This window comes from Paenibacillus sp. J31R122 (assembly GCF_056269185.1).
In genome coordinates this window covers 173,014-230,684 of record NZ_JBWDNM010000002.1, presented here as the reverse complement: position 1 = coordinate 230,684, position 57,671 = coordinate 173,014, and the positions used below count along the sequence as shown (strand labels likewise).

General features: G+C 43.2%; 53 protein-coding genes and 1 pseudogene (2 of these 54 only partly in view). 7 read left to right on the top strand and 47 right to left on the bottom strand.

Annotation, left to right across the window (positions count from 1 at the left end; translation table 11 throughout):
• Positions 1-4: the 5' portion of a GNAT family N-acetyltransferase gene (locus AC0YN7_RS04160; RefSeq protein WP_475808694.1), read on the bottom strand. 449 nt of this gene lie to the left of the window's left edge; 4 of the gene's 453 nt are visible here — the first part of the coding sequence; the start codon lies at positions 2-4; its stop codon lies beyond the left edge, outside the window.
• A gap of 15 nt (positions 5-19) precedes the next feature.
• Positions 20-193, bottom strand: coding sequence for a hypothetical protein (locus AC0YN7_RS04155; protein WP_475808693.1), 174 nt, complete (start codon positions 191-193; stop codon positions 20-22).
• A 417-nt stretch (positions 194-610) separates the two neighbouring features.
• On the opposite strand from AC0YN7_RS04155, the gene AC0YN7_RS04150 reads away from it, so the two are divergent.
• Complete coding sequence (locus AC0YN7_RS04150; protein WP_475808692.1) at positions 611-742, top strand: hypothetical protein; 132 nt, start codon at positions 611-613, stop codon at positions 740-742.
• A 136-nt stretch (positions 743-878) separates the two neighbouring features.
• Here AC0YN7_RS04150 and AC0YN7_RS04145 read toward each other — a convergent pair.
• A pseudogene (locus tag AC0YN7_RS04145) lies at positions 879-1,166 on the bottom strand (TIM barrel protein); the annotation flags it as partial.
• Positions 1,108-1,521 (bottom strand): Gfo/Idh/MocA family protein, encoded by a 414-nt coding sequence (locus AC0YN7_RS04140; protein WP_475808691.1) that lies wholly within the window; start codon positions 1,519-1,521, stop codon positions 1,108-1,110. The gene AC0YN7_RS04140 and the pseudogene AC0YN7_RS04145, both read right to left, overlap by 59 nt.
• A 200-nt stretch (positions 1,522-1,721) precedes the next feature.
• Between AC0YN7_RS04140 and AC0YN7_RS04135 the strand changes: the two genes are divergently transcribed.
• A complete protein-coding gene (locus AC0YN7_RS04135) occupies positions 1,722-5,471 on the top strand; it encodes an S-layer homology domain-containing protein (RefSeq protein WP_475808690.1) in 3,750 nt (1,249 codons plus the stop codon).
• A gap of 301 nt (positions 5,472-5,772) precedes the next feature.
• Here AC0YN7_RS04135 and AC0YN7_RS04130 read toward each other — a convergent pair whose 3' ends face one another.
• The 10 genes from AC0YN7_RS04130 to AC0YN7_RS04085 all read right to left on the bottom strand — a co-directional run bounded on the left by AC0YN7_RS04130 (position 5,773) and on the right by AC0YN7_RS04085 (position 19,509).
• The gene (locus tag AC0YN7_RS04130; RefSeq protein ID WP_475808689.1) at positions 5,773-7,803 is read right to left on the bottom strand and encodes a hypothetical protein; all 2,031 of its coding nucleotides are present in this window, start codon (positions 7,801-7,803) and stop codon (positions 5,773-5,775) included.
• A gap of 103 nt (positions 7,804-7,906) precedes the next feature.
• Positions 7,907-8,803 (bottom strand): carbohydrate ABC transporter permease, encoded by an 897-nt coding sequence (locus tag AC0YN7_RS04125; RefSeq protein WP_475808688.1) that lies wholly within the window; start codon positions 8,801-8,803, stop codon positions 7,907-7,909.
• Positions 8,804-8,808: 5 nt separating this feature from the next.
• The gene (locus AC0YN7_RS04120) at positions 8,809-9,708 is read right to left on the bottom strand and encodes an ABC transporter permease (protein WP_475809104.1); all 900 of its coding nucleotides are present in this window, start codon (positions 9,706-9,708) and stop codon (positions 8,809-8,811) included.
• Between the two features lie 114 nt (positions 9,709-9,822).
• A complete protein-coding gene (locus tag AC0YN7_RS04115) occupies positions 9,823-11,892 on the bottom strand; it encodes a hypothetical protein (RefSeq protein ID WP_475808687.1) in 2,070 nt (689 codons plus the stop codon).
• Between the two features lie 37 nt (positions 11,893-11,929).
• Entirely contained in the window at positions 11,930-13,648 is a 1,719-nt protein-coding gene (locus tag AC0YN7_RS04110; protein ID WP_475808686.1) for an extracellular solute-binding protein, read from the bottom strand.
• 118 nt (positions 13,649-13,766) lie between these two features.
• Positions 13,767-15,467 carry a response regulator gene (locus AC0YN7_RS04105; protein ID WP_475808685.1) on the bottom strand — a complete coding sequence of 567 codons (1,701 nt, stop codon included), beginning with the start codon at positions 15,465-15,467 and terminating at the stop codon, positions 13,767-13,769.
• Position 15,468: 1 nt separating this feature from the next.
• Positions 15,469-17,247, bottom strand: coding sequence for a sensor histidine kinase (locus AC0YN7_RS04100; protein ID WP_475808684.1), 1,779 nt, complete (start codon positions 17,245-17,247; stop codon positions 15,469-15,471).
• A gap of 468 nt (positions 17,248-17,715) precedes the next feature.
• The gene (locus AC0YN7_RS04095) at positions 17,716-18,330 is read right to left on the bottom strand and encodes a DUF402 domain-containing protein (RefSeq protein ID WP_475808683.1); all 615 of its coding nucleotides are present in this window, start codon (positions 18,328-18,330) and stop codon (positions 17,716-17,718) included.
• Between the two features lie 57 nt (positions 18,331-18,387).
• Positions 18,388-18,933, bottom strand: coding sequence for a ribonuclease FAU-1 family protein (locus AC0YN7_RS04090; protein ID WP_475808682.1), 546 nt, complete (start codon positions 18,931-18,933; stop codon positions 18,388-18,390).
• A gap of 21 nt (positions 18,934-18,954) precedes the next feature.
• Positions 18,955-19,509 (bottom strand): GNAT family N-acetyltransferase, encoded by a 555-nt coding sequence (locus AC0YN7_RS04085; protein ID WP_475808681.1) that lies wholly within the window; start codon positions 19,507-19,509, stop codon positions 18,955-18,957.
• Positions 19,510-19,929: 420 nt separating this feature from the next.
• On the opposite strand from AC0YN7_RS04085, the gene AC0YN7_RS04080 reads away from it, so the two are divergent.
• Both AC0YN7_RS04080 and AC0YN7_RS04075 read left to right on the top strand, forming a co-directional pair.
• Positions 19,930-20,802 (top strand): alpha/beta fold hydrolase, encoded by an 873-nt coding sequence (locus AC0YN7_RS04080; protein ID WP_475808680.1) that lies wholly within the window; start codon positions 19,930-19,932, stop codon positions 20,800-20,802.
• A 371-nt stretch (positions 20,803-21,173) separates the two neighbouring features.
• The gene (locus tag AC0YN7_RS04075; protein WP_475808679.1) at positions 21,174-22,271 is read left to right on the top strand and encodes a hypothetical protein; all 1,098 of its coding nucleotides are present in this window, start codon (positions 21,174-21,176) and stop codon (positions 22,269-22,271) included.
• A 355-nt stretch (positions 22,272-22,626) separates the two neighbouring features.
• On the opposite strand, the gene AC0YN7_RS04070 is transcribed toward AC0YN7_RS04075, so the two are convergent.
• From AC0YN7_RS04070 to AC0YN7_RS04025, 10 genes are all read right to left on the bottom strand, one after another.
• Complete coding sequence (locus tag AC0YN7_RS04070; protein WP_475808678.1) at positions 22,627-23,073, bottom strand: DinB family protein; 447 nt, start codon at positions 23,071-23,073, stop codon at positions 22,627-22,629.
• A 156-nt stretch (positions 23,074-23,229) separates the two neighbouring features.
• Positions 23,230-23,568 (bottom strand): hypothetical protein, encoded by a 339-nt coding sequence (locus AC0YN7_RS04065; RefSeq protein ID WP_475808677.1) that lies wholly within the window; start codon positions 23,566-23,568, stop codon positions 23,230-23,232.
• Between the two features lie 205 nt (positions 23,569-23,773).
• Positions 23,774-24,889: a nucleotidyltransferase domain-containing protein gene (locus tag AC0YN7_RS04060; RefSeq protein ID WP_475808676.1), complete on the bottom strand. Its 1,116-nt coding sequence runs from the start codon at positions 24,887-24,889 to the stop codon at positions 23,774-23,776.
• A gap of 372 nt (positions 24,890-25,261) precedes the next feature.
• A complete protein-coding gene (locus tag AC0YN7_RS04055) occupies positions 25,262-25,735 on the bottom strand; it encodes a GNAT family N-acetyltransferase (protein ID WP_475808675.1) in 474 nt (157 codons plus the stop codon).
• Positions 25,736-25,779: 44 nt separating this feature from the next.
• Positions 25,780-26,265 (bottom strand): GNAT family N-acetyltransferase, encoded by a 486-nt coding sequence (locus AC0YN7_RS04050; RefSeq protein ID WP_475808674.1) that lies wholly within the window; start codon positions 26,263-26,265, stop codon positions 25,780-25,782.
• Positions 26,266-26,368: 103 nt separating this feature from the next.
• On the bottom strand, positions 26,369-26,779 hold the full coding sequence (locus AC0YN7_RS04045) for a DUF6933 domain-containing protein (protein ID WP_475808673.1): 411 nt from the start codon (positions 26,777-26,779) through the stop codon (positions 26,369-26,371).
• On the bottom strand, positions 26,763-27,269 hold the full coding sequence (locus AC0YN7_RS04040) for a hypothetical protein (protein ID WP_475808672.1): 507 nt from the start codon (positions 27,267-27,269) through the stop codon (positions 26,763-26,765). The genes AC0YN7_RS04045 and AC0YN7_RS04040 overlap by 17 nt, the downstream gene beginning before the upstream one ends.
• A gap of 204 nt (positions 27,270-27,473) precedes the next feature.
• On the bottom strand, positions 27,474-27,653 hold the full coding sequence (locus tag AC0YN7_RS04035; protein ID WP_475808671.1) for a hypothetical protein: 180 nt from the start codon (positions 27,651-27,653) through the stop codon (positions 27,474-27,476).
• A 961-nt stretch (positions 27,654-28,614) separates the two neighbouring features.
• Positions 28,615-29,544, bottom strand: coding sequence for a serine hydrolase domain-containing protein (locus tag AC0YN7_RS04030; protein WP_475808670.1), 930 nt, complete (start codon positions 29,542-29,544; stop codon positions 28,615-28,617).
• A 20-nt stretch (positions 29,545-29,564) separates the two neighbouring features.
• A complete protein-coding gene (locus tag AC0YN7_RS04025; protein ID WP_475808669.1) occupies positions 29,565-30,968 on the bottom strand; it encodes an MDR family MFS transporter in 1,404 nt (467 codons plus the stop codon).
• A gap of 554 nt (positions 30,969-31,522) precedes the next feature.
• Between AC0YN7_RS04025 and AC0YN7_RS04020 the strand changes: the two genes are divergently transcribed.
• Complete coding sequence (locus AC0YN7_RS04020; protein WP_475808668.1) at positions 31,523-32,143, top strand: DedA family protein; 621 nt, start codon at positions 31,523-31,525, stop codon at positions 32,141-32,143.
• Positions 32,144-32,247: 104 nt separating this feature from the next.
• Here AC0YN7_RS04020 and AC0YN7_RS04015 read toward each other — a convergent pair whose 3' ends face one another.
• Entirely contained in the window at positions 32,248-32,532 is a 285-nt protein-coding gene (locus AC0YN7_RS04015; RefSeq protein WP_475808667.1) for a hypothetical protein, read from the bottom strand.
• 182 nt (positions 32,533-32,714) lie between these two features.
• Between AC0YN7_RS04015 and AC0YN7_RS04010 the strand changes: the two genes are divergently transcribed.
• Positions 32,715-34,127, top strand: coding sequence for a hypothetical protein (locus AC0YN7_RS04010; protein ID WP_475808666.1), 1,413 nt, complete (start codon positions 32,715-32,717; stop codon positions 34,125-34,127).
• Here the strand turns inward: AC0YN7_RS04010 and AC0YN7_RS04005 are convergent.
• Positions 34,111-34,701: a hypothetical protein gene (locus AC0YN7_RS04005; RefSeq protein WP_475808665.1), complete on the bottom strand. Its 591-nt coding sequence runs from the start codon at positions 34,699-34,701 to the stop codon at positions 34,111-34,113. The genes AC0YN7_RS04010 and AC0YN7_RS04005 overlap by 17 nt on opposite strands.
• A gap of 425 nt (positions 34,702-35,126) precedes the next feature.
• Here AC0YN7_RS04005 and AC0YN7_RS04000 point away from each other — a divergent pair, with 425 nt between their 5' ends.
• A complete protein-coding gene (locus tag AC0YN7_RS04000; RefSeq protein ID WP_475808664.1) occupies positions 35,127-35,426 on the top strand; it encodes a DUF3817 domain-containing protein in 300 nt (99 codons plus the stop codon).
• A gap of 457 nt (positions 35,427-35,883) precedes the next feature.
• Here the strand turns inward: AC0YN7_RS04000 and AC0YN7_RS03995 are convergent, their stop codons facing one another.
• The 21 genes from AC0YN7_RS03995 to AC0YN7_RS03895 all read right to left on the bottom strand — a co-directional run.
• On the bottom strand, positions 35,884-36,135 hold the full coding sequence (locus AC0YN7_RS03995; RefSeq protein ID WP_475808663.1) for a hypothetical protein: 252 nt from the start codon (positions 36,133-36,135) through the stop codon (positions 35,884-35,886).
• 47 nt (positions 36,136-36,182) lie between these two features.
• Complete coding sequence (locus AC0YN7_RS03990) at positions 36,183-37,496, bottom strand: hemolysin family protein (protein ID WP_475809103.1); 1,314 nt, start codon at positions 37,494-37,496, stop codon at positions 36,183-36,185.
• A gap of 32 nt (positions 37,497-37,528) precedes the next feature.
• Positions 37,529-37,888 carry a Lin0512 family protein gene (locus AC0YN7_RS03985; protein WP_475808662.1) on the bottom strand — a complete coding sequence of 120 codons (360 nt, stop codon included), beginning with the start codon at positions 37,886-37,888 and terminating at the stop codon, positions 37,529-37,531.
• 47 nt (positions 37,889-37,935) lie between these two features.
• Positions 37,936-39,084 carry a DUF3900 domain-containing protein gene (locus tag AC0YN7_RS03980; RefSeq protein WP_475808661.1) on the bottom strand — a complete coding sequence of 383 codons (1,149 nt, stop codon included), beginning with the start codon at positions 39,082-39,084 and terminating at the stop codon, positions 37,936-37,938.
• A gap of 90 nt (positions 39,085-39,174) precedes the next feature.
• The gene (locus AC0YN7_RS03975) at positions 39,175-40,272 is read right to left on the bottom strand and encodes a nitric oxide synthase oxygenase (RefSeq protein WP_475808660.1); all 1,098 of its coding nucleotides are present in this window, start codon (positions 40,270-40,272) and stop codon (positions 39,175-39,177) included.
• Positions 40,269-40,421, bottom strand: a complete 153-nt coding sequence (locus tag AC0YN7_RS03970; RefSeq protein WP_475808659.1) for a hypothetical protein — start codon at positions 40,419-40,421, stop codon at positions 40,269-40,271. The genes AC0YN7_RS03975 and AC0YN7_RS03970 overlap by 4 nt, the downstream gene beginning before the upstream one ends.
• Positions 40,422-40,519: 98 nt before the next feature.
• A complete protein-coding gene (locus AC0YN7_RS03965; RefSeq protein WP_475808658.1) occupies positions 40,520-42,601 on the bottom strand; it encodes a HelD family protein in 2,082 nt (693 codons plus the stop codon).
• 129 nt (positions 42,602-42,730) lie between these two features.
• A complete protein-coding gene (locus tag AC0YN7_RS03960) occupies positions 42,731-43,021 on the bottom strand; it encodes a DUF1294 domain-containing protein (protein ID WP_475808657.1) in 291 nt (96 codons plus the stop codon).
• 45 nt (positions 43,022-43,066) lie between these two features.
• Positions 43,067-45,571: an ATP-dependent helicase HrpB gene (hrpB, locus tag AC0YN7_RS03955; protein ID WP_475808656.1), complete on the bottom strand. Its 2,505-nt coding sequence runs from the start codon at positions 45,569-45,571 to the stop codon at positions 43,067-43,069.
• Positions 45,572-45,599: 28 nt separating this feature from the next.
• Positions 45,600-46,454, bottom strand: coding sequence for a hypothetical protein (locus tag AC0YN7_RS03950; protein WP_475808655.1), 855 nt, complete (start codon positions 46,452-46,454; stop codon positions 45,600-45,602).
• Positions 46,451-47,401 carry a magnesium/cobalt transporter CorA gene (gene corA / locus AC0YN7_RS03945; protein ID WP_475808654.1) on the bottom strand — a complete coding sequence of 317 codons (951 nt, stop codon included), beginning with the start codon at positions 47,399-47,401 and terminating at the stop codon, positions 46,451-46,453. Before corA ends, AC0YN7_RS03950 begins: the two co-directional genes overlap by 4 nt.
• Before the next feature lie 177 nt (positions 47,402-47,578).
• Positions 47,579-49,345 carry a stalk domain-containing protein gene (locus AC0YN7_RS03940; protein WP_475808653.1) on the bottom strand — a complete coding sequence of 589 codons (1,767 nt, stop codon included), beginning with the start codon at positions 49,343-49,345 and terminating at the stop codon, positions 47,579-47,581.
• Positions 49,346-49,646: 301 nt separating this feature from the next.
• On the bottom strand, positions 49,647-50,063 hold the full coding sequence (locus AC0YN7_RS03935) for a VOC family protein (protein ID WP_475808652.1): 417 nt from the start codon (positions 50,061-50,063) through the stop codon (positions 49,647-49,649).
• A gap of 72 nt (positions 50,064-50,135) precedes the next feature.
• Positions 50,136-50,846 carry an adenosylcobinamide amidohydrolase gene (locus tag AC0YN7_RS03930; RefSeq protein ID WP_475808651.1) on the bottom strand — a complete coding sequence of 237 codons (711 nt, stop codon included), beginning with the start codon at positions 50,844-50,846 and terminating at the stop codon, positions 50,136-50,138.
• Positions 50,843-52,450, bottom strand: a complete 1,608-nt coding sequence (locus tag AC0YN7_RS03925) for a cobyric acid synthase (protein WP_475808650.1) — start codon at positions 52,448-52,450, stop codon at positions 50,843-50,845. The genes AC0YN7_RS03930 and AC0YN7_RS03925 overlap by 4 nt, the downstream gene beginning before the upstream one ends.
• Before the next feature lie 5 nt (positions 52,451-52,455).
• Positions 52,456-53,556 carry a threonine-phosphate decarboxylase CobD gene (cobD, locus tag AC0YN7_RS03920; protein ID WP_475808649.1) on the bottom strand — a complete coding sequence of 367 codons (1,101 nt, stop codon included), beginning with the start codon at positions 53,554-53,556 and terminating at the stop codon, positions 52,456-52,458.
• Positions 53,557-53,601: 45 nt separating this feature from the next.
• The gene (gene cobS / locus AC0YN7_RS03915; protein WP_475808648.1) at positions 53,602-54,414 is read right to left on the bottom strand and encodes an adenosylcobinamide-GDP ribazoletransferase; all 813 of its coding nucleotides are present in this window, start codon (positions 54,412-54,414) and stop codon (positions 53,602-53,604) included.
• Positions 54,396-55,376 carry an adenosylcobinamide-phosphate synthase CbiB gene (cbiB, locus tag AC0YN7_RS03910; protein WP_475808647.1) on the bottom strand — a complete coding sequence of 327 codons (981 nt, stop codon included), beginning with the start codon at positions 55,374-55,376 and terminating at the stop codon, positions 54,396-54,398. The genes cobS and cbiB overlap by 19 nt, the downstream gene beginning before the upstream one ends.
• Positions 55,373-55,963, bottom strand: coding sequence for a bifunctional adenosylcobinamide kinase/adenosylcobinamide-phosphate guanylyltransferase (cobU, locus tag AC0YN7_RS03905; protein WP_475808646.1), 591 nt, complete (start codon positions 55,961-55,963; stop codon positions 55,373-55,375). The genes cbiB and cobU overlap by 4 nt, the downstream gene beginning before the upstream one ends.
• A gap of 10 nt (positions 55,964-55,973) precedes the next feature.
• The gene (cobT, locus tag AC0YN7_RS03900) at positions 55,974-57,038 is read right to left on the bottom strand and encodes a nicotinate-nucleotide--dimethylbenzimidazole phosphoribosyltransferase (RefSeq protein WP_475808645.1); all 1,065 of its coding nucleotides are present in this window, start codon (positions 57,036-57,038) and stop codon (positions 55,974-55,976) included.
• A 31-nt stretch (positions 57,039-57,069) separates the two neighbouring features.
• Positions 57,070-57,671: the 3' portion of a heme ABC transporter ATP-binding protein gene (locus AC0YN7_RS03895; protein ID WP_475808644.1), read on the bottom strand. 187 nt of this gene lie beyond the right edge of the window; only the last 602 of its 789 coding nucleotides appear in the window; its start codon lies off the right edge, out of view; its stop codon occupies positions 57,070-57,072.

The following is a 57,671-nucleotide window of genomic DNA, read 5'->3' as shown; positions in this document are numbered from 1 at the left end:
CCATATATAACTCCTTACGTTAAATAGTTACTTTATTAAGAGTAAATAGCTCTAACTCTTGATAAACATCCTCTGCGTTACAGTCGGGGTTCAACTTTTGAATCATCTCTGTCGTAATAGGGACACCAGCATAAATGTTTGCAACAATATCTAATGATGGCGTTAATTCAATATAATCTTTAGAGAAATCCACAAAATCCTCCGCCGTATGTAAAATTGTTCCTAACAAAAAATCAGAACCATCTGCTTCTCCCTCAGGAATCTCAACTACCCCTTTCTGTTCGAAACACCTTCATATATTCCTGGCCATATTTCATGCTCGTCACGTACGTGTGGACTTAATTCAGATTCATGATCAAAACCTTTTAATATGGTTCCTTGAGGAGCGCGTCTTATACGGATACTAAAGCATAGGGCATAATCCTAATAGATTCATTCTTGTTTATCACTAAGACCATTACCTATTCTAAGCTAACTTGAAGCCATATTATTTTTGAAATAATTTGATATAATACCAATACTGTCCCATTGAAAGTTTACCTAATTAATATTCCTTCTTTTTTCAGCCACTTCTATTTTATCAAAAATACTGTAAATGAGTGAGTGATTCATGAGCAATCAGTTAAAAGATCTACGTACGCATAGCAATGATCTCGCAAAGTTCTTCAACAACCTAGAGATGAGAGACCCTGATACCGATGGTCAGAAGCGGATGAAAGGTTGGAAGTTGCTTCTGGTATAGAGAGGATCTCTTTTAATCTATCATCATTTGATAAGGGATACGGTTGGTATGTCTATTCAAATGTTAATCATCTCATTCTTCAGTAACACTAAGTTAATGTTTAACTATGATTCGTTTGGTGATCTTGATTTTGGTGAACCCGATCGCTAGCCTGAATGAAGTATCCGTGGTTCTCGACACTTGTCGTAATGCCATATTGAGCCGCATAATCGGCAATTCGTCTGCACGCTTCAGCTAGCTGGGGCAGTTCTTCAGTAAAATGCTTCATGGAGATACCGGTTACATAAGCTACATCATGGCGCAACAATTTCACGCCAAGTTGAGCTGCAATATCAACCTCCTTCATCACCTGCGTGATTTCCATTTCATATTCCGTTTCGTTCTTCCCTGCAAATCCGGCACCATTCGCATAGTTGGAAATTTTCCGGATTTGCTTCAATCGCATCCGCCATAGTCCATAAAGATTTCCGATCCATCGCCATCGGCTTCTCAAGTACAATATGCTTTCCATGACGTGCAGCCAGTACGGTTTGCTCCGCACGAACTCCCGGAGTAGAGCATAGCACGACTGCATCGACATTCGGGTCCTGAACCGCATCTTTGAAATCGATGAACACACGGGCATCGATGGACAGCCCGGCTAGCTTTTGCTTGGCGTGTTCCATGTTTTGACTGACAACTCCGTAAACCTCTGCATCCTTGTGAGCATGATTCGCTTTTAGATATTCCCCCGTCACCCATCCGGTGCCGATTTTTACTTTGAAAGTACCTGGAATCATGGTTTGTAAATACCTAAATCTCCCCTTGAGGTAAACAAGTGTTGTGTTGATGTCATCAAAAGTGCCTAGATAGATTGAAACCGCTACCATTATGATTAAGATGTACGACCTTATTAATATAGCACTACAAAATTCTAAGAGGGGAATGATCTGTCAAGCAAGGGCAGGACCACAAAACACATAGGAGAGGTGTAGTATCAATGGTCAGATATCGGCTTAGTACATTAGCACTTATTGGTTTGCTTGTTTTCGTTATGTTTTCTTTTCCACCCCAAGCGCACGCTTCGAACAACGAGATCGCTTTTAACTTCGCAGATATACCTAGCAATGGTAAAAAGATTACGAATAAATTTTCGGATATAAATGTATGGGATTACAATCCCCTATGGCTCAGCGATCCCGTTGGCAAACCATTAGATCTTTTTTCAACACAGTATCCCTTTATCAAAAACGTGCAGTTGATGTCAGCCACAGGAGGCAATGATCAACGGGAGTTGTTCGTAGACCCTCAGGACCGCAATATATTAACGGATTACAAATTTGATTCCCTTATCACAGCTGCTCATCATATTGTGGACCAGGGACTGAAACCTTTTATCAAAACAGGATCCGTCCCTCAGAAGTTCAGTACAAATCCACATATAAGCGTATTTGCCACAAATGACAGACCTCCGGACGATTATAACCAATATTATGATTTTATTAATGCCCTTGCCGACTCATTGGTTACAGAATTCGGAATTGATGAAGTGAAAACATGGACATGGGGCGTATTGACGGAATATGAAAACGGAGATTGGTTCATAACAAGCTACGGTACTCCTGAAAGCGCGAAAATCGCCTACTTCAAGCTGTACGATTATTCCGTAGCAGCTCTGGAGGCATCGATTGGTGCTGGTAATTTGAAAGTAGGCGCACATTCCATGACTGTAGCTGATGGGTTATGGGACGAACGGGAGTTTATCGATCATGTCGCAAGTGGGGTCAATTACAAAACTGGACAAATCGGGACGCAAATCGATTATTTGTCTGCCTCCTTCTACGACACAGCTCCGGGAGCTTACAGTTCTCGATCGATCGTGCAAACGATCAATACTTTGCGAGAACGTGCCATCGCCAATGGACTCACAAATCTTCAATATGGAATAGATGAGGGACGAATTCTGATCGGTCCGGACGGCAAACAGCTAAGAAGCCGTATCGTTCCTCACAGTTACCAAGGTTCTGCCGATGCCATGCTTTTCAAAACGATGGTTGATCATAATATCGATTATCTAAGCAACTGGGCATTGGACACGAGTACCTATTGGGGAGGCGTTCCGTTCGTATCCACCCATATCGCCAATTTGGCGTATCGAATGGTCGGTGACTACAATGTAAAGTCGGTAGTTTCGAATGATCCTGCTGATACTTCCAACGACGTCGATGGAATTGGAGGCTACAACCCGGACACAAATGCGATTCATTTAATGCTCTATAATCATAATGCCGATATGAATGCAACTTCCAGCGAAACTCCAACTGTTACGTTGCACAATGTTGCACCAGTCTCTGGCAGCACAGTTACGGTGAAACAGTGGATCGTTGATGACGAACATGCAAACTTTTGGCCTACATGGCGTGCGGATGCGGCCAATAGGGGGCTGAAGCCAGACTCATTTTCCTATTATTCCGAGTATTCTGCAGAGATTCCCTATAATCTCGATCCCGACGATTTGGATTATTGGTATTCCAGGGAAAGCGCTTATAAAGCGTTAGCCACCTTATCTCCAACAACTACTACTGCAACCGTAAATGGCAACAGCATCACGTTTACTCCTACGCTTGCGCATCACGGCGTCGTCTTTTATGAAATTACCAATGTCAAAAGTATCGACGGTTCTAACGCTGTAGATCCAGGAGTAGTAGATGTTGATGTTATTGATCATTTAAATAACTGGATGAAAACAAGCTCACATTCAAATTGGCTTCGGTTCGATACAACGAACGCAGGGTTATTGGAGGATGCCAGCCGGGTGATGCGTATAATCAATTTACCTCAAGAAGAATACGCGCAGTCGGTTACTTACAGCTATCCGAATATTGCTCATTTCCAAGTCACCGGTCTATTTTTCACTTCCGACGAACCGTCGATTCATGATTTCAAATTTTACACCTCATCAGACGGCCTAAACTGGAATGAGCAGACGCAGTGGGACCATAAGGACACGTTGATTAATTCAAACTCATCGACCAAGCGAGTTTATGAGGTCGGGGCACCAGCCGGAGTAAATCATCTCAAAATTGAGTTCCCTGCACAAGGCAACCTTTTTTACAATCCCAACCTGAGCAAGGTGACCATCCGTTCTGTAAAACCCTTGTTGTTAAAGACGATAACACTTCCTGGGGGCATCAAAGATAGTGCTTATAGTACTACACTCGCAGTATCGGGAGGGATTGGAGGTTATACCTGGAATATAGCCAGCGGTTTGCTTCCCCAAGGATTGACGCTCGACACCGTCACTGGGGTTGTATACGGAACCCCGACTCAAGCTGGCTCCTACACATTCACGGCTCAGGTTACAGATGGAGCAGGTACGACGTCGAGTCAGGAATTGACCTTAACCATAGATCCAACACCAACTCCTACTTCCAATACCAATGCCAATTTACCAACGGATACTACGGATGTGAAGGATGGGATCAACGGCGTAACGCTTAGCAGTCGTTCAGCAGCGGTTACTTCGACAACGCAGGACGGTAAAAGTGTTATTCAGATGCTGATGCATTCTGGCGCGCTTACTAAAGCATTTGATTTATTGAAGGATAAGGACCCAGGGAAGCAAATCGTGACCATCGAGGTGGAGAAAGCGAATACCATTCGTAGAGTAGGAATTCCAGCTCCCATACTCGTTGCTGCGGCAAAGATGACTCCCCAAGCAATCCTTTCGATTAAAGCTGATAATGCTACTTATGACTTGCCAGTAAATCTTCCAGTTTTAGTTTCGTTATTGCAGCAGTTTGGCAGCGAATTAAAAAACACAATCGTCTATATCACGATGGAAACCGTAACAGGTGCCTCCAAGCAGCAAATTATCGACAAAGTAAAAGCATCGGGCCCAGCTCTCGTGGGAGATATTCTCGAATTCACGATTACCATGGAAAGAAACGGAAGTAAGGAAATCCAAAAAACACTCTCCGACTTTGATGATATGTACGTAAGCAGAAGCATTGTAATTGCCGAAAAGATGGATCCCACCAGAGCAACGGGTGTATTGATTGATACAGTAACCGGTGAAGTGTCCTTCGTTCCTTCTGTTTTTAAAACAACAACAAACGGAGTAACGGTAGTGAACATTCTGAGAACTGGCAATAGTATGTACGGGGTTGTCCAAAACGATAAATCGTTTAACGATTTACAGGATCATTGGGCGAAATCCGATGTAGAGATGCTTGCCTCTAAGCTTATTGTTCAGGGAACGACGGATTCAAGCTTTGCACCCGAGCACAATGTTACCCGGGCGGAATTCATCGCTATGATGACTAGAGCATTGGGGCTGGATGAAAAATCGTTACGTGTTAATGAGTTTAGTGATATTAACGGAACCGATTGGTTTGCTGGAGCGGTTGGAGCTGCATATGAGGCGAGACTCATCAGTGGCTTCGAGGATGGAACTTTCCGCCCTTACGAGACGATTACCAGGGAACAAATGGCGATAGTCGTATCAGGGGCGTTAACATTCGATGGTAAAACCACTGACCTTACAGGCAAGATTAATCTCCTGCTGTCCACCTTTAAGGATAAATCCGATATTAGCTCATGGTCGCTGGACTCAGTATCACAAATGGTTGAGTCAGGCATTATGACAGGAATGACTAACGATACGTTTGCCCCAAAAGACTTCGCAAGCCGCGCGCAGGCAGCTGTTATTATTAAACGCCTACTGCAGCATGTAGGATTTATCAATTAACTCTTAGCATGTGAGAGCAAGGGGGGAGCAGTTGAAGCCCCCCCTCCTCTTAAGTAATATGTCGAGGTGTTCATTAATCCAATGAGGTTGTCCAAGAGAAAACTTTTGATCAGCCTCTTTCTGTTAACTCGATCATGGTTTTTGCGGGGATGTGTCTCCTCTTTTTTATCGATTTAAGTAAGAAAATTCTAGAGAAGTACAAAAAGAACCCCCCTTTGTTGAATGGAAGTGTCGAGCAACCATTAATAAAGGAGAGGTTTCTTGGTACATTCAATATATTTATGGAGCAAAGGACTTTATATTATATAAACTTCACCCGGAACGTCTCGAACGAAACGTGTTCAGGAACACTGCTTCCTTGCAGAGTCAGACGAATACCGCCGTTCGGATGCTCTGTCGCCGTATATTGCGCTTCTTTCCATATTCCTTCGCGTGAAAGTATTTCCAAGCTGGACAGCTTTCGTTCCGTCGGAATCCATAGATCGAGCGAAGGATACGACTCCAAGCTAAAATTCGTTAAACCCAAGATCGCTTCTTTGGCTTGTTTGTCCTCTTCCCACCACACCGGGTACATATTCACCCCCAGTTCAACCATCGCTGGATATTCTCCTCCAAACACATAGGCGATGATTTGCTGATACAGCCATTGCAGACCGGTTTCCTTCAGCATACTTCCTTCATGGGCAACAACCGCAATCCTATAGGGGTGTTCACTCACCACGACACCTGCAGTCCTCATCGCTCCCAAGTTGTCATAAAGCGCAGACCACACTTCCGCACCAGGATCTGAAATGATCTGATATTCAGTATGAACGGGTATCCAGACCCATGACACCATATCCTTGTCTTTTAACCATTCCGGGGCGCGAGGCGTATGGACTTTTTCGAACACCAAGTAAGATTGTGGAATGTCATCCCCTTTTTCTACACGGATCGGACAATCCTCCAACATGCCTCTATACTCCCTTAGGTGATAGTACGCTTCAGATGTCAAAACCGCTCCTTTCATCACCCAGGACAGGATCTCCTGCTCTGAAAAAGCAATGGCCTCTCTCAGCGAAATCAATGTTGGGCTTTGATCGGTCGGGGCAAGCGGAATGCCGATTTGAGACATTTGAAAATTCATCGGAAACCCTTGCTCCTTTTTTAAATCATAACGTGCGGTAACCTCTGGATTAGATGGAAAAGGAAGCGAAGCCCCCCGTCTTGATTTGCCCTGCACGGCATCGCTGACCGCTTGCAAATAATTTTTCAATGGGCCGAGTGTTCTCCGAATGTTACCAGAGACATCATCAAACCCAAAAAACGTATCATTGATGGAAAGCGTTAAATTACCTCCAATCGTTGCTGTTAGCAGATACAGCTCCAGATTTAAGCCGCGCGCTGACTTGCCGCCAATTGTCCAAGGAAAATTTTCAATCTCTGAACTTAGTCGACAAGGCTCTGTAATCATAGAAGCCAGAATGTCGAATGAATGCGTGCGGCTAAGAAGATCCAGCAAATTATTATCAGTATACGCGCCTCCTCCGACCCTCACCCAAGGCTCCGCTTGTTCAGATGTACGGAGCGCACGAATTTCGGCATTCGTATCGCGGGCGTTATACAGAACCGACTCGATGGAATTCGTCATGATGCCCATTACAATCTTTGAATTAACAGCGTAACAAGCTTCACGAATCTCGCTTGCCAGACCGACAAGCCCTTCTTCCTGGAATGTTCTCCAATTGGAGCGCAGAGCGATTTCAGATTCGTTACATTCTTCTGGAAACTTGAGCAGCAAATCCATGATTTGCTCTTTGCTGTAAGCTTGGCCTGTTCGTTCTTCAAAGGCTTTCATATGCAGCTCACAAAAGCATTGAAAGGTCACTGCGCCGGACCGCCCCGACAAGCGAAAATCGTCATCAATCCACATGGCATCGATGTCTAGTGAGGCGAACAGCGCGTAGGCTTCGCACATATAGGAGCGAAAATCCGGACATAACGGACACGGACAACCACTGGGCTGATTGCCGTATCCATCCATAATGTTGGTAAACTTCTCCGCATGCGATTCAGGCAGCAATTGGCTATGTCCCATTGTTGTATAATAGTTAATCTGCGGACTCATGCCTGCTGCACGCACCTCTGCAAACCGTGCTTTAAACATGGGAAGGCGATCCCTTAGGCTTTGCAGATCGGGATGATTGGCTTCTATATGCAAATTAAAAGGCATTACCGCATCCGCACGGATCGCTTTAGCATAATCCATGAACGGATTCCACAGCGTATCGTCGCGTACCATCTGATAGCCCGGGCGTAAAATATATTGTACTTTCGTTGGATAATTCCCCATCGTTCTGCCTCCAGTCATTTTGTTCCTTAACTTTCATCCCAAAGCGACTGAATCGTCTCTACCGTATAGTCCACCAGCGCTTGTTATGTGGGAGCAGATGGCGTCACCCTTTTACGCTCCCCACCACAATACCTTTAAGGAAATATTTTTGCATGAATGGGTACACCATTAGGATCGGAAATGACGCAACGAATATTTGTGCGGAGTGGACGGTTCGATCCGAAATCAGTGCCATAGTCGCTGCTTCTTGAACGGAAGAAAACCGTACATCCTTTTTAATAATCAGCGTTTGCAAAAATGTCTGCAACGGGTATTTATCCGTACTGTTCATGAATATCAATCCATCAAACCAACTGTTCCAATGTCCTACTACGGTAAATAACGTGACTGTCATTATTACGGGCATCGATAATGGTACGAATATTTTCCAAAGAATTCTTATTTGCCCTGCTCCATCGAGCTTGGCCGATTCCTCCAATTCCTTCGGCAATCCACGAAAGAAATGCATCACTAAGATCACACTGCCGACGGGCACTGCACCTGGAATAACAAGCGCCCAGATTGTATCTAGTAAACCCGTTGCTTTCACGGTCATATAGAAAGGAATTAGGCCAGCGCCAAAAAATCCCGCAAAAACAAAGTACCATGCAACTACGGTTCTGCCTAAAAACACTCTATTGTCTTTAGAAAGCGGATATGCGGTAAGGATAGTAAGCACAAAATTAATAGTGGTACCCAACAGCACACGCTCCAATGAAACTCCGAAAGCAGTAAGAAATGGCTTTTGCGTAAACACATATTCATAAGAAGAAAAGGTGAATTCTACAGGCCATAATATAACCGAGCCCGCTGCTGCAGCACTAGATGAGCTTAATGAAATAGATAAAATATGAATAATCGGAAACAGGCAAAGCAGAGATACGATTAGCAAAAAGATAATATTAGCCCAACGAAAGGATAGACTTTTCCAATCTCGAGAATACTCCAGGTTAATCACCACACTTTTCAAAAAATCCGATAGTTCGCAAATCGGTAAGCGAGAATATAAGCAATGGCAGTAAGTCCAAGGCTCACAATGGATTTGAATAGACCGACTGCAGTCGCAACCCCATATTGTGCTTGTTCTAACCCGACTCGATATACAAGGGTATCGAGCACATCACCGCTTTCATATACAAGCGGATTATATAAATTGAAAATTTGTTCAAATCCTGCATTTAATATATTTCCAAGACTTAACGTTCCGATTACCACGATAATAGGCGTTATACCCGGTAACGAAATATGCCATGTCTGCTTCCACCGACTGGCTCCATCGATTTCAGCCGCTTCATAGAGGGACGGATCGATGCTTGTCAGTGCTGCCAAATAGATAATTGTTCCAAATCCGAATTCCTTCCAGACATCGGATATAACCAGCACAAATGGAAACCAGTCGTTGCTGGCCAAAAAGAATACAGGCTCAATTCCAAATAAGGATAATATTTGGTTAACGACACCGGTGGAAGGGGAAAGAATATCTACCATAATACCAGCAAGAATGACCCATGATAAAAAATGCGGCAAATAGACCATGGTCTGAAACACTCGCTTTACAAGCCTATTGCGAACCTCATTTAATAATAAAGCAAAGATAATGGGCACAATAAACCCAGCAGTCATTTTCATAGACGCGATGTATATCGTATTATAAATGACACGATACGTATCAGGCATCGACAATACAAAACGGTAGTTTTCTAATCCAAGCCATGTGGAATGGAAAAATCCCTTAGCAGGATTAAATTTTTGGAAGGCCATTGTTAAGCCTGCCATTGGTACATAATTGTAAATAAACACTATAATTATCGCCGGTAATACCATCAATTGTAGCGGCAATTGGTTTTTCCATCTTTCAAGCACTATACCATCCTCCTCACCTGCTATGACCTCTCGGCATTCGCCGAGGCAGGCGGAACAAGGGTTTCCTCGTTCCACCAAATTAACTTTCTCCTGCTCTTCAGCCCATTAACCCCAAGCTCATTCCGAGAAGCTAATATTTAAATTCGAGAACTTCAGTATAAGCGGCTGCAAAGTCGCATTAGCCCCAGGTACCGTTAATCTGAATTTGCCCTCCAACTGCTCCCACCGCGCCGAGCTTTGAATTTCCCAATACCCATCCTCATGCAAACGATATACATAATCCTTCTTCCAACTATCGTCGATTAGAAGATCGACTTGCTTAAGCGGATCTAGACTCATGTTAAAGACAGCAACGATCTTGTCCCCCGATTCCTTATGCTCCTGTGCGCTGACAAAAACATTCGGAGCCTTTTCCGCATAAACCGGCAAGTTAGTCCCGCTTAACCATTCGATAATTCCCCTAAACTGCTCCTTCCGTTTGTAATTGTAAATCGACGCCAAAGTGTTTATAGCTAAGTTAAACGCATTGATCGCCACTCGGCCGCCTAAGCGGTTCGTAAACAGAACGGTAGCAGCTGCAACGACTTGTCCAAATTCATCTATAAATTCCGACAATATCTGGACGGATTTGCTTAGGTTATCTAGTCGGAATACATTGGAACGCTGAAAGGTTGTAATCGTTAAGTCCGTAAAATACATTCTGGAGCCTTGCGTATGCTCCCGCCATGGATTAAGGACCGTTAATGTTTCTTGGCAAATCGCATGACTGGTGGCGCTATCCACTTCCGCAATCTCGACTCCCAATAAATCGCCATATCCTTTCTCACAAAGGTAGAAAGCAGCCAAGCCATCGAGGAAAACGCCACCGCTTAAGAGTTCGACAATTTCCTCTCCATTCAAGTCAAGAACGTCCTCGCCGCACACAAGATCAGCTCCCTCCTCCGACTTGATAGAGTATGGAATCCCGAACTTGCCGAGCACGGATGCCCATGGGGATGCAACAACAAGAGGAACGCTAGCCCCAACAATCGGTCGATGGATATGGGCATGCGGACGATACATTACACGAGGGCCTACCAAGCGGTAATCTGTCACTGAACGTCTCAGCTCTGAGAAGAACTCTCTACTTGCCCCAACCATGGAGTAGTAACCGTCCTCTTCAAGGGGACCATCCGTATATTGGGTCACATAAGTCAACGAACCATCCAGTCCGTAGAACATGGCTAATGTGATTAATGAGCGCAGCTTTGCAGCCGAGGAGAAAAACCGGGAATGCGGAAAGGTATCCGATTCATGGATGATCTCTAGATCATCTCCAAGCGTTTGCTTGGAATATAAGAAATGGAAGGTTTGGGCAGGGAAGCTACTTGCAATGTCGCTATTATATTCACAGCCGAAGACGCGGATAAACGGCTTCGTACTGCCGGCGAACGCTCTTGCGACGGCTTCCGTAAAATCCCCGTCAAAGTCACAGGTCCCCGGCTGACAAAGTGCCATTCGCGTTTGCGGAGCAATCTCGTCAACCGCAAGACGCAATGCACCGGCAAGCTCTACCAGAGAGTCCTTCATGAGAATCGCCCAAGATTTGCGCAATTGTGCCGACTGCTCGTCTCCTCGACGGAAAGCAGCCTCCAATTCCGCCCTGGACATGGTTTTCCCTATCCGCTCCGAGAAGCGTTCCATATGCAACGGACAGAAGCAGCCGTATTGCACCACATCGTGATTGCTCACCCTGTAATCGTCTTCGAAGAAGATATAAGGAGGAGCTCCCCTCTTCACGACCGTTTGAACATAGCTTCCGAACAGCTTGATGAAATTTCGATCCAAGGGGCAATGAGCCGTCCTTGACGCGGCGCCGTCTATGCCCACGATTTTCTGATAAGGATGCTCGGCGCCATTTTCCTGCTCCGGTCCCATCTCTAAGCTGGGCGCGCACCACCAACCGACTTCAATTCCGTCGACAGCCACGCTTTCCCGTACTTCCTTGAGCAAATCGCCAAACTGCTCGTAGGCATAGTGCGCTTGCGGACCTTTCGACTCCCCGTCGAAAGAAGGAAAGACAAGAATATATCTTCGAATACCGGCCGTTTCCTTCAGCTCGCGAAGGTGCTGCAGCATTTCTTCTTTCTTCTGACCTATGAACATATAAGGAACAATCGGATCAAATTCAAATGAATTGGCAGACAATATAGCCCCTCCTCTCCCCTTCTCAATCCTGTCTTTTTTATTTATTTTTGTTTAGCGATTCATTGATTTCTTTTGTAATTTCAGCTCCGCCAAGCGTTTTCCACTGCTCAACAAACTTATCAAATTCATCAATAGAGGCGCCATTTGTAATGATCTTCGAGAATACTTCATATTCCTTTGTAGTTAAGGTAGTCCAGCGGCCGATCATAGTCGGCGTCGGAGCACCCGTATATGCATTTAACAAGTACCCATCCTCTTGGAAATATTTGAAGAGCATAGGTTGTGAACCACCTTCCTTAAACGCCATATAACCTCCATACTTGTCAGTATCTCCCGCTTCGAATGCTACGGCTTCATCATAACCATACTTTTGATCGTTATTTAAAATAGATGGATCCTTCGCTTTTAATGCCTTTGGCAGCATCTCCCCGGCACGAATCTGTGTATCTTGACCATATACCAAAACCGGGTTTAACGTATAATAGGCCTGAGGTTTATCTTTCAACTTCCCTTGACTATATCTATTTATATCTTCCTTCTCGTCGCCTCTGGTCATGGCCAGCACCCAACGATTTAGCATTTTTATAACCGCTTCCGGATGTTCAGCTTTCTTCGAGACTACAAAATATCCTGAGACACCCAGATCAATGGGATTCAGCGCTTGTTGATCGTCTATGGAAGGAAGTGGATATATGCCCCAATCTTGAACGACCTGTCCATCTTTAACTGCAGCCCCCTTGAGAGGATAAGAAGGCATCCAGAAGGGTCCAAACGTCATACCCGCTTGATTCAACACGATCCTTTCAGCAGCTTTGGCACTATCCTTGACAATAAACTCCTTATCAAGCTGTCCAGCCTTAAACATATCCTGCAGCTGCTTTAATACGGTTTTAACCTCGGGTTGAATACTTCCATACTCCACTTCACCGGATTCTTTCTTAATCCATGTTCCGGGATATGTGTGGTAGCCGTTGAAGATACCCAGCAGCGACTGATCCCCTCCCAGATTAAACACTTTCTGTACGGAAATCCCGATTGTATCCGCCTTATTGTTCCCGTCCGGATCCATAGTCGTAAACGCTTCGGATATTTTCAGAACATCATCCATCGTTTTCGGTTCAGGTAAATTCAGCTTTTTCAACCAATCTTTCCGAACATATAACATCTGGGCATTTACAAAAGGACCATCTGTTTTAGGAATGGCCATTAGCTTCCCATTCACTTTTGCTGAATCCAGTTGGGCCCCGCCATCATTAGTCAGGAACTTCTTTGTCTCAGGGGTCGCATATTTCTCATAAACTTCTGTTAAATCCATAATCATATCGGACTCAATGAGCTGATCCATATCTGCTCGCGAGACCATCATAAAGTCGGGCAAGTCGTTTGAAGCAATCGTAATCTTCATCTTGGAGTCATACTGAGCACCATCTACTGCCCATTTATTCTTCAATTTAATGCCCAAGTCTTCTTCATAAGCATCGTATACCGCATTATTATCAATATCTTCGCCCGGGTTCCAAACAACACCTGGATTTATGCCAGCGACCGTAGTCATTTCAATCGGAGGGTCATACTTGCCCATCGGATCGATGGTTTCTTGATCTTCGGGTGTCGGACTTTCGGTATTCGTTCCACCTTCTACAGTACTAGATTGCTCGGACGGACTCGGCTCTGCCTTTTTCTCCGCTGAACTGCATGCAGACGTTAGAACCATCATGAATGCCAATACAATGACCAGTAACCTTTTTTCTTTCAAATTGCTCATTCCCCTCTCAAGCTTTTATAGTGTAGTCTTTCATTCCCTACAACTTTATTGTAATGGATACGGTTTCAATCGTTCTAGGCACTTTCCTTGACATCAACACAACACTTCTTTACTTTGACTGTGGATCAAGCGATTGCCTGTATTCCTGAGGAACCATATTCATATGACTTTTGAAAAATCGTGTGAAAGCGAATGTCGAGTTATAACCGAGAAGCACGGCGATTTCATGAACTTTCAGCACATTCTCTCGCAATAATCTAGTGGCGGTTTGGATACGAATTTCCGATATGTAATCAGACAGTACTACGCCAGTAATTTCTTTGTATAAACGTGATAGATACGAAGGGTTTAATGCGACAAGGTCAGCTAACCGCGTCAACGAAATATCGCCGTCCAGATTAGCCTGGATAAAGCTATGTATTTTGAAGATGATGGCCTGTGCTTGATCGGTCTGCTCTTCCTTCTTATGATCGAAAATCCACTGTGCCAGTCTTGTCAAATGCCGAACGGTTTCGTTCCAGTCATCCGGCTCCGGCTTGGCGGATAGCTTGTCGAGCCGCAGATCCTTTTGCTCCGATGTATTCAAATTCACACTCCAACGGCTTATATATGATAAAAAGATGGATGCTAATCCGTAATATACAGCGAGCCTTTCCTGAATCGCGGAGGATTCACCGGAAATAGTCCCCATCATCTCATCAAACAATTCAAAAAATTCACCCTTCTGATTGTTATCCAAGTATTGAGACAAAGCGCCTATTTGATTAAAAGGAATCGGCTTACCTGCCGTGGGGCCCAGGTTTGCTGCCCTCCTTTCGGTTCCGTCCATTGGACTGGAATCCGTTAACAGCATTTCGTTACGCAGCCCAAGTCCCCAGCTCATCTTCATCTTCAATTGCTGGAAATGATCCGCTGTTTCGTGCCAGGCAGCAGGCAAGCTGCTAAGAATAAAGGATACCGGAACCTGCAATATTTCTCTGCAGGAGGCTTGAATCGATTCAAGTGTACCCATTAGAAAACGGAAGGTACTTTCTATGCTTTCAAAGCTGTCTATACTCGCAGTTCCCGGTCTATGCTCTTGCGCAACTTCAGCGGCTTGAATGAACCATAATATTTTCGATTGATCAAAGGGAACGTGAACCAGCTCTACAGTTTCGGATAAATACTCTAGGACAATATTTTGAATAGCGTAAAGAATTAAGGCTTTATCCGATGGATTCAACGTTGACTTCCAGTTATCCACTCGACCGATTAAGAGGGTTACCGGTTTCCCCACAGACAGAGGGATATTCATATCCTCAAAGGCGGTTTCCAGCACTGAAGTAGACATTTTCTTACCTTGTACAAGCTCCCATAGAAACTCCTTCTGCAATGCGGGTAGGGAAGCCTTTAACTGCTGCTGAGTTTTGCCGATTAAATGCTCCATAGCCCTTTCTTCTTTAAGTGCTGCTATGGCCTTTTCAACGGATTGGATAATAGCAGGATCACCCCCGGTTTTCAAGAGATAATCGAATCCCCCGGATGCTATAGCCTCCTGGACATAATCGAAATCATTATAACTCGTGAGAAAAATAACCTTACATCTCGGCCACTGCTTGCGGATTTGACCCAGCATTTCCAGCCCAGTGATTATCGGCATCTTGATATCTGTCAGGACGATGTCGATCTTGGTACGCTTCAGCACCTCTAACGCATCAACTCCAGAATACGATTTAAATAATTCCAGCTCCATGTGCGGCAGCTCTACAAAAAGCTCAAACAAGCTATCTACTATAATGGAAACGTCATCTACAATGAGCATCCGATACATCTTATTCTCCTCCAGTCTCTGTTCCTATTCCGTGCAGCCTTACTTCTACTTTCAAACCGCCTAGATCGCTTTTCGAAAAATAAAGCCCTGATTCTGATCCAAATTTGATTTGGATGCGCTGGTGTATGTTGATCAACCCGGTGCTTTCCATTAATGCATCTACCCCCTGTGCGGAGAGACGCCGGTTTAAGAATTCCAGTTGGGGCTCATCTATACCTTCGCCATTATCCTCAATTTGAACGATGACTTGCCCATTGTCTAACCTGAACCCTATTCGCAGTACCCCTGCGGAAAGCTTGTTTTCAAAAACATACTTATACGAATTCTCTATGATCGGCTGCATAATAAATCTCGGCACAAGGAGCGCATTCATCCGGGAAGGCAGTGTATCAAATTGCACCTCGACACGGGAATCAAAACAAAAGGTTTGGATATCCACGTAAGTCCTTGCATGCTTGACCTCCTGTTCCATACTGATTTCATTCTGGGCATCTCTAGTAATAAACTGCAGGTATTCGCCCATATAAGCTGCAAACCTCTCGGCATTTTCGTAGTCCTGATATTTAATTAGTCGTGCCAGGATGAAATGATTGTTAAACAAAAAATGAGGATTGATTTGCGCTTGCAGCCTTTTCAATTCAGATTGCTGAATTTTGATTTTCTGGTCATACACCTCGCTGATCAAAATCGTCAACCGCTTCATCATGTTGTCAAAGGCTTGATACAAATAGCCAAATTCATCGCGGGATTTGTGCAGGATTACAGAGGTGAAATTCCCCTCCTCCACCTTTCGAAAAGCAAAAATGAGCTTCACCAAAGGCCTATGTACCTGACGGTAAATCCAAAAAGAAAAGACGATGATGACCATAATAGATAGGATGGAAAAATATAAAAACCAGCTTTCGTATTGTCTTAACGGAGCCAGGATGCTTTCTTGAGGGACATAGGCCACAAGGGTAGTATCCAAATATGACGAGTATTCAATAGCAGTCAGCAATTTCCGATTTTGACTGGAAACCAAGTCGATATATGAATTCGTTCCAGATTGCTGCAGTCTTTGGATGCTGGTTTTTAAAGCAGGCAGATCACCCTCGTTAGCATCATTCACGATGATTTCACCTGATTTGGAATAGGATAGAAGGGCACCGCCTCCTTCCACAGTTAGTGCTGCATTCATAGTCTTTCTGATTTGTTCCGTAGATATTTCAATAACGACTATAAAGTCTGTCTTCTGTTTCCCACCTGCCGGCAGACCTTGGTAAGGCAAACTTAAAAATAATCGTTTATCCAAAAATACAATAGAGATCCTCCCATTTTTAGATTGGAACTGAGCAAACTCATCCGCATTCACTTCTGTTTGATATTTGAAAGTATTAATTGTCCGATTCATTAAGGGAATATAGATACTCGTATCTTTAATATACATACTGGAAGATTTCATAATTTGCAGCCGCTTCTGCAGATTCTGGACTGCGTGGTTTCGCTCGTAGTCAGTCAATCCGACACCTGCTGAGCTTAACAGCAGCAAATCCGTATCAATAACATAATCCAGTTCTAAATCCGATAATCTCTGAATCTCGTATTCAAATGCATCCATATACGCTTTTAATTTAAGCGAAAGAGATTTAGAAATTTCTAATTCATTCTGTTCATAACCCATTCTGTTCATAGCTAAGGTCACAACATACAAAGGGATAATAACGATTAAAAAAGAAAAAACAAGCTTGGTGAATATGGAGAAATTTATCTTACTTTTGATATATTTGAAATTAAACTTCATATTCCTCATCCTTTCTTGGCTTTAGATAGGGTTGACCTTTCTTTGCTATTTCAGGATAATGTCATAGATTCATCTCATGTTGTAATTTCATTCCATATTATCATGAAGGAAATTGTTGCACCATAACCTAATAAAGAAGCAAATGCAATTTCCGGAGCAACCTCTCTAGCCTTCTGAATAAAATCAGTTATTAGCTTGTGGCGCTTATCACCAAAATCCTTTAGTTTATGCTTTCTTTGCTTTTCCGTTTTCTTACTTTTCCATAAAACCGCCTATAGCGAGCTGTCCGTTATAAACCCTAAAAACGTCTAATGGCTTCGCCCCTTGAAAACAAAGGGCGAAGCCATTAGGTATAGATTATTTACTGTTATGCTAGATCGTCTTAATTCCATTATAACTCTGGCAATGCATCTAACACATTCATATTTGAGCACCCTCTCTATATTCTCGCTGAATTACTTCTTAACTCTAGTATTTTTTACCATAATTACTTTCTCTTTCAGGCACATTTAGTATAGGTACTTCAGATAATTGCAATATATTAGATGGGATTGGGTCGGCTAAACTGATTAATTCGTTGAAAGAACAAGTATCCTCCAAAAATGCTATTAGATTTCCTGATGAAATCAATTCAATTAAGTTTTCAAGCCCTTTCCTTGCCCCATTACGTTCGTTTTCCGTGATGTGTATCTGACTAATTACATGATCAAAATCGTCTTCGTCTATAACTACATATTCTTTTCCATCATTACTAACTAAGATGTCTAGTTCCAAATCTATATTAAAGAAATTAGTTCCTAAACTAAAACATGGCGTACATATATCACAATTAAAACTCCAATCAAAAGGTCCTGGTTCAGTAATCGATTTACCATTTGCATCAAGAGTAATGTTTATTTCAAACCAATTATCATAAAATGAATAATGCCTAAAAGTAAGATTTCCACCGATCATATCATCAATTTTAACTTCGTAAACCATTACTCTTTCATTCCACACTCGTATATTAGATTTGGGAATATGAAACACTCGCACCTCATTGGGTAAATGGAGGTTATGGAATTTAATTAATCCTTCTCCCAAAATAATCTCCCCCTTCCATCTTCAAATTCCCGGCTCACATCAACATGAAATCTCTAACTAAATAAGAGAAAATAATGCTCTAAAATCAGTTTCCCATCTCTGTAATAAATCATTGCTGCCTTGTGTTAAAGTCATATGTAATCTATTCAACTCTGTATTTGCCAAATAATAGTCGGCCTCAGTTATTTTTCTCGCAGTCAATGCCTGTAATAATTCTTCCTCATCTAATATATATATTTCCTTGTTAGGCAATACAACTACATCCAAATAGAGATCATCAAAGTAAGGTACTCCATCTTCAGTCAGACCATTGGATAATGTAATGTCAAAATACCATTGCACAATCTTTCCTTCTTCATTTATAACTGCCGTCATTGCGTGATGGGCATCTTTTGGAAAATACTTCAACCATGAAAATCCATTTGCAACAATAATAAAATCATCATACTCAGCCACTTTAAAAGTTATGTGTTCCTTTACTTTATCAAATACTACAAGTGTTACATGCCCAATGAAATCAACTTCTTCAATGTACATTTGCCTGTACGTTTTCTGAAGGATCCCTCTCCAATGTGCTAGATCTCCGTATTTTCTTTTCACCATTTACTCCCCTATTTCGTTTATCTATTCTGAGATTATTTCAAATTCTATTCTCCCAATACGTTTTGCGTAACAATGCCTGGGTTTCCCACCGTACATTGGACGGGTAAATTGCAAGATAAACCCTTCAGCTTCTAAATTTTTAATGCTTGCATGATTCTCTGGATGAACTGTTGAGTAAATATATCGATAACCGTTTTCCTTTGCCCGTTTTTCACGTAACTGATGAAAATGTCGTTGTAAACCCATACCTCGAACGGATTCGTGAACTACCGTTGCGTCAAGAGTTGCAACATAAGGTAATTCTTGCTCTGACAGCCCAAATTCCATTCCGAGATTACTTTCACTTAATCCAGGGAACGCCAAAACTGAATACGCAACGAGTTTCCCATTTAGATAAGCACCATATATTTCACCTTTTTCTTGAACATGGGTTTGCAAGTAATCTACATCATCAATCGCAAATTGTTCTTGTGAAGGGATTCGAGATATTACGTCAACCATAAGGTCCATTATATCTGGAACTTCCAAATGTCCTAGACGATGGATTTCTAGATTAATTTCTTCTTTTAGTAGCATTTTAGAGTTCCTCCAAATCACCTTCATAATTATTGGTTAGTATGATGAGTTTAATGGTCAGTCCTTCGGGGATAGGTTAATGTTCCTTGTTATTCAGCATAAGAGTAGGATTTCAATATTTCCAACTTTAATTTACCATTAATCCGCATAGAAGTTATAGAAAAAATATGTGATAGGCGCAGATATACTTAAAATGGAATCAAAAAAACGGCATTTCTGTGCCGTTTTCGTTTAAATGTGTTGGTGAAGAAACCGCTGACCCCATCTTAGCAGGGAAGTGATAGCTGATAATATTGCTACCTCTTCCTAATGATTATTGCGGTAAAAAAGATATTCTTTCTTCCATGTCAGAATAAATTAAGGCAGTGTATGTGAAAACTAATTTAGAATTTTTGCACTCAATCAAAGGAGGGAGTATTTATGCCAATCGGGAATATTAACGGAGTCAATATTCATTTCCAGACAAACGGTGAAGGAATCCCCCTTGTGTTCATCCATCCCCCTCTGCTTACTAGCGCCAATTTTCAATACCAGCTGGCGCAACTGTCAGATGAATTTCAGGTAATCACCTTTGATATCCGCGGACATGGACGAAGCGAAGCATCAAGTACCCCTATCACCTATAAGCTGATCGCTGAGGATATTAATCAGTTATTGGATCATCTAAAGGTTAAGCAAGCCATTGTTTGCGGATATTCAACCGGAGGAGCTATAGCATTAGAAGCCATGCTTAATTATCAGGATCGTTTTTTGGGCGGAATTCTAATAAGTGCCATGTCTGAGGCAAGTGACTTTAAACTGCGGAACCGTATCCGTTTCGCTATCGGATTATCCAGATGGAAGTCCGTGATCCGCATGCTGATGCTGAGCATAACATGGGGCAATTCTGACAGTGTCCAAACCTTTCGCAATCTTTTGAATGATACAAAAAACGGGAACGCTCACAATATTCATCAGTACTACCGTTATAGTCTGAACTATAATTGCACGAAGCAGCTCTCCAAAATTAAGGCCCCTGTCCTTCTGCTCTATGGAGGCAAGGATCGGAGCTTTACGCGCTACAGTAGAAAACTACAGCAGGGACTTCGCAATGCCACACTTGTTACATTCAGCAACGAAAAGCACCAGCTGCCGACGAAAGCGGCTAACCAAATGAGTGAGGCGGTACGCCAGTGGGTTCATCTGATGATACAAGAGGATTGGGAAAGCACAAAAGAAGATAATCTGTTGCCGGAAGCTTACATAATAGATCAAGAGATGGCTGATGCGCAGCATCTGCAGAAGTTTGAATGATAAGCCTTCTTGCCAAATGGATAGAATGTGATCACAATCGAGACCCGCTATAAGACAAAACCACTCCCGACATTGGAGTGGTTTCTTTAATAGAATTTCTCTTTATTAAGATTTACACAATAGTAACTGTTGCAATATCCTTTCCAGACCAAAGATTAAAGCTATAACCCGTTTCGAGTAATTGCCAAGGTGCTTCGTCAACTATAAAAGCCACATCTGCATATGTATCCCACGTATTATCAATATGTTTTGTTATCCTTACTAACACAGTCCATGTGTCTCCAAAAATGTCTTCCTTGATTATTCACACAGTCGCCCATCCTCCTTCGTTTGAATACATTAATTTAAAGGCAATGAAGGGGGATTTGTTTGTGTCTGATCAGCAGTTCAATACCGTTTCCAAAGAAGAATCTCGTCCGACAGGCTACAGCGGATGGATCGCATATACGTCGAATCGCGGCGGACATTTCGATATTTGGCTGTATAGCCCTCTTGCTACCATCCATATTCCGCTTACGCAGGGATTAGGAGAAGTATTTTCCGTTCCTTATTGGTCTCCGGACGGCAGAAAAATAGCATTTATCGGAAAGCAAAACATCGTTTACTCCCTTGATCTAAGCATGGGAACAATAGCGCGGATCGACCAAATCGAGCCTTATACTCTGTTGGATTGGTGCCCGAATAGTCAATTGTTAAGCTATGTCAAAAACGGTCGGATCGTCATCTACAATACATTTACCCATTCCAGCTGGAGCGTCATCCAGCCTGGATCCAGCGACGTCCAGTGGTTCCATTCCGGGCGGGAGCTTCTCTTCGCAGCGCCGGATGCAGCCGGCATCAGCCAGCTTTTTCGCATGAATATCGATGGAACGGCAAAAAGGCAATTCACGCAAAATACGGAAGGACCGCTTAACCACGTTAGGCTTTCTCCTGACGGAACCTTTGCGCTCTATACATCGCCCGGCGCGAGTATTTCGATTATCACAACGGTAGATTTAGCCACAGGCCAAACCTATACGTTAGAGGGCGGGCCACTCGCCAAAAATTATTTTCCCGAATGGGCACCGAACGCTACCGGAATCGCCTACAGCGCAACAGTCTTTGATGATCGGGGCTATTACTCGTACATTCAGACAGACAGCCGGATCGGCGGAAATCAATTAACGTGGGCGATTTCCAATTGCTTCGACACGCCGGTCAGTTGGTCACCTGATGGGCATCAGATTGCATACTTGTCTGGTTGCGAAAACGAACAACCTTCGAGTCAAATTTGGACTCTGGATTTGAGGCATCCGGTCCCAGTCAAGATTATTGAAGGAGGCCATATCACTGCACTGCAATGGTCTCCGTCTGTCATTTCAGAGCTTCCTCCCAAAGTGTATTCGAATTCGCTCTACCACGTCCGCTTTCCATACCCGGCACACTGGCAAAAAGTAAGCGAAGAACGATACGAAAACCGGAAGACATGAGAAAGCTATCAGCTCTCATTGAGAAATATCCGCATCCGATCCAAATCGGCGAAACGTCATACAACTATTTCATTCTATGGGCGGACTACAATCACATTAATCATTTGGCAAGGCAACTAACGTTTATTTGATTAAATCAATATGGAAGCACTATGGTCGATTCGACTACAGGATCATCACAATATATAACGAAAGGGTGTTTGAGATGCTCGCGACGCTTACTGAAACGGAAAAGTTTCGGTCCTCTACGATATTGTGCGAATCGATGAAGGTGGTCGTGATCAAGATGACTGTTTCCGGGTAACTTAACTATGTCCCTAATATCACCATGTAATTTTCGATTCGCACTAAAAATCTATCTAACAAAGGTAATAAAATCAATGGGTATAGGTTCAATACCAGCTACTCGAAGTCGCGAGTTAATCTGTCCTCGATGATACTGACCATGAAGTGCTACATGAGTTAAAATATCTCGTATAGAACTCATAAACTCTTCACCTCTACTATTTGTGTATGTGATTAACTTATCAAGGTCAGTTTTAGCTATTTCAGCGAGAAATGTTTTGAAGTTTTCTTCATTTTGTTTAACAAGTTTTGCACAGACTGTTATATCACCATCCGACCAGATGGGCATTCTAGAACTGTCCAATCCTTTTAATCTAGTTACCCATACTTGTTCAGCATATAAAATATGAGAAAAAATACGCAACATTTGGTCCTCAATCTCTACATTTTGCAAGGTTTCTAGAATACGTTGATTAGCCCAATTTAAATGTTCATACATCTTTTGGATTGTTTTCAATGGTTCCGCCTCCAACATTAGCTTTATTAAATAAGCAGGACTCCTTAGCACATGCTCATAAATGAGAAGCATTCAAATAAATTTACTCTTTAAGAATGAAATCTATTCTTAAGCGCCTCCAAAGTGAATGGATATGCTGTCACTTTGTGATTCGCACTAAAACTTTATCCAAATTGGGAGTATTAAAAAAATTATCGTAGCAATCACACTTTTAGCAACTAGGAACTCACCAATCTTATTACTCACAGCTGCGCCGAAGTCATTAACATGCCGTCTAGAAACCAATACTGCCGCTAACCAGAATGGTAGGGATAACAAAAGAGGATAATAAAAACCATCTGTTCCGTTTGAATATAGATCTATTTCAATTAATTTAAAGAGAGAATGGCTGACAATAAAATCATTCCCAAATTTCATGTTTATTAAGAATCCTGAAAGTAGAAGAATAGAGAAAGCGACCCATAACCAAACGGCTTCTTTTTTACCAAAATGCATCAACCCCTCGAGGGAGAGTATATCCATAATATACCATAAAAACCTATATGAAGATACTCATTCTGGAAAGAGTCTTCTGTCAGGTACTGGGACTTTCTACATTATTCAATTCGATAACGGGAATAAGGCAGCCGTCATTTATATGGGCTGCCTTTTCTTATTGGTTACTGCGTTATAATGACACGTTAGTTTGATTAAACCATAATCAAACTCTATTATTAATAAAAGTCTCAAATTCCTCGACTGAACTAAATTTATTCATCTGTACATCTTCCGACCTAAGTTGATTTTCTAACATCTCGATAATCTTCAGAACGGCTATCCGCAGCGGTTCGAGATCATTTGGATCCAAAAGGGCTGTGAGATCCGGATACCCAAAACGATTATAAAACTCTCGATACTCCCCAAAATCGAATAAGCCAGGCCATAGACCTTTTTCTGCAGCGTACAATCTTCGAGCTAGCCCATCTTGTACGCCTATGGCAACGAAAAATGCAGTTTCATAATGACCTTTTTCGCAAGCGGTCAAAAGTTTATTGAGCAACCCTCTTTCCTCTTCGTAGTAACCCTTCATTTGATTTTTATAGGAGCGAACGCCTTCCTGACTATGCTTTTTTGATGAAATAAGATGCATAGTGTCTGTAGCAAGTTGATCACAAGCATGAGTGATTTCAACCACAGAATCACTGCACATAATTGTATCGAGGTATTGGTTCAGATTACTTGGCTTAACAGGTAAATTATTGACTTGCTCGCGATAATGGCCCCAACTTCGTTTATAGAAAGTTTGGTTTAACAATGCCAGACATCTAAATATGTCACTTGTAATCTCATATGCCAGCATTCGACAATAGGACAAATCCATAGAGCTTCCAGCTAGTCGAAAATTATTTAAGTTGAAAAAGCAATCACGCAATACAACTTCGGATTTATTGATCAATGTCAGAGCATTGGATGGCTCACTCATTGTAGCTACGGTTTCACGAAGTCGCATGAATCTCCTACGGTCCTCTTCTGACCGGGCATACAATAGTTCACAGTCTGCAATAATGGTCGTGTTCCATTCTTCGAATACTGCCATCCCGTTAGCCCGATCCCATCCTATTGGCCAGAAATCAAAACTAATCCCATCTATTATGAATTGTAATTCTAGTTCATTTCCTCTGGGCGTTGCTGGTATGAAAAAAAAGTCCAAATCCGACCGCTCTGTGGCCCTTCCCTGCAAATACGAACCGTAGTATCCTACAATGGCAATATCTTGAGGATAATGTGTCTTAATACGATTTACAATAATATCAGCTACAGCAAATACATCAACCATAAAATCAACTCCTTTATCATCTGCTTTTTCAGAATATCATTAATCAATCAAGAGCAGTTGGTAGAGAACTTATATAGTTAAATATTTACCAATGGCCCGCTTTCCCTTTTATTAAGCCGTTTGTTTAACGTGTTAGATCTAATTTGATCTAAAAAAGATAAACCCAACTTGTATATTCTTTTAATTGGTCTCGTAAATCTAGCAAGTTGAATTATGTATATTGCCCCATTATGTACGAACAAAACTTCAGATCCTCACATTATCATGCAGTAGTGATCAGTGCTAATATGTCTGAAGATTTGGAGAACTGTCTCCATTAACGACTATCCCCTTGTTGTTACAATTACTAAACATTTCACGACCAATATAAATTTAACCAATAGTCAATTGGAACTTTTGCCGTGAACCACCTTCTGGCCCATTCGGAATTGATTCCATTAGTGGAATAAAACCAAACTTTTGATAGAGCCGTCTTGCAGATTGACCATCTGGAATATCTTCGCCAAATGTAGTAACAGATACATCTGATGGAACTTCGATAAGTGTGAGAATATGATTAAGCATTGCAGTTGCGACTCCCTTATGTCTTGCTTGGGTTGAAACAGCTAACCATCCAATCTTATAGCTTGGGGCATTTGTTGAAGAAAATAATACACCACCGAGTAATTGTGAACCTGGTGAACCATTATTCTGCCTTACACAGAATGCGCTTTTTTGATTAATATTTTTCTCTAATGCTTGAATAAATTTTGGGTCATCTACCATAGAACCAAACAGGTATTCGACCTCTGAGGTCAATTCAAGCCATCCATTTATATCCTCTTTAGTTGCGTTTACTACATTCATTGCTTAGTCCTCCTAAAGATATTTGAATAATGAATCGGTCCAGTTCAAGTTTTCACGTTACTGTATATGGCTTGCTCTGCACCATATCTTAGCACTGTTTTTTCTAATCTCATGCCAACTCTTTCTAATAACATACATGAAGCAAGATTAGCTGTTTGTGTCTCAGCTATTAATTTCGAGAGTGATAACTCATTGAAAGTATAAGTAATAATCTGACTAATCACCTCGGTTGCATACCCGCAGCCCCACGAATATGGCATGAACTCATAAGAAACCTCAATGTCTGCGCCATCAACATGATTATCCAAAGAAACCAAACCAATAAGATCATCGTTACTTTTTAGTCTAACAACCCATGTTTTTGAATCCTTTTCGGATCGTTCTAATGCATCCAAGAACTTATTTGACGTATGCTCCTCATCAATTGCTCCACCAAGATATTTCCTAACTTCTTCATTAACATATATTTTTTTCACATCTTCAAAATCAGTTTCTTGTAACTTAACTAACCTACATCTGCTGGTTTCCAAGCATTTCCCACTCCCATTATTAGGTCAAAATATCTGTGCATGAGATAAAATAAGCTGCTGCTAATTGCATTTCTAAATCTTGAATAATTTTGTATAAGTCGTTTTATGAATAGTGGTTTTGAATAGCTTCTTTAAACACTTTTATAGGTTCGTTATAATCAATTGGTTTATAAATCAATCTATTTAGCCATTTCATTCGATTTAAATTACCATTTAGTCCCAGATGTGTATCTTTGGAGTATCTTGTTATTTCTTTCATAGTTCCTAGAACACTTCTGTCATTGGTTTTAGAAACAATCATGTCTTCTCCATCATTTATATATAATTCAATTAACCTTTGTTCAACTCCCTCGCTTAAAAGGTAAGTCAAAAGTGTAGAACTAATTTTTGATTTTAATGTTTTTAGTTGTGAACTCCTAATACCATCAATGATTACACATAATCGACTTAAGTCATTAATAAAAATAATATGCTTTCGATTGTTTAGCTGATAGATATTAACGTGCCAGCTCAAGTTTTTCTTCTAATGCTACTAATTGATCCATAAAAGAGTTCCAATCATTTCCAAACGAAATTCTCAAACCGAATCCAACCTCTCGAAGCTTGATTTGCAGTTCTTCAAAACTATTTTTATCTTCTTGAGACAAAACAGAAAATTCATAGAGTTCATCATGTGGATACTGCCTTAATTTAGAGGCTAATCTTTGCAAGGTTTCTTTGTCACCCTTAGAAATAGATTTCAAATATTCCCCATTACTTAAACCAACATAAATTCCTTCTAAAATGTCTCCTAATTCAACTGTTACTAAATTGGGGTCCGACCAATTGTTCTCTTTTTGTTGTGCGATTAACCCTTCTAATTCAACCATATTATGTTGTACTTCAGTGAAGATCAACTGTTTACTCGCAAAATTAATGTTTATCAATCCCCAAATGACTATACCAAGTAAGAATATATTTAGAATGATTGATGATCTAAAACTAATCCTTTGTTTTTTGTTCATTCCAACTCCCCCTTACTGAATAAACACATTTAAAACGCTCGACTCCGGGGTATTCCACAGCCAGAAAGCAACAATAGAATCAGCATTAACAATATTCCAACCCTTGCCACATCACGACCACCATCTACCATATATTGTAATCCGAAATATACTTTGTTTTATATTACCATATATTAAAAGGCTGCCACTAGACAGCCCTTCCATTCATTTTCCATCCTCTTGTGCCTCAATAGTTTCACTATTGCTCAGAGTAGCAGAGAACACCCCTACAGCAGCATCCTTATCAAATACCTCCGCTCTCAAAACTATTTGATTGACCGAATACGGAATGGATTCATATTTATAGTCAGTCTGCTTGAATCTCATCTTAGTAGTCTGATCCAAAAACGATAGAATCCGCTTCAGCTCCTAGCCATCAATACTCAGAGATTTCAAGTTATGTATATGAGATTATTTTCAGCAATTGGCGGAGCTATCGATTTGACTGTATATCATACAATCAATTCCACATCCAAAACGATTTGATTGAGCTAGACTGTATTTCATACAAGCTAATTGTCCATTCTGTACTCAAATGGTCCCTAGCGTCGTATTAGATTGTATCTTTTCCATTCAAATGCAAAGAAAACGAAATATTTAGCTGTTTGATTGGACAATATACATTCAAATTTCAAATTCACATTCTACCGTTAACGAATAGGTACTTTGAGTACTAATACGAGCTACCGTATACCGATAACGAATCGGGACTCTGGGTGCTAGAACGCTCGTCGGTATACCATTACACGAAATCTAGCACTGATTTTGAGGTTGAGCGCTTCTTGACGCTTTTTGACCACAAGATCTTCCATGAACGCTAAAAAAAGCTGTCACGTCAAAAAGTCGGCAGCCGGCTGTTTTGTACCTGAGCTGTTTTGTACCTATACTTTTTATTACTCAGACCTAACAGTTGTCACACAAAATGAGCTATTCAGATAAATAATGAAATTTATCTTCTCTCCCTTTCCAACTCTCAAATGCCAGTACAAAACCAATTACTAATTCGCATATTAACCATGTCAGACATCTTCTAACAAATATATCTTGCGAGTATAACGATTTTTGGAATTCTGATGTGTTGATCTCAATGATAGTTATGGCGAGCCAAACGAAAAATAGGAACAGCCCCCATAGACTGCCCCTAGTAACAATATATCTAAACTTTCCTTTTTTGCGAACAGCTGACCACTTAACGAGAAAGGCCTTTTCCTTATCTCCCAGACCTAACTTCATCATCTTCCTTATAATGACAATGACCTCCCATAAATCGAGTGGGAAAATTATAACTTTTACACTCAAGCTAATTCTACTGAAAAGTCGGTAAAATATGTTCGAAAATTAGCCGTCTGGAATATATGGCATCATTCCGTTTCGTAATTTGCTTACGAATAACAATGGTAAGCTCAAGCTCTGGAACGACCATCAAATATTGTCCACCATGTCCAAATGCAAAATAACAATCGACCTGACCATTACTGCTCGCAGGTGAAATCCACCAATGAAAACCGTACCCGCCATAAATAGGAGGTTCATAATGCAGAAGCCCTTTGTGATGCAGCTTCGATGATTGTTGAATCCATTCTGCAGATAGCAGCTGAACATTGTCCCACTCACCATTCTTCATATACAACGCTCCGAGCTTAGCTAGATCGCGACCGTACAAATACAGTCCTGTGCCTCCCTCATTAACGCCCTCACGTTGCGACCAGCGGGCGCTGCGAATTTGAAGCGGGCGAAACAGATGCTCCTTCGCGAACTCTAAGGCGCTCACGCCAGTAGCTTCAGTTAATATATGCGACAATAGATGCGAGCCGCCTGAATTGTAAGTGAAGGATTCTCCTGGTTCATGGATGAGCGGCTGCTCCAGCACGAATCCGATCGGATCGGTAGAAGCTCTAAGCGCCTTGTAAGGCTTATCGAAGTCTGGCCAGTCAAATCCAGGTGTCATCGTAAGCAAATGTTTTATTCGAATATGCTCAAATGACTTTCCGCTTATTTCCGGATGGGTGACATAATCTGTCATTGACTGCTCCACACTTTGCAAGTAGCCTTTGTCCATGGCAATACCAATTAAAGCGGAAAGAACGCTCTTCGTACAGGAATATAGCGGGCCTATAGTATCTAGACCGCGAGTATACCATTCTTGAACGACCTGTTCGCCTTGCATGACGATTACAGCATTTATTTTCCATTCTGATAGCTGCGTGCTAAGAGCTGAGAGATCCAACTGTTTCATTCTCCAATCTACCTTCCTTACTAAGAAGCATTTCTTTGCTGCTGTTCAGCTTGCTGCATTTTCGGTAATCCCATCGAAACGAATACGACAAATATTGACAATATGGCTGTCCAAATAAAAATATGATGCAGACTTGTTTCTAGCGCACCCGCTTCAATACGATCTGCTTGACCGGTTTGCAAAAGCAAGCCAAACACTGTTATACCTATAGTTTGTCCTAAAGTACGAATAAAGTTAAAGCTGGCAATCGCAGAGCCTCGAAGTTCCCAGCCTACGGATGAAGATACGGCCACAGTCAACGACGTTAAAGACAATCCGAACGAAAAACCAGCCATAAGCGTATAAGCAACAAACAATAAGAGCGGTGTTGCCGCATTTAATAACGAAAACCCAATACTTGCTCCGAGTAGAAAGCATGCGCCTATAACGCTTATGTAACGCAGGCCCTTCTTCGCAATCCAATTTCCCGCAAAAATAGAACCGAGCGGCCATGCAATTGATAATGGTATCATCACCAGACCAGAGTACGTTGCGGGTTTACCATACACCCCTTGAATCCAGAGCGGCAAATAAAAGATAATTACAACATTAATCACACAAATCAGAAAACCATTTAAGTTAGCCATGCTGATTATGCGATTACGAAATAATTGAAATGGAATAATTGGTTCAGGTGAACGACGTTCAATAGCAACAAACAAACTCAGAAATACAATTGCGCATCCAAATAAAAGCCCTATTTGCAAATTGGAGCTTGTGCCTTCATCCCCGCCCCGCAATAAGGTCATCGCATACAAAAAGCTGAACATACCAATAGTAAAGGTAGCAATACCTGGGTAATCGATATGCCGTTTTTTCTTATTTAGCGTTTCTCTTAGTGATGTGGTAAGCAAATAGATAGCTACAATACCGAACGGAAGATTCATATAAAATATTGCTCGCCACGAGACATAATCGACTAGTAGACCGCCTAAAAGCGGACCTGAAATACCAGCTATTCCCCAAACGCTGGACATCCATCCTTGTACCTTCGCGCGTTGTTCAAACGGATATAAGTCGCCTATTATCGTGTATGGAATCGTCGTTAAAGCCCCTGCCCCCAAGCCTTGTAAAGCACGAAACCAAATAAGCTGATTCATCGATTGCGAGACACCTGACAGCATTGACCCCGCCAAAAAAATAAGCGCTCCAATAATGAAAATTTTCTTGCGTCCATATAGATCGCAGAGTTTGCCATAAACAGGTGTCGTTATAACCGTTGCCAACAAATAAATGGAAATAATCCAGCTGTACTGCTGGATGCCATGTAATTCACCGGTTATGCTCGGCATTGCGGTGCTGACAATTGTCCCTTCTATCGCTGCTAAAAATGTTGCGACAAATAGGGCAATCGTTATTTTTTTCCGTGACTGATTAATGCTCATTATTCACCCTTTCGATTAATCCACTATGATAGATGTATAATAACGGGATCCTTATCTATTCTATTATGATCACTGTCCGTACCAATTATCAATGTAAATATTCAAATTCAGGAAGTTTGCATGTACCGATTTTGTTTTTTATTACAGCTTTCACGTGTGCAACATTTTAATAGGTATGGTGCTCTTCCCGCTTCATCCAACTGCCAAAAGCTGCTATCTCCATACAAATTACACAACACTTGCTCTGCTATTTCACAAGCAACCAGTTCATCTATAAGCAAAGTAACGCATATCGTATAACATAGCGATTCATATCGCCTTAATTCTTCAACCTTCTGATGAAAACTAAGCATTTATTCAGTCGCCCCTTCAACGCTAAAAAAACCTTCAATTCATTGTATTCGTTTGGGATATGGTAAAAGTTACGAAATAGTTAAAATGAATCCTTTCTTCAATTCATTTCGTAAATATGGTATCCTAAATGTTTCGTCTATGATAATCTATCCATTAGATAATCCATAAATTATAAGTTTTGGAAGTAAGGATGAGTGTATATGGGCTATGAATTATTGTTAACCATAATAGAAGAGGTTGGATACGTAGCATTATTTTTAGTATTATGTCTTGGATTAATTGGTCTGCCGATTCCGAATGAAGCTGTTGTTATGACCGGAGGAGCATTAGCGGCAGCCGGTGTATTGACCCCCATTCCTGCTTTTATTATGACGTTCCTCGGCATATGCTCAGCTATGACATTTGGTTATAGCATAGGTAGATTTGCAGGGAGCAAATTATCTGATTGGTTCAGTCGCAAAAAAAATATAAGTAAGTTTCTCGCTAAATCAGAGCAGCTTGGTGAAAAGTATGGAGGTTACGCCATCAGCATCAGTCTCTGTCTCCCGTTTTTACGTCATGTTACACCATACGTCATGGGGTTCAATAAAATGCTATTCCGTCGTTTTATAATGTTTGCATATCCGTCAGCTTTCGTATGGACACTCATTTATTTCATTATCGGATCATTTGTCGGTGATCAAGTTCAAGATTTATCCGGTCTTATTTATAAATATGGCGAATGGCTCGTATCAGCCCTCATGGTAGTTGGACTTGGATACTTAACTTATAGATATTTTAAAGCAAAGACAAAAAAGGAAAAAATCGAACGCTCGTTATAATCAATCCCAGTCAAGCGGACAATAAGCTCAATTGAATAGCATTATTCAAAAAAACAAGCTCATGAACCATTACCCTTAAGGTTGGTCGCATGAGCTTATTTTATTTACTCAGCTTGATTTACTTCAAGCTTTTCCTTCGCTGCCTCTACTAGAAAATCAAACAGCTCGTCATCCTCTTCAAGCATGTCCTCCAGCTCTAGCAGTTGATCCTCATTGCCGGATTCATTCAAGAAAAACAAGCCATAGCCCCATTCCTTGGCTTTTCTACTTTTATGCAATGTAATTTCATATTGATTGTCATGACCTTCTACTCCAAAATGAACCTTGCCTACATTGCCATCTTCTTTTGAAAATGTCATCGATGCGTCCAATACTGTAATGTTAATCAATTATGCTCTTCCTTCCATTCTTTTATTACTGTAATTGCTGACTCCATAATACCACAGCCAACTGTTAGAAGCACCAGCAATAGCAAGCAGCATAGATGAACGCCTATCCTTCTGCATGCATACATTGAACTACGATAGCAGCAATGGCTGGCTATCGTTCACGTCATGAGAGGATGATTAGGATGGAAATTCAATTAGCGGCGCTTCACTGGGTTTATTTGGGATTTATTGTCGCCATTATTGGATTTATGCTGATGCGCCGAGATACGACTTTAATTTGTATTGCGGGAATTTTGGGAATCGGGATTCTGGCAACCACATCAGCAAGCGGATCAGTTAGCGGTATATTTAACAGCTTTATTTATGCCATTAAGGAATTAATTGGCACCATATTAATCATATCCATTATCGTCGCTATGAGCCGAGTGCTCATTCGTACTGGAATAAACGAAATTATGGTGGCGCCTTTTACTCGGTTTTTAAGAACACCTGCGCTTGCTTTCTGGGGTATTGGACTTATTATGATGGTCACTTCCTGGTTTTTCTGGCCATCTCCTGCAGTAGCTCTCATTGGCGCTGTACTGCTCCCTGTTGCCATACGAGTCGGTCTTCCCGCCCTAGGAGCAGCCGTTGCAATGAATCTATTCGGACACGGCATAGCCTTATCGGGAGATTATATTATCCAAGGAGCACCGAAGCTGACAGCTGACGCAGCTGGTCTTCCGGTAAGCGAGGTTATGCAGGCAAGCATTCCGCTTGTTATCGTAATGGGCCTCGTAACAACAATTGCAGCCTTCTGGATGATGCGTCGGGACCAGCGGATCGGTACCTGGAGAGATGGACTAATCGTCTCCGCAAATGATCCCGTTCAAGCAGTTGACCCTGCAGCAGCAGAGGATCGCAATTCATTGTCATACGGCGTTAAGAAATGGCTCGCCATCATCATCCCGCTCCTATTTGCATTAGATGTAGCGGCCATGTTCGTATTAGATTTACAAGGTGAAGATGCAACCGCTCTCATTGGCGGCACGTCGATTATTATCATGCTTCTTATTACGATGCTTACCCATAAGGGCAAAGGGCTTGAGAAAACGACAAGCTATTTAATCGAAGGCTTCGTTTTTGGCTTTAAAGTATTCGGTCCCGTCATCCCGATAGCTGCTTTCTTCTATTTGGGTGACTCCGGTTTTCTAGCTATGTTCGGCGAGAAGCTTCCTGAAGCTTCTCACGGTATCGTGAACGATCTGGGTATTGCTTTAGCACATGTAGTTCCGGTAAATGGATATATAGGATCGATCACATTAACAGTAGTAGGAGCCGTTACCGGGCTTGATGGCTCTGGCTTCTCGGGCATATCGCTCGCCGGATCTATTGCCCAGTTATTTGGTCATGCTATCGGATCTGGAATTGCTACATTAACTGCACTCGGTCAAGTGGCAGCCATTTGGGTTGGAGGCGGTACGATCATCCCTTGGGCTCTCATACCGGCTGCAGCTATTTGCGGAGTTGACCCCTTCGAGCTGGCTCGCCGTAATTTGAAGCCGGTGCTCATTGGACTCACTGTAACGACGATCGTTGCTATGTTCTTGATTTGAGTCTTCTATTTCTCTTATAAATAATGAGTATAATCCCGAGCAAACAAACGGAACAAATGATCGTGATTACCAAATTCATGGATATGCCAAATGTTTGATCGGGGTCTACTGTAGGCTGTGGCGGGATCGAACCGCTTCCAAGTGCAATAACGTGCTCGCTTGCATCACTTTGTAACGTTATACCGCTGCATAAGCCTGTTTCCAACGCACTCCCGCTGGACCTTGCGTACACAATATAACGTTCTCCCTCTTGAAAATTGAATCCGCAGCTATCTTCATGAAGTGCTGTGATGACTTCTATTTTCGACGTCACATGACCTTTCCATACTTGGTTTACCTGAAAGGAGGCTTTCGTAGCTTTTCCTTGAGAATTAAACATCGAGCTAGACGCTTTTTTAATACTAACTACTTTTCCTTCAAATACAGCATCGCTCCGTTCTTTCCTCTCTTGTACCGTTCCTGGGTCCACACAAGAACATGCGTATGCTTCATTAGAAAATGCAAAAAAGCCTACAACTCCTGATAATATAAAAAAAGCTATAAAAACATTAAACCAACGTAACCTGTTTTTCATCTGGCACCCCTACTTTCTCTATATATCGTTTTTACTTCTATATCATTGGTAAGACGACAGTATTTGGAAAAAAGTTGCATCCAGCTCCACTATTAAATGAGGGCTCTCCCATTCAGCTTATGCTGAATGCAGGATAACCCTCATTTTCTGCTTTTTAAATTCTAATTACAATCCACGAAACTAACGTAATCCAGCGTGTACGAGGCCCAGCAATAGTTCCGGCTAACTTGTCAATCATTATACATATCCTCCATTTCACTTCTACGGATTTTTCATATAAAATAAGTAGTGTATTGATTTAGCTGCAGCGTAACAAAGGCGAGCGTCTATTATTATTTCAACAATAAAGCGGTATTGTTCACATGGAAAGGGATAGAGTACCGAACGTCCAGCATTGAAACTAAATTATACCCGGAGGTATTCACATGTTAAAGACAGCAATTGGCCGATTTCGTATAATCGGAATTTTAGAAGGTATTTCATTCCTAGTTCTTCTATTTATCGCTATGCCGCTTAAGTACTGGGCAGACATCCATGAACCTGTCACCATCGTAGGTGGAGTGCATGGAGGATTATTCGTACTTTATGCATTTGCTTTACTGCATGTTTGGATTAAACATCGCTGGTCCTTTTCAAAGGTTGTAATTGCTTTTATTGCCTCATTTCTTCCTTTTGGTACATTTGTTTTGGACAAGAAGATGCTTCGTAATGAATCTAATCATTAAGCTTCGAGCGGTTTTAGTGATCGCTGATCGTAAAATCGTCGCAATCTAAACGCAATTGAAACTATTGTTCATACTAAGAGTATCATACCAATCAAAAAACCAGTCAACGAAGCTATTGGCCACCTTTTTTGGGCAAATAAGCTGAATTGACTGGTTTTTTTTCACGCGAATTTAGCTCGTTTTCAGAAAAAAGTGCCGTTTTCTCGACAACCAAACATATGTTCGATTTCTTTAAACATGTTTTTCGTGCTTAAAGTCCACTTTTAATCCCCTTTTTCGAGCTAAAAGCCATATTTTCTGCAATTTAAAGACTTTTAGCTCGTTTTTGGAGCTTAATGCCACTTTCTCGCAAGACCAAACGTATGTTCTTATTCGGGATAAAGACTAATAATAAAAAGCGAACGTCCGATGACCTCAGGCTTTTAGGTCGGATGTCCGCTTCCACGTTAGCGATATTTTATAGAACAATAAAGTAAAAAAGTGCAGCAAGCGCGAAGCGATAATAGGCGAACCAGGAAAGCTTGATTTTTTTCATGAGGTTGAACTTCAATAGGCTGGCGAAACGGTTCCGATACAATACAAGCACGGCGAGTACCGCACCAAACTGAATGACGACCTCGAATGTTTTCGCTCGTTCGCCAGTAAACTTCAACAGTTTGCAAATGCAAAACTTACTTCGTAAGCACAGGGTGAGCTGCTTCCCGTTCATGCTCGGAAACAGCTCATATGTCTGCTGACAAGCTGCTTTATATTAGCCTATGCATGTCCGCTCGTATCCATTTCATTTTCTAAGAAATCGGTCTTAATTTCAATTTTCCGAATGCGATTATCATCTCGCTCACGGATAATAAAAGTTGTATGATGGTACTTCCAAGGCTTGCCTACAGTCAAATCCGGATTTTGATTAAACAGCCAGCCCCCGACGGAATCAACCTCATCGTTATCCAAATCCGTTCCGGCCGTTTCATTTAAATCGCTAATAAGCGCCTTTCCGTTTACCATATATCGTTGGGTGTCGATGACTTCGATTTCCTTCACCTCATCCGCATCGAATTCATCTCGAATTTCACCGACTATTTCTTCAATGATATCCTCTATCGTGACAATGCCAGCTGTTCCTCCGTATTCATCGAGCAGCACGGCTATATGCACACGCTCTTGCTGCATATTTTTTAAAAGCTTCTTAATTGGAGTCACTTCAGGAACCGACATAGCCGGCTGAAGGAGTGAAGCAACATCCAGCTCACGATCTCTTTCATAACGAAGGAAAAACTTCTTTGTATTCAAAATGCCGATAATATTGTCCTTGCTGCCTTTTGCGACAGGAAATCTTGTGTACTGCTCTTGCATAATAATTGACACATTCTCTTCACGCGACTGATCCACATATAAGCAAACCATATCTGTTCGAGGAACCATAATCTCGCGCGCAAGACGTTCATCAAAGTCGAAAATCTTGCTCACATAACCGTACTCGCTCTTATTAATTTTGCCGCTTTCATAGCTCTCGGACAAAATAATTCTAATCTCTTCCTCCGAATGCGCTTCATGCTCACTTGCTGGCTTAAAACCCAATAAACGCACTAAACTGTTCGCTGATCCATTAAGCAGCCAAATAAACGGAAACATCAGCTTGTAGAACACAATGATAATTGGTGCGGTCATTTGGCTGATTTGTTCCGATTTAATAATAGCGACCGTTTTCGGAGCAAGCTCACCTAACACGACGTGCAAATAGGTCACGAGCACAAAGGAGATGATAAACGACAGCCACGTGCTAATCTCACCCACTAAATGAAATCGCTCGAATATCGGATGCAATATTTGTTCAATCGTTGGTTCACCGAGCCAGCCGAGTCCAAGTGCTGTAATTGTGATGCCGAGTTGACAAGCAGACAAATAACCATCAAGATTAGTCGTCACTTCTTCTACTGCTTTGGCATTTTTTTTGCCTTCCATCACCATCTGATTGACGCGACTCGAACGCATGCGAATAATAGCGAACTCAGTTGCGACAAAGAAAGCTGTAAATACGAGTAATACAGCAAATATGACAAGTTTTAAAAACATCATAGTCTCCCTCTTGCAAGGGGGTGTAGATATTAGTAGCCGACTTCTACAGACGCATTAACGATATAGATCAAGTCGTTTTTATCGTCTTTATCTGGCAGAACGATGCCACTAGTCGTGAGCATTCCTCCGTCTACCAGTTCAACAGTCACTTGGCCGTATGGCAAAACAGCCTTCACTTGCTCCATGTCCAGCAGCTCCCGGTCGCAAGGCAGCGCCAGCTTAACGCGTACCTTCATATTGTCCAAGCTGCCTCCCGGCAGAACAGATCGGAGCCCAGGCATTGAATTGTGATGGATTGCGTTTTGCACCGCACGTACCGCTGCTTTCGTAATATTTTGACCGTGAAGGTCGCACCCCATGCCAATTTCTATAAAAAATAAGTTGTCCACTTATACATCGTCTCCCTTATATGGATTTTCAATACATCCTCTTCGTATTACTCTTCCCAACTTTCGTCCATGTCAGATACGCCATCCGCTAATCCATGACTCATCGTCGGTTCCATCTGATCAGCTGGCTGTCTGCTGCCAATCAGCGGCATAACATCAACTAAATCAGGCGGCTGCAGCAGCTCAACGGGCGACATTCCTTTATCAAATTGGAAGGCATCGCCTTCAATCACGACGAGGTATCGGCCATTATGCTTGGCAAAATGGATGGAAGCTCCAAATTCTGCAAGCAATCCTTTAACTGTCACGCTATCCAGCTTGAATGAGAACGGCAAATCTGGTTTTTGCTCTACTAATGCCGCGGCAGCAACCTCTACCTGCTCCTTAGACCACCATTCCTGCAAATCGCGCTTTTCGCTCAAAGCCCATACCTCTACCGCATTTTCCTCTTCTCTTCGCTCTGAGCTCTCATCCTCTTGCCATTTGTCGGCAATGTACTGATGAACCATTTCAACGACTTGGTCGCCAATTACCTCAGGTAGCGGCTTCTCATAGGAAACATATTTTAAGAAGTCCTCAAAATATCTTGCGTGCGACGCCTGATGAATTTTCAGCTCCCAATGCTCAAGCATGCCTTCCTCCGGCATATGCGGATACTGAATTGATTTCATGCTGCGCGCGCTAATCGCCATTTCCACTTGTGATACTAAGCTGCGCTCATCGGAAACTCGGGCTATCTTCGGCTCAAAGTCACACTTCAACAAAAATAAAAACGGCTCATCGAAATACGTATTCAGCTTGGAGAGAGCGATTATAAATGCTCCGCCTCTAACTGCGCTCGTATCCATGTATATCCGAACCAGCTCATCCGCTATACCAATAAACCGTTCCTTCGAATCCGCATCGCGAAGCCGCTGGAACAGATTATAGTTTTGATTGCTTCCTAATTCATAGCCGGGTTCAACCATGAAACGACCGATCTTCGTTGGTGCCCCCGCTGTATTCGGGTTGCGTTCAACCTTTCTTTTGACAATTCGCTTAAACTCACCGTCAAGAAATCTCTGAATTTCGCTGTCTTCATAGGAGTCCTCATCGAGCGTCTGATAATGCTTAAATCGTTTGCCGGAAGATGATGCACTTTCCTCACCATCGGTATGAATGACGAAGAAGGATAAATACTGCAAATTAAAATCCACGTTTATTATTCCCCCATAATTACGATAGTCAATTCCTTAAACTAGTAGTTGTAGTGAACCTTTTACCTCATCATGCAAGTGCACCATTATTTATAAGATATAGGGTGCTTTCTGATGGCGATAAGCTGGGCTTCGCTCGGTATCTTCATAGCTACGATTCCAAATGCCAGTCGCTGCTGGAGACATCGGAGGGATAAGCCATGACCAGCGGCCAGTAACGGTTCTTCCAATATCCTGTTCTTGCTTATCAAAGCGAAGGAACTGCTCTGCCGCTGTATGATGATCGACGATACTTGCGCCGCTCTTCTTAAATGAATAAAGCACGGCGACATTAAGCTCAGTTAAGGATTTGTCCTTCCATAATGACGTATTCGTAGTCGTATTGAACCCAAATAAATCAGCAACCTTCGGCAGCTGATTATAACGATCCGAATCAGCTAAGTTTCGCGCCCCGATCTCTGTCCCCATGTACCAGCCGTTAAACGGTGCGGCTTTATATGAAATCCCGCCTATTTCCAGTTCCATATCCGAAATAAACGGAACCGCATACCAGCGTAGATCAAGCTGCTCGAACGCTTCGTTCTCAGGATGAGAAAGAGGAACTTCAAGTACGGTTTCTTCTGGCAAAGTGAACCATTGCGCTGTTTGTTGCCCCTTCTGAATAACAAGCGGCAATAGATCGAAACGGGTGCCGTAGCCCTTCCAGCCCAGCTTCTCACATGCTGCTGTGAATGCTAATGAAGTGGAGTCGCCGATAACCCCTTCGACGCTACTATACCCTGCATAACGCACTAGCTGATGATTCCATATTCGAATACAATTAGGAGAATGATTAGGTGGGAAGATCGTAATAGCTGGACGTATACGTCCGTTGTTCGTAGCGAATTTCATGTGTTGAAAGATACTTTCAGCCGCTCCAGCTTCATCGTTAACATAACGCGCGTCAAACACTTCCAACGACTGCCAAAACAATCGGCCTATACATCGATTGTTGTTTCGCCAGGCCATTTTCGCCCCATGCTTGAGTTCTTCAAACGTATGCGTATAGAAGCCTGTCTGTTCAATTTCCTGTGTAACCTCTTCGATTCTATGCTTCGCATCCTGTTCACTTTTGCCTAGCTCGAAATACGCTTCGCCAATAAACAAAGCTGCTTGCTCGGCCAATTTTTTGCTGGTTGCTGTAATCATAAAAGGGACTCTCCTCCGCCAGCTATAATAAGACTTATAAAATAACAACGACCGCCGTGAAATCCACGGCGATCGATGAGAATAAACGGCTGTCCAAGCAGCCACTCGTATAACAGACCAATCCGGCTTCCGTATCCTAAACGTAACAATAACAGGAAACCACTTTCTTTAGGAAGCAGCTATTCGTCTTCGTTCATATCGAAGTGCTTCCACTGTTTTGTTAAGTATAAATACTATTATACCGAAGTTATGCTTCGCCGCCCAGCAACGATGTCAAATTGCCACGATATAGCAGCTTCAGCTTATGCAAAGCACGTGTACAACCAACATATAACAGCTTTGCATCAAGCCGATCATAAGCATTTTCACCCGAATCAGCGATTAGAACCGCATCAAACTCCAGCCCTTTCGATAGATAAACGGGAACTACCGATAGACCTCCGCCATAAGCGGGCTGCTTACTTTGAACGATAGATGCTTCCAAGCCTTTATCAACCAAATGCTGATAGATTTGCTGACACTCCAAAGCCGTTCGTCCGATAACTGAAATGGTCTCATACTCGCCCTTTGCCTGCCATTCGCGAACATTAGCTTCTATAGATTCCAGCCAAACCTCATTCCTGACTGATTCTGTTACAACAGCGTCTCCGCTCCTAAATACAGGAATGGCTGGCTTAACGCCGCCCGTCATTTCGCCTAATATTTTGTTGGCGAATTCGATGATTTCCATCGTTGAACGATAGCTTCTATTCAGCTCGTGGTAACCGATCAGTTCATCGTCGAATAATGCTGTTAGCTCCGACCAGCTTTGAACGCCAGCATAGGCATGAATACCTTGCTGTAAATCACCTAATACTGTCATCGAAGCGGTTCGTTGGCATAAGCGCAGCACTTCAAGCTGGAATGGTGAATAATCCTGAGCTTCATCAATAACGATGTGATCGAACGCTTGCTTCGGAAGTCCAAACAGCTGAAGCTGGATATACGCTAACGGCGCCAAATCCTCGGCAGCTGCAACATTCTTTTTCAGTCTTTCTGCTGTTTCCTTCGCCATTGCCTTTGGTATGCTTTCAACAATCTGCTTACCTTGAAACAGCGAAGCGTACAGCTGAACCGCCGTATAGGAAGGAATTTTCTTCGTATAACTATTAAACTTGGCCATTGCTTTTGCTCTTATTTTTTTATCGTTAATGTTCTTCATCTTCAGCTCAGATTCGAGCCACCGTCGGATTCTGCTCACGAGCCGATCGCGTTTCTTCATAAGTGTTTCTTCACCGTAATCGGTATTATACCATTCAAGCATAAGCTCGGTTGAAAGCTCCAGCCGATCAATAGGTACAAATGACATGGTGGGTACAATTTTCTGCTCAAAATCAGCAATTCGTTCGTCAATGACTGTTTTAAATAACAAACTGCCTTTAAAGCGACCTGCAGCATGCTCGATTTCATCCGCAGTGCGTCGCTGTTCAAACCAATAGGTCATCGTATCAGAAGGATCAACTACCGTAATTGACTTTTCGAGCAGCTCGATTGTCCAGTCGCTGAACGTAGTCTGCTGAATATCTCCAACTCCAAGCTCAGGAAGCACCCCCGATATATAATCCAAAAACATTCTGTTCGGAGCGAAAATAATCATACGTTCAGCCCGCATTCGATCCGCGTATTGATAAAGGAGGAAAGCCAGCCGATGCAGAGCGACGGTTGTTTTTCCGCTACCTGCTACTCCTTGAATAAATAGCGCTTTATTACGTTCTGTACGGATAATAAGATCCTGCTCGCCTTGAATCGTCGATACGATATCACGCAGCTTATTATCTTTGTTCTCACCTAGTCTATATAATAGAAATTCATCAGTTACCGCGCCTTCCTCCTGGCCTCGCACATAGCTGTCGACCAGACGGACGATTTCTCCCTGACGAATCATAAAATTCCGTTTCAAATGCACGTATCCAGAAATCTCATCATCCGGTGACTGATACGTAGCAGGTAAATCCCCACCCGTAAAGGAATAGAACATACTCGCAGCAGGCGCGCGCCAGTCAATTACAAGCAGCTCTGTGCCCCCTTGTTTCGCGACACCGGCTTTGCCAATATACAAAGGTTTAATCTCACTGCTTGGCAGCTCTTGAAAGTCTAATCGACCAAAGTATGGCTCGCGCTTCGAAATTTCCAGCCGCAATCTACGTTCCTCTTGCTGCAAATCGAGCATTTGCTCCGTAAAGTCGTCCCCTTTGTAGCGTGGACCAATCATTTTCAGTTGTGCTGTAATATCGCGCAGTGATTCAGTTAAGCGATCCTGCTCCTCTTGAAGGGCACTTTGAACCGTCATGTCAGTTACCTCCCAAGCGTAAACGGCCGTACCGTTCAATTTGACGGTACAGCAATCGTTTCGCGGTCATATGTAGTCTTATAAAAAAAGCGAGTTCCAACTATACCATAGGATAACAGAACAAAGCAATTAGAGTTTAACATTTACTGCAATGAAGTAGATTAGCATAATTACTAGGATAAGATTAAGTCCGATCAGAAACGGGATACCAAGTGTAAACGAACGATGCTTCGTTTTGTGACGCCATGCTTTCATACCGAGCATCGTGCCGCAAGCACCGCCAGCCGCACTTAAAATAAACAATCTCTTCTCAGGAACTCGCCTGCGCTGCAGCTTGGCGCGCTTCTTATCCCAGCCCATTAGCAGAAACGTATACGCATTAATAATGATTAAATAAATTATCAAAATATAAAACGACATTGGACATGACACTTCCTTTCTATCAAAGAGAAAAGGCTTTAACATTTATGTGTTTCTCGGTTTTGCGCGGTTGGTTGGCACAGCTGTATAGGGATCATCCGGCCAGTAATGCTTAGGGTATCGCCCCTTCAAATCCTTCTTCACTTCAAAATATGCCGATTCCCAGAAGCTCCGCAAATCCTGAGTCACTTGAACCGGACGCTGTGACGGAGAAAGCAGATGGAGCGTCAAAGGAAGCTTGCCCCTCGCAAGGCGCGGCGTTTCCTTCATCCCGAATAACTCCTGCAAGCGCACCGCCAATATAGGCGTTTCAGGACTGCTATAGTCAATCGGTATTCGTGATCCGCTTGGAACGACGAAATGTGTCGGAACCTGCTCATCCAGCTCCTGTTTCTGCTTCCACGTTAGTTTGCCTTCAAGCAGCTGCAGCATCGACAGTTTTTGTAGATCAGTACGGCTTTTCATACCATAGATGTGCGGCTTCAACCATTGCTCCATCGTATCCAGCAGCCCTTCATCAGAAGCGCCCGGCCAATCGTCGCCGCTCAGAGACATGAGTCGCATACGAGCTTGCAGTTGTAGAGCTTGCTTGTTCATTGGCAGAATGCCTAAGCCTGACTGACGAATACCAGCGAGCAAAACTTCCGCTACTTCATTCTCATCCGGTTGATGAGCTGGAGCTTCGCTTAGTATAATTGCGCCTAACCGGATCCGCCTTCTTGCACGTACCGCTTGGGCTGACGCCTCCCATTCCACTACATCCTCCGTTGTGATGTAAGCTGTCAAATACAGCTCGATATCATGTAGAGATAATTCAGCAGCAATTCGAATGCGGCTTTCTGTTCCTGAATCGTCCAGCTCGCAAGCAGCAAGAAACGGAGAGCGTGACAACGGCTGCAGCTCAGGGAGCACAGCGCCTCTGCCATTCGCCAGCAAATATCTGCCATCACTCCGGCGCTGGGCGATCCGATCAGGATAAGCAAGCGCGAGCAATGCCCCTAGAGGTATTGGGCTTACGGTTGCTGCATGCTTCCCGATTCCTCTTTCCCACTGCGCTGCTTGAGCGATTATACGATAAGCTGCACCACTGCTTGGATGACCATTTCTGCTGTTTTTCCCAGCGCTGCCGTCACGACCCGTTAAGCTGTAAAGCAAGTCCAAACGATGCTTCACATCTACATTCCGTTCTTGAGGAAGCAAATCCCGCTCGCTCAACAAAGCGGCCAATTCACAAGCCTCACGAGTATAACCCCGTTCCGCCGCATGCAGAATCATGGCTCCCAGTCTCGGATGAAGTCCAAGCTTTGCCATTTGCGTACCAGCTTTTGTTACCTTGCCTGACCCATCAATTGCTTTCAATTGCCGCAGAAGTGAAACTGCCTGTTCATATGCCGGAATTGGAGGGGGCGTTAACCATTCTAGTTCAGCAGGAGACTGAATGCCCCACACTGCAAGCTCGAGAGCAAGCGAAGCTAGATCTGCTTCAAGCAGCTCGGGCGCGTTTTGAGCTGGCAAATAAGGATGCTCCTGCTCCGTCCATAGCCGATAACAAACTCCAGGAGCAAGGCGCCCCGCCCTGCCACGTCGCTGATCGGCGGACGCTTGCGATACGGCAACAGTTTCCAGACGAGTCATGCCGGTTCGAGGGGAGAAGCAGGGTACTCTCATTAGACCGCAATCGACAACGATTGTTACCCCTTCTACAGTTAAGCTGGATTCCGCAATGGATGTAGCGAGTACAACCTTGCGTTCTCCGTTCAAGCATGGCGACACAGCTGCATCCTGCTTCTCCAACGATAAGCTGCCATGCAGCTCTTCAATCCGTATATGTGAAGCAAGGCCAGCTTCGGTAAGCCACCTCGCCGTTCGGCGAATTTCAGCGACACCAGGCAAAAAAGCAAGCACATCCCCCTCATTTGCGAGAAGTGCCTCCATGATTGTCCTTCCCATATACGGCTCGATTGGTCCGTTAACACTTGCGGGAGCAAAATTTGTGGATACTGGAAATACACGTCCTTCTGAGCGTACAACAGGGGCATTGCCAAGCAGCTCTGCTATTGGATCCGCATCGAGTGTCGCCGACATAACGACCAATCGCAAATCATCTCGAAGCAGCAATTGTGACTGCAAGCAAAGCGCTAATCCTAAATCGCCATGCAGATGTCGTTCATGAAATTCGTCGAAGAGGATTACTCCGACCTGTTCAAGTGCAGGATCCTCCTGCAGCATGCGTGTTAAGACACCTTCTGTGACTACTTCAATGCGAGTTTTCGGACCGATACGTGAATCAAGCCTTACACGATAACCGACTGTTTCACCCGCTTGTTCGCCTAATGTACTAGCCATGAAATGCGCTGCTGAACGAGCGGCAAGCCTGCGTGGCTCCAGCAAAATAATCTTTTTGCCAGACAGCCAAGTCTGATCAAGCAGCGCCAGCGGTACTCGCGTAGTCTTTCCAGCTCCAGGCTCTGCAACAAGCACCGCATTCACATGAGCTTGCAGCTTCTCAAGCAGCTCAGGTAGTACCGCATCAATTGGCAGTTGATTCATGGTGAAAACTCCTTCTTTTACCTCAATCTTATTTAACAATACGCATCATCTGGACGACAGGACGATTATCCCCTGGTAAAGACGCCTCTTTACTTTTCATCTGCGAGGAGCCGTCACCATCTAGAAAAATACCATCAACCAGCTTACCTTCACCAAATGTATCTATAATGGCTTGACGAAATACTGCTAAAGTCCCTTTAGTTTCACTAACGATCAGATAGATAACGCCCTTATCATCGTAAACTGCCGCGGAACGCAGTCTATCCTCATCTGGAAAAGGTGCATTCTCTAACATGGCTTGCTCCAACCATTTGCTGTCATCGCCAAGACTCATGCTAATGCCGCCTTGTGCCCAAAAGCGATAATGATCCATCACCTTCAGCTCATTTGCGAGTCGAACCACCTGTACGCTGAGCGAGTCAGACGCTCCGTCCCACACAAGCGTACCGCGTGCATACTTCACATTTTCATTACCAGTTCCGTATTTGCCAATTGCTCCATTTACAGGCAGACTATTCACAACACTGATGCTAAGCAGCTGATCCCCGTAAAAGAAGCCGCCGTTAATGCCTACATGATTGGTCAGTGTTACATTGTTTTGAATCGCTTCCAGCGTAATGTTAGATGGCTTCGTCTGCAGCATATGCAATGTCATTCCGTTAGGAGTATTCGCTTTCGTATAGGTATACTGCTTTGCGGCGCTTTGTGCGACCTCATCCGTCTGTGAACGATTGCTTAGCGCCATTATCATAAAATAAAAGATGACAGCTAATGCAAGTAAAATACCAACCATAATACCAATAACCGCGAACATACGCTTTCTACTCAAGCGAGTCGTTTGATTCGTTTGCATAACACTCTTGATCTCCTTAGCCTTATTCATTTAAACCATCCTTTTCGTTTAAACCAAACGAACATGCTAACAGCTGTAATACACATGACACCTAACACAGCAAAGTATCCCCAGCTCCAATCGAGCTCAGGCATATTGTTGAAATTCATCCCATACAGTCCCGCCAAAAAAGTGAGCGGCATAAAAATAGTTGTAATGACCGTCAACGTTTTCATAATCGTATTCATACGATTCGAATTGTAGGATATATAGCTGTCACGTAAGTCAGCCGTCATTTCTCGGCAGGAGTCCATCATCTCTGACAGCTTAAGCAAATGATCGTAGACATCATGATAGAAAGCCATGTAATGCTTCTGCTCGACGATTCGATCGGAGTTGGTTATGCGATAAAGCAAATCTCTCATCGGGATGATTGTCTTACGCAATCGCAGCAGTCTCGATCTGATGCTGAAGATATCGCTCATCGCTGTTTGGTCGGGACCGTCCCCGCTTCCAATCTCCATATCAACTAATTGATCCTCCAGCTCATGTACAGCGGGAAAGTACTGATCAACGAGCTTATCCATAACTTGATACGCTGCATACAAATGCCCATGTTCACCCACTTTTTTAGCTGACATAAGCTTGTTACGGGCTTCATCTATTTCTGGACTTGCCTGATAATGAAACGTCACGATATAACGAGGTCCGATAAATACGTTAACCTCATTCACATTCAGCGTCTTCCGCTCAATCGCATGAAGCACCAAGAAATGAACATCTTCATAATGATCCATTTTCGGACGTTGCAATAAATGATAGCAATCCTCGATTGCCAATGGATGAAAATGAAAAAACGTATCCAGCAGCTTGCATTCCTCTTCATCCGGGACGCTAAAGTCTACCCAATACCAATCGAGATCAATGGAGTTCACTTGATCTAACTTCAGATCCGTGACCCACTTCTTTTCTTTCGTAAAGCCAATAATTCGAATCAACGCTGATGCCCTCCTGTGTTCAAACGCCATATCGTACACACTGATCTGATTACGCGATTGTTCTATTTTACACGAAACAAGCACGTCTGTAATTGAAAATCACCTTTTAAGTAGAAAAAAACGGCATCCCCTTCATTAAAATGAATGGAGATGCCTGTTTGTTTATAAATGAGACATTTATCGATCGTCTAACGGATAGAAGATTAAATTAATTGGAAAAGCTGAACCAGCTGGCGGACTAAATTCGATATCGAGAGATTTCTCATTACCTGTAGTTTTCGCTAAAATAACCATACCATCAAAAGCGGTCAACACGCCAGAGCCTGGCACCTTACGCAGCTCACCATTAACTTTGAATGGTCCTTTGAATACGCCGCCTCTAGCTAAAACCATAATGGCCATTTTCCGAGGGTTCTCGGAATGGATTTTGTATACTGTGCCGTAATTGCCTGGATCTTCTACTTCTATACCACGAAGCGGATCAAAGCCCTTCTGAAACGGATCTATCTTCCCGTCTCCAAAAACGAGCCTCATTGGCTTCTGCAGCCCATTTTCAGATAAATCTACTGCCCAGTCAAAACCGGTGATTGGAAAGGTTCCTCTAATATGTCCGCTGAAAGGAAGCTTCGGAAGATCAAGCATCTTATTCGATACAGTCTTGCTATTAGCGAAGGTGAATTGTACAAGACCATCCGTTTCTACATCATATAATAAATTTACACCCTGCCCCGGATAGAAATCAGGGAATTGCTTATAAACAAACGTTTCACCCGGCGGTATGACCTTCTTCTCATTAACAGGATCATTCATTAGAAAATCTGTAGTCGCCTCGCTGCCAATCAGATTCGCATAAATGGAAGGGTAAACCTCCCCTTTATTAGTCGTTCTAATCGTTACAGGTTCAGACGATAGGTTGGTTGCCAAGATAGCAAATGATACTTTCTCACCTGAGCCATTCAAGTGATCCGCATATAAGCGGCCTTTGCCTGAGAAGCTGTCCTGATAGAGGATGCCTTCCTCTTTGAATGTTTCGGGACTATCGCTTAAAAGAAGCTTTCTAGAAGTGTCCTCTGTGATATCTTTAGGCAAAAGAGGCAGGTTTAAGTAATTTCCGTATAATGTGCTCCAATCCGTCTTAATATAACCGCCTACTGGATTCTTATAGATTGGATACTCAACCTTACTTAAATATACTTCATCCTCAATGACAAGCTTACGTGTATATGGCGCGCTTTTATTTCCGCTCTTGTCCGAAACGGTAAGTGTAATTGGATATGTACCAGCTTCGAAGAATACTTCTTCCTTACCTTCCCATTCGAATTTCACTCCCTCAGCATCGGGATCATAGCTCAGATTCACGTAATTGATCGGTTCGCCAATTTTGTAGCTAGCCTTCGCAAATGTGAATTTTGCTACCGGTTTGGAATTATTCTGATCAGGGTTATAGTTCGAATCCGGTTGATTAACATGCAGGACATCGATACGTCTTAATTCACTATTGTACGTATAGGTCGCACCCATATAATCGGATAACCATGTAAGCTTAATCATTACACGTCCATTCTTAATGGTCGCAACATCTTCAAGCTTAAACCAATAGCCGTTTACGAAAGCCGATTTATTAATCGTATCAAGCATAATGTCGTATTTCGGCGTTTCCATGATCACTTGTCTCTTCTCTTCATTCCATTCAACCTTCATACCAAAAGCATCTCCGAGGAACTTAGCCGGCACAAATGTTTTGCCTTTAATAATAGTAGGAGGAGCGTCCAAGACAACCTGCTCTCCATCTAGGAAAGCTTCAGACTTGTCAACATAAAAGACAACATATGTTGTACCTGAAGTAATTGGCTTTTCTTGTTCAACTGCAAAAGTGACGCTACTAAATGAAAGAAGCATAATCAGTAATAGTGCCATGGTTCTTTGTTTTCTGTTTAATTTCATGCTTAAACTCTCTACTCCTTTATTCTATCTATTTTATTTGACCAGGAAGAAATCTGACTAGGTCGATAGTTAGACGTAAAATATAATAATAAGTTGCATTATTGGCATATTATTTAGAAATACACCTTATATGGTGAGTTGATCTAATATACAGTTTTTAAATGCCGATTAATACTATAGGTACTACGTACTATTCTAATAGAACTTGTGATAGAGAGGAATTAACTACATTAATAATTAATCATAGCAATAAAAAAGGCGGTAACCGAATCAGCATCGGCACCGCCATCTTACTTAAAAGTTATTCTCCGATTTCAGCACCCTGTTCCATATACATGATCTCCCAAAGGTGATTGTCTAGATCCTGAAAGCTCCAAGTATACATAAAACCATGATCTATTGGGTCATTATATGGAATTCCACCCGCTGCTAAAGCCTTATTTACAATTGCATCGACTTCTTCCTTGCTATTAGCTGATAATGCCAAAATCACTTCCGTGCTTTTTGATGCATCGATGATTTTTTTTGTAGTAAATGTTTGGAAGAACTCTTCAACGAGCAGCATAACAAAAATTTGCTCGCTTATGACCATACAGGTAGCATTTTCATCCGTAAATTGAGGATTAAACTCAAAACCAATTTCAGTAAAAAAGTCGATTGATTTTTGCAAGTCTTTGACTGGTAAATTAACGAATATTTTATCCGTTTTTACTCCCATTATTTATCACCTCGCAGTCATAATAACATGCAAGATTTAGGCTTGTCTATTCAAATAATGAAAGTATAATTATTAGTCTTCTTCTTGTGTTTGCGCGGCTTCAAGAACCGTTTCGTACACCGCTTCGCCAATAGCACAGCCAATCGTCGTGGCAGCGCCGGCGTAGGCGTGCAGCGCCTTCCAGTGCCTGTGTTGACTGACTCCAATAACGATTGCGTCCGTCGTCGTTCCCGTAGCTAATTGCCCATTCGCTTGCTCAACAATACCTAATTGCTGCAACGCGGCTGTCTTCGCTTCGGTTGCAGTTATAACAGCATTGACCATTGCCGATTCAGACATCTGTCCATCGATTAGCAGAATTGTATTTATCGTGCCGGGAGTGTATGCTGAGAACGTTTTGCGCGTCAACCCCGATCTCGCAGCATTACTCGTGCCAACCGTAGTGCAGCAAACCAGCTTAAACCGGTCGCCTTCTAGCTCAAGTACTGAAGCATGCGTCAGCTTAGCAGCGGTGATGAGACCGATCGTATGATGCGGATCGGAGCCCCATATTCCACATTGACGCATAATATCATGTACAGGATCATCACATTGATAAGTAAGCGGCACCTTCCAGTTCATAATCCGATTCGCATAAGAGAAGCCGCCTGGATGAACAGCACTGCTTAGCGTGTGTAACTTTTCCGAACAAACCATATCAATTCGGTCTTCCAATAGATGAATGCTAACTCCATTCCAAATCGTAGAATGGTAGTCTAGTCCGCTTCGAAAAGGTTGACTCATCGTTCATCCTCCTTCGCTTTACCGAGCAGCTTATAGATGAGCGGCATATTTAGATGGCTTCGAGCAAGCTCTGCCAATCGGTTGAACGCGCTCTCGCGACGCTCCATGAATCGCAGCTCTACAGGTATCGATAGCAATCCTTTTGATTCACGAATTAGGTTTAACCAAGCTCGGCGAAAGTCATCATTATGCCAAATACCATGAATAAACGTTCCCCACAGCCTGCCGTCCGGCGTGCAGGCACCCTCAGACTCATATTGAAGTGAAGAATTGCCATCCTTCAAGTTAAGCCGCTCACGAATTTGAAAGGGATGTCGAATCGTCCCCTTATCCCGCAGCCATTCTACAGCTCCCATATGAATCTCGTACCCTTCAATCGGCAAGGAATTCATGGAATCATTTAGCTTGCCATGGCCCTCAATTCGAATGGTTTTCTTTTCTTCCGCGAACGATACCTGAAACTCAAAATAGCCTAGACCTTCCGATTTGTCTATTTTCGATTCCACACCCAGCGGATCAACCAAACATGTTCCTAGCATCTCATATCCGCCGCAAATGCCAACCGTCCAGCCGCCCTTTAGAACATGCTTGTGCAGCAATTCTGCGAATCCATTTTGCTTCAGCCATAGTAAGTCTTCTATCGTATTTTTGCTTCCTGGAATAATGACTGCATCGGGATTCCCCCATTGATCTGATCTCTCGATATATCGGAGTTTTACATCTGCTTCGAAGTGAAGCGGGTCCATATCAGTAAAATTAGAAATGCGCGGCAGTCTAATAACCGCTATATCTAACTGATCTTTCTGATCTGAAACTTCTATCTCTTTATTGAAAGACAACTGCTTGCCAAGCGATAAGGAGTCCTCATCCTCCAGCTCTAAATTCGGCATATAAGGCAATACGCCAAGCACTGGTTTGCCCGTCCGCTCTTCAAGCCAATCAAGACCCGGTTGAAGCAGCGATACGTCACCACGAAATTTATTGATAACAAAACCGCAAACGCGATCTCGTTCATCTGGCTCAAGTAGCTCCAGCGTACCGACGATTGAGGCAAATACACCACCACGATCAATATCGGCGACCAAAATGACCGGTGCATCTGCCCATGCAGCCATACGCATGTTGACAATGTCACGATCCTTCAAATTAATCTCTGCTGGACTACCCGCCCCTTCAAGCACGACAATATCATTGGATTCTCGCAGTCGCTTCAGTGATTCTTGGACAATACCGCCGGCTATCGGCAAATAGTTCTCCCGATATTCACGAGCATCAAACTCGCGCAGCGGTTTCCCATGCACCACAACCTGTGATGACATATCGCCAGTCGGCTTAAGCAGAATCGGATTCATATCGGTCGTAGCCAGAATGCCGCATGCATCAGCCTGCATCCCTTGTGCGCGACCGATTTCTTTGCCATCCCATGTCACATAGGAATTGAGTGACATATTTTGCGATTTAAACGGCGCAGTTCGCCATCCATCCTGTGTAAAGATTCTACACAATGCCGCTGTGATTAGGCTTTTGCCGACATCTGATGCTGTTCCTTGCACCATAATCGTATGACCCATTTCAGTTGATGATGCAGACTTATTTTGACTCATATTCATCATCCCTTGCACCTTCCAGCTTGATCTATCACATGTCTCAATGCGTTCAGCAAGAGCTCATTTTGCTCTCTAAGCTTAATTGCCACGCGTATATAGGTATGATCAAGCCCAGGAAACCGCGATGCATCACGAATAAGTACACCTTGCTTTCCCATTTCAAGCTGCAGCATGCTTGCGCTGAGCCCAAGCTGCTCTGGAATTCTTAACAGCAAATAATTGACTGAGCTCGGATTTACTTCGAACCCCATATGCTGCAATTTCGCAGTCAACCAAGGTTTTTCTTCCTCCAGCCACTTCAGCGTTCGTTCAGCGAATTCTACTTCATCCAATACAGCTTCCCCTATGAGCTGAGCTAATGAATTTACACTCCACGGAACCTGAAGTCGCTTCAATCTGCTAAGACCTTTAGGCGTGCCTACAATATAGCCAAGTCGTATACCTGGTATTGAGTAAAATTTAGTCATCGAGCGTATAACAAACAGTCGGTCATTGCTTGAAGCCTCTTTAATTAAGCTGTAACGCGATTCGTTGGGAACGAAATCCATAAAAGCTTCATCAATAACCATATAGGCTCCGCTTTGCAGTAGAAACCGAATAATCTCAGGATCTACAAGCTTCCCAGTCGGATTATTTGGCGAGCCTAGCATAATTAACGTACCCTCAGACGCTGCTAAAGAGAATTGCTCTAATTCCGCTTCCAGCTCAAACTGGCTTTCTGCCGATAGATTAATCTCGTACACGGCTCCGCCAATTTTGCGAACGGCATCCCTGTATTCGTCAAAGCATGGAATAGCCAGCGTTGTAGATTTAGGCTGTATTGCCCGAACAACTAAGTCGATCAGCTCGGCTGCCCCATTGCCTATTAAGATGGATTGCTCGTCGATATCATGATGAAGCGCAAGCTTACTTCTCAGATCGCGCACGGCAGGGTCGGGATATTGTCCAATTATATCCGCATAAGCTAACAATGCCTGCTTAACTCCACTTGGAGGTCCCAGAGGATTCATATTCGAGCTGAAATCGACGAAGGTGTCCGCCGGTTTTCCGAATGCCTCCTCTGCAGTTCGCAAATCTCCGCCATGCCCATATCTCTCCAGCATTTTGTATCAAGCTCCTTCTTTATGCAATTCTTATGAACTGTTATTTTAAACAGCATTTAGCCAAACGACCGCTGCCAGAAGCAGCATCGCTTCAACGGCTTCATTCATCGCACCGTATGTATCACCCGTTAATCCGCCAAGCTTACGATTTAACCAAATGCCTAGAAGACCGCCGGATAGAATGGTAATAAGGAAAAAAGCTAGCACATAGGCAATTGCTTCCGTCAGCTTGACTTGAAAACCCATTAATATGCCGAATGATAGAATAAAGGATACGAGACAAGCTGCTATAACCCCCATTCGATTAACGCCATTAAATAGTTGTCCAATTCCTTCTCCGCGCCGTGCGCTAGGCCAAATCCCAATTGCAGCAGCCATCCATACACGACTCCATATAGGGTTAATTATTAATACCATTAAACATATTGTACTATTTTCCTGAATGAGCAGCTCCGCTATCAAAGATGCTTTGAGCAGAAGAAGAAGTACCGCAGCCAGCACACCCATTGCTCCTACTCGGCTATCCTTCATTATTTCCAACATACGCTCGCGTGAACGATGACTAAGCACACCATCAGCCGTATCCATCCAGCCATCTATATGAAGTCCTCCGCTAAGCGCCGTCCATATCGCGAGAAGAATGACCGCGGCAGGCCATTCAGGCAAAACTAGATTTAACAGCCAAGCTGATGCTGCTAAGCATCCGCCAATGAAAGCTCCTGCTGCTGGAAAATAGATGATACTCCGCGTTAATACAGGTGAGTTGAAGGGAACTGTCATAGGCACAGGCAGACGAGTTAAAAATTGAAAGGCTGCAACAAAAGCTTGAACATGCAGCTTCACCGAACCACTAACCATACCGCGACCACCCCCGCAAATATTATAACGCTAACACTATACAGTAAATAAACGGTAAGCCTAATATCATTCGGCTGCAAAGGTCTTAACGGCCACCCCATTCTTGCACGTTCACTCGATTTACCGAAGTAAACGTTCGTTCCACCGAGTTCAAAGCCGAGTGCTCCTGCAACAGCAGATTCAGGAATGCCGCTATTTGGGCTAGGATGAAATCGCGCAAACTTGATAATAGCTCGCATGGCTTGTCCGGCTTTCATACCAGGAGCTGCAAATGCTGTCAAAGTAAGCAATAGACCAGTTATTCTGGCTGGAATATAGTTTAGCACATCATCCATACGCGCCGAGCACCAACCAAAGTATTTATATTTATCATTGCGATAGCCAACCATTGAATCTAACGTATTCGCTGCGCGATAAAGCATCGCAAGTGGAGCGCCTCCTAATAGAGCAAACAAAATGGGAGACACGAACGCATCTACCGTATTTTCAGCGACCGTCTCTACTGTAGCCCTTGTTGCTTCACGTTCATCAAGCTTATCCGTATCCCTTCCCACTATGTAGCCTACATACTTTCTAGCTTCATCAAGCCTTCCTGCTATAAGAGGCTTATAGACGAGCATCGCAGCTTCTTTCAAGCCTTTAACGGCAATCGTAGTCGAGATGAACCACGCGCTTATCACATAACCAAGCCAAGGATGTATCGCATTTGCCGCCCAAATCAAGCCCCACATCACGCTCCAGCTTATCAATAATGTAGATGCTGTCAGAACAATACCTAGCAGCCTTACAATATGTGGCCGGTCTTCCCTTCGTTCTGGCGCAAGCATACGCTCTATAAATCGAATAAGCCGACCTATCCAAATGACAGGATGGGTCGGCCACTTTGGATCTCCGAAGATCCAATCGATTACGATGGCTGCTGCCGTTAGCAGCAGCAGTTCTTCCATGGAATAATCTATCATAGCTGATCCCAACTAAAAGCTTGCGTTTTCAGCTCGACAGGGATTCCTGCTGTCACTAGAAAAACCCTATCGCATATGGCTGCAACTCGTTGGTTAAGACGGCCTGCCTCATCCCGGAACAGTCTGCCAAGCGGATATTCGGGCACGATACCGTCACCCACCTCGTTTGTAACCAATAGCAGTGTGTAAGGGAATTTCTGAATTGCATTTATTAGCTTGTTCTTTTCTGTTTCATACCGAATTTCACCAAGAGATTCATAGTCGACACGCAGCAGCCAATTTGTTAACCAAAGCGTCAAACAGTCTAACAATACTACCGGAGGCTCTTGACCTTTTTTTACTTCTTCAGTAATTTGTATTGCAAATTGTTGAAGAAGCTCCGCGGCCTCATAAGGCTCCTCAACAGTCTCCCATAAAAAACCAGAAAGCTCGCGATCCTCTCTATGTTTACCGATTCTCTCCGTCATTTCCTCGTCATAGGGCTGACATGTAGCAATATAAATGCCCCGCGCGCCGGATCGCTTCGCGTATTGCTCGGCGAAGCCGCTTTTGCCGCTGCGGGCACCGCCAGTTACGAGTATTGCCATCAATTATCACCTAACCCTTTGATATACCAGCGCTATCGAAAGTCGCCATTTCCTGCATAAGGAGAAGCGCTGCATCAATAAAATGAAAGCACAATACTGCTCCAGTACCTTCACCGAGCCTAAGCTCCAATTGAATCATCGGCAATAAGCCGATGGCTTCCAGCAGCTTCAAATGTCCCTGCTCCTGCGATAAGTGAGAAGCAATCATATAAGGTTTCGTCTGCTCCGCAATTCGAGACGCGACAAGTGCTGCTGCCGATGAAATATAACCATCGATCACTACCGGACAGCCGTTAGCGGCAGCGCCGATAATAACGCCGACCAGACCGGCAATTTCTACGCCGCCAACCTTAGCAAGAACATCAATAGGATCGGCGGCATTAGGATTATTCAAGGCTATTGCGCGCTTAACTACCTCCACCTTGTTCAACCAGCTTGCATCGTTAATACCCGTTCCGCGTCCAACAGACTCCTCCGGAGATAAGCCAGTAAGCACTGTCGTAATAGCTGCGCTTGCCGTCGTATTGCCAATTCCCATCTCACCAGTTGCAATGAGGCGCACACCTCGACGCACCTGTTCATTGACGACCTCGACTCCAACCATAACCGCGCGAATGGCATCCTCACGAGACATCGCAGGCCCCTTTGCCATATTGGCTGTCCCTCTTACAACCTTCCGGCTTACAAGCAGCTCGTGCTCCAGATCAGCGTTAACACCAATATCTACGCATACGACATCTGCGCCTGCTTGTCTGGCAAGCACATTAACAGCTGCTCCGCCATTTAGAAAGTTAATAACCATCTGCGGTGTAACCGCCTGCGGGAAAGCGCTAACCCCCTCTTCACAAACACCATGATCGCCAGCCATCACAATAACTGCTTTATGCGATAAATCAGGCCATAAGTGACCTGTAATACCTGCAAGCTGGCTAGCAATAGCTTCAAGCTTGCCAAGACTTCCCGGAGGCTTCGTCAGTGAATTAGAATGTTGATCAGCTAGCTGTGCTTTCTCCTCTTCAAACGGTTTAATCTTCGCAACGATATTCAGCAATTCATCGTACAAATGGTCATCCATTACTTATTGCTCCTTCGTACTCTATATTCAGTCAAACTAGATGTTCAAAGCCTGGCTGCAGCATAATTTGCGGCTTGCCAGTAATCGGATGAGCGATGACCGAAGTAGTCGTTTCATATACCTGCTCAATCAGCGCGGAGGTTAACACCTCATGCGGCCTCCCTGCTGCCGCAACTGTGCCTTGATGCAGTACAACAAGCTCATCACAGTAAAGGGAAGCAAGGTTCAAATCATGTAGAACGGCAATAACGGTCAGCCCGCGTTCTCTCTGCCAATCCCGAACTGTATCCAGCAATTGAACTTGAAATCCAATATCCAAATACGTAGTTGGCTCATCCAGCAAAATAATAGATGGCTCCTGCGCCATCAACTTTGCGAGCGCTACACGCTGCCTCTCGCCACCGCTTAATTGGTCCATTTTGCGAAGCTCAAGCTCTTGTAAGCCCATTGCTTGCAATGCATCATCAATGATTGAATCGGAATCATTCTCCTCGCTGCCCATCCAATTCTGGTACGGGTATCGTCCCATGCTGACAACTTCACGGACAGTGAAGCCAACTGGCGGAAGACCGCTTTGCTGCAGCACTGCCATCTTTCGTGCCAACTGCTTACGTGGAAACTCGGTAATCGGTT

What these genes read in the sequence shown, in the direction of transcription:
- AC0YN7_RS03990 (WP_475809103.1), bottom strand. Translation starts at nt 37,496, where the DNA reads ATGTTTTTAAAACTTGTCATATTTGCTGTATTACTCGTATTTACAGCT.
- AC0YN7_RS04055 (WP_475808675.1), bottom strand. Translation starts at nt 25,735, where the DNA reads ATGAATGTAGTAAACGCAACTAAAGAGGATATAAATGGATGGCTTGAA.
- AC0YN7_RS04130 (WP_475808689.1), bottom strand. Translation starts at nt 7,803, where the DNA reads ATGGGGAATTATCCAACGAAAGTACAATATATTTTACGCCCGGGCTAT.
- AC0YN7_RS04060 (WP_475808676.1), bottom strand. Translation starts at nt 24,889, where the DNA reads ATGGTTGATGTATTTGCTGTAGCTGATATTATTGTAAATCGTATTAAG.
- AC0YN7_RS04000 (WP_475808664.1), top strand. Translation starts at nt 35,127, where the DNA reads ATGTTAAAGACAGCAATTGGCCGATTTCGTATAATCGGAATTTTAGAA.
- AC0YN7_RS04040 (WP_475808672.1), bottom strand. Translation starts at nt 27,269, where the DNA reads ATGAACAAAAAACAAAGGATTAGTTTTAGATCATCAATCATTCTAAAT.
- AC0YN7_RS03925 (WP_475808650.1), bottom strand. Translation starts at nt 52,450, where the DNA reads ATGAGTCAAAATAAGTCTGCATCATCAACTGAAATGGGTCATACGATT.
- AC0YN7_RS03960 (WP_475808657.1), bottom strand. Translation starts at nt 43,021, where the DNA reads ATGTCGTTTTATATTTTGATAATTTATTTAATCATTATTAATGCGTAT.
- AC0YN7_RS04080 (WP_475808680.1), top strand. Translation starts at nt 19,930, where the DNA reads ATGCCAATCGGGAATATTAACGGAGTCAATATTCATTTCCAGACAAAC.
- cobT (WP_475808645.1), bottom strand. Translation starts at nt 57,038, where the DNA reads ATGGATGACCATTTGTACGATGAATTGCTGAATATCGTTGCGAAGATT.
- AC0YN7_RS04105 (WP_475808685.1), bottom strand. Translation starts at nt 15,467, where the DNA reads ATGTATCGGATGCTCATTGTAGATGACGTTTCCATTATAGTAGATAGC.
- AC0YN7_RS04005 (WP_475808665.1), bottom strand. Translation starts at nt 34,701, where the DNA reads ATGAAAAACAGGTTACGTTGGTTTAATGTTTTTATAGCTTTTTTTATA.
- AC0YN7_RS03935 (WP_475808652.1), bottom strand. Translation starts at nt 50,063, where the DNA reads ATGGGAGTAAAAACGGATAAAATATTCGTTAATTTACCAGTCAAAGAC.
- AC0YN7_RS04150 (WP_475808692.1), top strand. Translation starts at nt 611, where the DNA reads ATGAGCAATCAGTTAAAAGATCTACGTACGCATAGCAATGATCTCGCA.
- AC0YN7_RS03995 (WP_475808663.1), bottom strand. Translation starts at nt 36,135, where the DNA reads ATGAACGGGAAGCAGCTCACCCTGTGCTTACGAAGTAAGTTTTGCATT.
- AC0YN7_RS04085 (WP_475808681.1), bottom strand. Translation starts at nt 19,509, where the DNA reads ATGCTACTAAAAGAAGAAATTAATCTAGAAATCCATCGTCTAGGACAT.
- AC0YN7_RS04025 (WP_475808669.1), bottom strand. Translation starts at nt 30,968, where the DNA reads ATGAGCATTAATCAGTCACGGAAAAAAATAACGATTGCCCTATTTGTC.
- AC0YN7_RS04100 (WP_475808684.1), bottom strand. Translation starts at nt 17,247, where the DNA reads ATGAAGTTTAATTTCAAATATATCAAAAGTAAGATAAATTTCTCCATA.
- AC0YN7_RS03930 (WP_475808651.1), bottom strand. Translation starts at nt 50,846, where the DNA reads ATGAGTCAACCTTTTCGAAGCGGACTAGACTACCATTCTACGATTTGG.
- AC0YN7_RS04135 (WP_475808690.1), top strand. Translation starts at nt 1,722, where the DNA reads ATGGTCAGATATCGGCTTAGTACATTAGCACTTATTGGTTTGCTTGTT.
- AC0YN7_RS04140 (WP_475808691.1), bottom strand. Translation starts at nt 1,521, where the DNA reads ATGATTCCAGGTACTTTCAAAGTAAAAATCGGCACCGGATGGGTGACG.
- hrpB (WP_475808656.1), bottom strand. Translation starts at nt 45,571, where the DNA reads ATGAATCAACTGCCAATTGATGCGGTACTACCTGAGCTGCTTGAGAAG.
- cobU (WP_475808646.1), bottom strand. Translation starts at nt 55,963, where the DNA reads ATGGCAATACTCGTAACTGGCGGTGCCCGCAGCGGCAAAAGCGGCTTC.
- AC0YN7_RS04090 (WP_475808682.1), bottom strand. Translation starts at nt 18,933, where the DNA reads ATGGTGAAAAGAAAATACGGAGATCTAGCACATTGGAGAGGGATCCTT.
- cbiB (WP_475808647.1), bottom strand. Translation starts at nt 55,376, where the DNA reads ATGATAGATTATTCCATGGAAGAACTGCTGCTGCTAACGGCAGCAGCC.
- AC0YN7_RS04010 (WP_475808666.1), top strand. Translation starts at nt 32,715, where the DNA reads ATGGAAATTCAATTAGCGGCGCTTCACTGGGTTTATTTGGGATTTATT.
- AC0YN7_RS03975 (WP_475808660.1), bottom strand. Translation starts at nt 40,272, where the DNA reads ATGATTACAGCAACCAGCAAAAAATTGGCCGAGCAAGCAGCTTTGTTT.
- AC0YN7_RS03940 (WP_475808653.1), bottom strand. Translation starts at nt 49,345, where the DNA reads ATGAAATTAAACAGAAAACAAAGAACCATGGCACTATTACTGATTATG.
- AC0YN7_RS04030 (WP_475808670.1), bottom strand. Translation starts at nt 29,544, where the DNA reads ATGAAACAGTTGGATCTCTCAGCTCTTAGCACGCAGCTATCAGAATGG.
- AC0YN7_RS04020 (WP_475808668.1), top strand. Translation starts at nt 31,523, where the DNA reads ATGGGCTATGAATTATTGTTAACCATAATAGAAGAGGTTGGATACGTA.
- cobS (WP_475808648.1), bottom strand. Translation starts at nt 54,414, where the DNA reads ATGGTTAGTGGTTCGGTGAAGCTGCATGTTCAAGCTTTTGTTGCAGCC.
- AC0YN7_RS03950 (WP_475808655.1), bottom strand. Translation starts at nt 46,454, where the DNA reads ATGAATAAGGCTAAGGAGATCAAGAGTGTTATGCAAACGAATCAAACG.
- AC0YN7_RS04065 (WP_475808677.1), bottom strand. Translation starts at nt 23,568, where the DNA reads ATGCATTTTGGTAAAAAAGAAGCCGTTTGGTTATGGGTCGCTTTCTCT.
- AC0YN7_RS03965 (WP_475808658.1), bottom strand. Translation starts at nt 42,601, where the DNA reads ATGACGGTTCAAAGTGCCCTTCAAGAGGAGCAGGATCGCTTAACTGAA.
- cobD (WP_475808649.1), bottom strand. Translation starts at nt 53,556, where the DNA reads ATGCTGGAGAGATATGGGCATGGCGGAGATTTGCGAACTGCAGAGGAG.